Below are 45258 nucleotides of genomic sequence, written 5' to 3'. Positions count from 1 at the left end.
TGCGCCCTGGAGGCTGATCTTTTCGGTCTGGGAGTTCATGGCAGGGTGGGTGGGCGGGCCGGCAGCGCCGGTCGGGAGCACGGTACGAGCGAAGCGTCCACGGGAAAGTTCAGCGTCCGACGTCGGCAGGCAGCAGGAGCCGCTCGACGACCTCGCCGTTCTTCAGGTGCGACTCGACGATCTCGTCGATGTCGTCGGCATCGACGAAGGTGTACCAGACGGCTTCCGGGTACACCACCGCCACCGGTCCACCGGCGCAGCGATCCAGGCACCCTGCCTTGTTGACCCGCACCTTGCCCGGCCCGGAGAGCCCCGCCTCTTTCACCTTTGCCTTGCAGCGATCGAAGCCTTCCTGGGCGTTGTGCATGGCGCAGGAGTCTTCGCCGTTCTTGCGTTCGTTGAGGCAGAAGAAGATATGGCGGCCGTAGTAGCCGGACGGCGCGGCAGAGGTGGGACTGGGCATCGGCCGATTTTAGTGACCGCCGCCCCGCTACCCCGTCGCCGGGCTACGGCGCGAGCCGCCCCCTGCGCGACAGGGCCGCCACCACGTACGCCAGCACCGCGAAGGGCCAGACCCATCCCAGCCACTGGGCCAGCCCGTGGAAGCGGATGAAGCGCCCCTGCTCCCAGGTGGCCAGGGTCTGCGCGAAGTACGCGCTCTCGGGCGCCTGGTTCAGCAGGCTCAGCTGGAGCACGAGCCCCACCAGCAGCAAGGCCGCGCAGAGGCGCCGCGGCGCGGCCACGAGCAGCGCGCCCGCGACCAGCGCAGCCACCATGCCGACCTGGACGGGAAGATCCAGCCAGGCCCAGGCGTGCGCGGGTCCGTAGCTCAAGGCGGCCGACAGCGCCGAGGCGGCAAAGCCCGCCAGAAAGATCAGCGGGAGCAGCATCGCGCGTTGCACCACCGTGCGCGCCACCAGGTAGCCCAGCAGGCATGGCACCAGCGCGCCGAGCATCACGCACAGCAGCTCGACCGCCGGCACCAGGGGCTCGAGCTCGAACTGGCGCACCGGCAGCCAATCGATGAAGGGCGTGTCGAGCAGCCATTCGGAAATCGCGACCTCGAGCCGCTCGAACACCTGGCCCAGTCCGAAGGTGACGGCGGCGGGAAACAGCAGGGCGAACGGCCAGAGCGCGAGCAGCACGAGCGCGCCGCGCGAGTCCTCGATGAACCACTGCGAGCGCGCGCGGCCCCAGTGAGCCACCGCGCCCAGGCGCTCGAGCCCCACCGCCAACACCGCGCCCAGGATTGTTCCGGTCGTGTTCAGCCCCAGGTCGACGTTGGAAGGAATGCGCGCGGGCAGGTAGCTCTGCAGCGTTTCCATCGCAAAGGCGATCGCGGCGCCGGCCGCGGTGGCGCGCAGCACCGCGCCCCAGACGCCGGCGGTACGGCGCGTACGCAGCACCGCCAGGGCGCAGAGAAATCCGAAAGGCACGTAGCCCGCGACGTTGACCGCGAAGTCGAAGCCCGTCCAGTACTTGGGCCAGGGCGCTGATAAATAGGCCCAGGGCGCGATGCCCTGGTCGCGCCAGTCGGCAAACGGATAGAGGCTGGCGTAGACGATCAGCGCCGCATAGGCGAGCGCGAGGGGAAGCGCGGCGGACTTGTGCGGCTTCTCGACCGTGCCCACCGTTTTCATCGGGCTCAGAACGGCTTGACGACGACCAGGATCACGATGCCGAGCAGCAGCAGCACCGGCAGCTCGTTGAACCAGCGGTACCAGCGATCGTTGCGCCGGTTGCCTCCCGCGGCGAAACGCCGCAGCAGCACGCCGCAGCCATGGTGATAACCGATGACCACCAGCACCAACGCCAGCTTGGCATGCATCCAGCCGTTGCCCGGCCCGCGTCCGATGCCGTAGCCCAGCCAGAGCCACAGGCCGAAGGCCAGCGCCGGAACAGCCAGGAAGGTGGTGAACCGCAGCAGCTTGCGCGCCATCAGCAGGAGGCGTTCGCGCTCGGCAACCGACTCCGGCGGCACCATCGCAAGGTTGACGAAGATCCGTGGCAGATAGAAGAGCCCGGCGAACCAGCTTGCGATGAAGACGATGTGGAGAGATTTGACCCAGAGCATGGCGGCAGTTTAGTGGGGCACCGCACTCTCATACGGGGCTGTCACCCAACGCCCTCAAGCTCGGGACAAAAAAAAGCCCGACGTCTTCACGTCGGGCTGGGAAGCCCTTTTGCTGTCACACATCAAGGCACCCGCTCAGGGAGGAAAAGCGGGGAGCGGCAAGCCGCCCGCTTCAGAATTTAACAAAGACGAAACAAGGTTTCAAGCGACCAAGGCACTTTCTTTGTCATTCATAACTATTTATTTGGAACTTTATAGCTACTAATTTTCGTGGTTGTCAGACAACCCATCCCGCCGGCGGCAACACGGCGACTGAATGGTTCAGGCACAATTTTCGGGATATGACCCGCCCCTCCTCCCCCCTTGCCATGTACCCAGCCGGCCGCCCGCGACGCCTTCGCCGGGACACTTTCACTCGCAACCTGGTGCGGGAAAACATGCTGACGGTCAACGACCTCATCTACCCGGTGTTCGTCCAGGAAGGCGAGAAGCGGCGCGATGCCGTCGCCTCGATGCCCGGCGTGGAGCGCCTGAGCCTGGACCTGCTGCTGCCGGTCGCCGAGCAATGCGTGGCCGCCGGCATTCCGGTGATGGCACTCTTTCCGGTGATCGACGCGAGCCTCAAGACGCCGGCCGGTGACGAGGCATTCAATCCCGACGGACTGATTCCCCGCGTGGTCGCGGCCCTCAAGTCGCGCTTCCCCGAACTCGGCGTGATGACCGACGTGGCGCTCGATCCCTACACAAGCCACGGGCAGGACGGCCTGCTCGACGACACCGGCTACATCGTCAACGACACGACTGTCGAAGTGTTGGTGAAGCAGGCACTCACACAATCGCAAGCGGGTGTGGACATTGTGGCGCCGAGCGACATGATGGACGGCCGCATCGGCGCCATCCGCGCGGCGCTCGAGGCCCGCGGCGACGTTCACACGCGCATCATGGCCTACAGCGCCAAGTACGCCAGCGCCTTCTACGGCCCCTTCCGCGACGCCGTCGGCTCGGCCGCCACGCTCGGCAAGAGCAACAAGAAGGTCTACCAGATGGACCCCGGCAACAGCGACGAGGCGCTGCGCGAGGTGGCCCTGGACATCGCCGAAGGCGCCGACATGGTGATGGTCAAGCCCGGCATGCCGTACCTGGACATCGTGCGCCGCGTGAAGGACGAATTCCACGTGCCGACCTTCGCCTATCAAGTGAGCGGCGAATACGCAATGCTCAAGGCCGCAGCCCAGAACGGCTGGCTCGACCACGACGCCGTGGTGCTCGAAAGCCTGCTGGCCTTCAAGCGTGCCGGCGCCGACGGCGTGCTGACCTACTTCGCGCTTGACGCTGCGCGTTTGCTACAAAAATAATAGCTGTCCAAGCCCATTGCACATGGGCGAGCTGGGCGGTTTGACAGAAAACCAAGGTCGGTCGATGCGCATCTTCGAAATCAACCGCTCGCAAGTCAGCGAGCATCCGGCGCTCACGCCGCTGGCCGTACCGGGCGCTTGCGCCGCCAATGGCTATCTCTGGATTTCGCTCACGCGCGAGGAGTTTCGCGCCTCCTTGGCTGAGGTCCAGCAGATCATCCAGGCCCTGTGCCAGACCCAGTTGGTAGACCTGCACGTGGCCGACCTGCTCAACGACCAACTGCCCTCGCACTACGACTACACCTCGCAGTACGACGTGCTGGTGTTCCGGCGCCTGGCGACCAGCCAGGGGCAGGCGGCGCTGGGCAACGGCAAGGGCAGTGGCAACGAAGCGCCACCGATTCCTGCTAGTTCCGTCGCCACTGCCAAGCCCCGAGGCGGACCGCCCGTGCTGCGCCGGGTCGACACCCGGCCGGTGGGTTTCGCGGTGTTCGACCGGGTGCTGCTGTCGGTGCATCCCGAAGACGGCGCCGTGCGCGACGCCTTCGCCGCGCGGCTGCTGGCGGCCGGGTCGTCCGACGACCGCGGCGCCCCGGCGCTGGACGTTCGCGCCACGTCCACGCGCGTGCCCACGGGGCCCTCTGACCTGATGCTGCGCGTCATCAACCAGATCGTCGACGGCTACCTGGACCTGCGGCGCGAGCTCACCAAGCAGCTGGACCACTGGCAGACCGAACTGATCGATCCGCGCAGCCGGTTCACCAACTGGGGGGCACTGATGGAGGCGCGGCAGTCGCTGCACCATCTGGACGAGATCTGCGAGGACCAGCGCGCCGCCATGCAGGACTGGATCGATTCGCTCGAGACCCTGCCGCAGCCCAAGGGCGAAGCCGAGCGGCGCGAGCGGGAGCTGATCATGATCAGGAGCCGCGACGTGCTCGAGCACATCGAGCGGGTGGTGCACCACGTGCACCGGCTCGAGCAGAACGCCGAGACGGCCGTGCAGATGCACTTCAGCGTCCAGGGCCACCGCGCCAACGACATCATGCGGGTGCTCACGGTGCTGACCGCGATCTTCCTGCCGCTGAACCTGATCGCGGGCATCTTCGGCATGAACTTCGAGTTCATTCCGCTGGTTCACAAGGCCGACGGCTTCTGGATCGCCATGACCGCCATGCTGGTCATCGCGGTGCTGCTGGTGCTGATCTTCTGGCGCAAGCGATACCTCGCAAGAACACGCTGACCGCCCGCCCAACTAAAAAAAAGCCACGCTTTCGCGTGGCTTTTTTTTAAGAACGGCCCCAAGGGGCGGGTTCTTTACTTGGCAGTAGCGCCCGTGCCTTGCTGGGCTTGAACGCGTGCGTCCATCGGGTGAGTCATCGTCGAGACGACCTTGCTGTTGACGCGCGAACCCGAGGTCACGTTCTGGTCGGGAGCGTAGGCGGTGCGAACGGCTTCTGCTTCGACGATCGCACGGTCCTTCGACACGGCGACCGTTTCCGGGCCGCGCGAACCGCGGGTCACGTTCTGGTTCGGAGCCGCTGCGGTGCGCACGGCTTCGGCGTTGACTTCGTCGCGGCTCTTGGTCGAGACGGCGGTGTTCACGCCTTGGTAGGTTTCAGCTTGGGCGCCGGTAGCGGCCAGGAGGGTCAGTGCAGCGGCGGCGAGGATGTGCGAGGTCTTCATGTCAATTCCTTGTGTTCGTCGGATGGTTTGTCCACCAGGCTTGCTCGGTCGCTTGCCTGTGCGGCGAGTTTCAGACGAAATTCCCTACCGAAAACGCTCGGATCAGAGACACCGTGTTTCCTCTATTGAAACAATCCCTACACATTGGCATGCACAAGAAAAAGGGCCGGGGCCGCCTGCGCGGACCCGGCCCTTCAAAACGCGACGCGCCGGACCTATCGACCCGTCAGCGACCCTCGCAACTGCGGCGGCACTTCGCTGTTGGCGAAGGCGCGGCGGTCCAGGTTCTGGTTCGGCGCGTGGGCGGCGGCAACCGCCTCCGCGTGGACCGAAGCGCGATCGAGGCGGCTCGGTTGCGTGGTCAGCGGCAGTGGCACCACGTCGCCGTACACATTGCCGCGGCGCGCTGCGGCGGCGCCTTCGGCGTCCAATTGCGCACGGCTCCCGACGGCCTGGAGCGGCTGCACGGGATCGAAGCCCTGTGCTTGCGCGCCGGCGGCCGTCAGGATCGACAGGGCAGCAACTGCGATGATGTTCGAGGCGTTCATGGTTCGGCTCCTTCGGCGAGTGGACCGAGTGTGACGCAGGTCGCCCGGGGAAAACGCCGGAGAATCGAACCACCGCGTTACTCGAACGGAAACAATGGGCTCTTTGACATGGACAGTCTCGATCTGATCAGAACCTTCCGCGAGGTCGCCTCGCACGGCAGCTTCTCGCAGGCGGCCAAGAAGCTCGACATGTCCAAGGCCACGGTCAGCAAATACGTGGCCGAGCTCGAAACCCGCTTCGGCGTGCGGCTTTTGAACCGCTCCACGCGCTCCGTGAGCCTCACCGACGCCGGGCAATTGCTGCTCGATCGCAGCACGCCGGTGCTCGAAATGGTCGAACTCACCCAGGCCGAACTGCAGGATCGCGCCAGCCAGCCGGCCGGGCGCCTGCGGATCTCGGCGCCCCACGGCATGGGCAACGGCGAATTTCCCAACCTGCTGGCCGACTTCATGCGCTATTACCCCGACGTGAGCATCAGCCTGCAGCTGACCAACCGCGCCGTGGACCTGGCCGAAGAAGGCATCGACGTCGACATCCGCAGCGGCCCCGTCGAGGATGCCAACCTCATCGTGCGCAAGCTCCGGCTCATGGACATGGTGGTCTGCGCCTCGCCGGTCTACTGGAAGAAGCACGGCAAGCCCGAGCACCCGCGCGAGCTGGCCGGGCACGAGGCGCTCACCCACTCCCTGCTGGGCGCCCAGCCGGTGTGGCGCTTCGACGATGGCGGCAAGCCGCTCGATGTGCACGTCAAGAGCCGCATGGACTGCACCGAGGGCGCGCCGCTGATCCGGGTGGCGATGCGCGGCTTCGGCGTGATCTACCTGCCCTCGATCCTGGTGCAGTCGCACATCGAGCACGGCGAGCTCGTGCCGGTGCTGCAGGACTACACGCGCAAGGACATGTGGCTCTCGGCCGCATACCTGCAGCGGCGCCACAACAGCGCCGCGCTGCGCGCGCTGCTCGATTTCCTGCAGACCCGCGTGGGCGACGGACCAGGCCTCAAACGGAAGGCGTGACACAGAAAAAAAGCCCGGTGCGAACCGGGCTTTTTTGCATCGATCGGCAGATCCGCGGATCAGCCGACGTGCTTGGCGAAGAACGCCAGAGTGCGTTCGCGCGCGAGCTTGGCGGCATCCGCGTCGTACGAGCCGCGCTGGTCGCAATTGAAGCCGTGGCCGACCGGATACACATGCACTTCCACCTCGGGATGCGCTTTCTTGAAGCTCTCGATGGTGTCCAGCGGAATCCAGTGGTCCTGGTTGCCGAAATGCGCCAGCACCGGCACCTTGGGTTGGCGTGCGGTTTCTTCGGGCGAAGTCATGCCGCCGCCGTAGTAAGGCGCCGCGGCCGCCAGCCCCGGCAGCAGGCTCGCGGCACGCCAGACCAGCAAACCGCCCCAGCAATAACCCACGATGCCCACCTTGCCGGCCTTCGACGCATAGGCGATGGCCGCCTCGATGTCCTGCAGCACGCCGGGCGCGGGCAGCGCCTCGACCGCGGTCTTCAGGCCGAAGCCCTCCTTCATGTCCTCGTCGCTGTAGCCCAGCTCGACGCCGGGCTTCACGCGCTGGAAGGTCGCCGGTGCGACGGCGAGATACCCCTCGGCCGCATAACCGTCGGCCACCGAGCGGATGTGCGAGTTCACGCCGAAGATTTCCTGCACCACGACCACCGCGCCACGCGGCTTGCCCGCGGGCTCGGCCACGTAGGCGGGAAAGGTGAAGCCGTCCTTGGCTGTGAGATCGATGAATTGACCCATGTTCGTCATGCTCCTGATAGCGATTGAATAAGGAAGGTTGTCGTCATTGGCGCAGCGCCCGCTCGACGAAATCGAGCCGGTCCTGCCCCCAGAAAATCTCGCCATCGATCACATAGCTCGGCGCACCGAACACCTGGATGTCGATGGCCTCCTGCGTGTAGGCCTCGTAGCGCTCCTGCACCGCCTGGCTTTGCGATTGCTCCGCGCGCTTGGCGGGCAGGCCGCATTCGACGACCAGCGCTTCGAGCACGTTCGGATCGCCGATGTTCCGCTCCTGCACCCAGACCGCCGCGAACACCGCCGCGCAGACGCGCATGGCGGCCGCGGTGCCGTCGTGGATGTCGGCCGCGATGATGAGCCGCGCCGCGTCGTCGCCCGCTACCGGAAAGAACTTGGGCTTGGTGTTCATCGGAAGGCCCAGGTGCCGCGAGAACCGCGCCATCTCCACCAACCGGTAGGCCTGGCGCTGCGGTGCCCGCTTGCCCAGGGGCAGCCCGCCGGACACCGGGAACACGCTGCCCATGTCGATGGGCCGCACCCGCACCGTGGCGCCCGCCTCGGCCGCGATCGCCGCGAACCGGGTATGACCCAGAAAGGTCCACGGGCTCTGGGGCGCAAAGTAGTAGTCGATCGTCTTGCTTGCGTGCATTCAGTAACCTCCGTGCTTCGCACTGCGGTGCGAGCTTGCCTGGGGCGGCCCGGCGCTGCGCTCATGCGCCGGCCCTCGAATGATGTAATCCAAGCCGACGGTTTTAACTGACACACAGTTTCTCTGCAGGAGGTAGGTTTTGAATCCAGTGCTACTCATCACCGGCGGTGGACGCGGCATCGGCGCCGCCACTGCCCTGCTTGCAGCGAAGCGCGGCTATGCGGTGGCCGTCAACTACGCCAGCAACTCGATGGCGGCCGACGAGGTGGTGCGCACCATCCGCGCCGGCGGCGGCACCGCCATCGCCGTGCAGGCCGACGTGGGCGACGAAGCCCAGGTGATCTCGATGTTCGAGAAGGTCGATGCCAAGCTCGGCCGGCTTACCGCATTGGTCAACAACGCCGGCGTGGTCGACATGCAGGCGCGCGTCGACCAGATGAGCGTCGCGCGGCTGGAGCGCATGTTCCGCATCAACGTGATCGGCAGCTTCGTCTGCGCGCGCGAAGCCGTGCGCCGCATGAGCACCAGGCACGGCGGCGAGGGCGGTGCCATCGTCAACATCTCCAGCGGCGCCGCGCGCCTGGGCTCGCCTGGCCAGTACGTCGACTACGCGGCCAGCAAGGCTGCCATCGACACCCTCACCATCGGCCTGGCCAAGGAAGTGGCCGACGAAGGCATCCGCGTCAACGCGGTGCGCCCGGGCCTCATCGACACCGAGATCCACGCCTCGGGCGGCATGCCCGACCGCGCCTTCGAACTCGCCCCCACCGTGCCCATGAAGCGCACCGGCAGCCCCGAGGAAATAGCGGGCGCCATCCTCTGGCTGCTTTCGGCCGAAGCGAGCTACACGACCATGGCCCTGCTCGACGTGACCGGAGGAAGGTAGACATGAGCACCTCGATGGACCTCATCAAGCCGCTGGTCACGCTGGTGGCCATCGTCAACCCGCTGGCCATCGTGCCCTTCTTCATCCACTACACGCAGGGCTACAGCGATGCGCAACGCCGCCATACGGTGCGCATGTCGGCCTTCAGCGCGTTCGTGGTCATTGCGGTCAGCGCGCTGCTCGGGTTGCAGCTGCTGTCCTTCTTCGGCATTTCGATCGCGAGCTTCCAGGTGGGCGGCGGCCTGTTGCTGCTCATGAGTTCGCTCTCGATGCTCAACGCCAAGCCGGCCGAGAGCAAGACCAACGTCGAGGAGTTGCGCGCCACCGAAGTGAAGGCCTCGATGGGCGCCTCCATCGCGGTGGTGCCGCTCACCATCCCGTTGCTGACCGGACCGGCCACGATCTCCACCGTGGTGATCTACGCCGACAAGGCGCAGCACCTGTGGGAGCTCGCGGTGCTGGTGGGCTACGGCGTGGTGGTGGCGCTCGCCACGGCGCTGGCGTTCTCGCTCGCGCAGCCGATCGCGCGCGTGCTCGGCAAGACAGGCATCAACATCATGACGCGGCTGATGGGCCTGATCCTCGCGGCGCTGGCCGTCGAGGTGATGGCCGACGGGCTCGGCAAGCTGTTCCCGATCCTGTCGAAGGTCGCCTGAACGCAGAAGTTCAGGCCAGCATCTTCTCGATGACCTTCCAGTGCGCCGGCTCCACCGGCGTGATCGACAGCCGGTTGCCCTTGCGCAGCACGATCAGCTCGGCCAGCTCGGGCCTAGCGCGCAGCTCGGGCAGCGCCAGCAGCCGGGTCTTGCGCACCGCCTGCACATCGACCAGCAGCCAGCGCGGGTCGTCTTTCTTCGAAGCGGCGTCGTAGTAAGGCGACTTCGCATCGAACTGCGTCGGATCGGGCTTGATGCCCGAGGCCACGCGCGCGATGCCGGCAATGCCCGGCTCCGGACAACTCGAGTGATAGAACAGCACGCCGTCGCCGACCTTCATGCCGTCGCGCATGAAGTTGCGCGCCTGGTAGTTGCGAACGCCCGTCCACGCCACGGTGGCATCTGGCGCGGCGAGCGCATCGTCGATCGAGACTTCGTCGGGCTCGGATTTCATCAACCAGTACTGGGGCATGGCGGGCTCGCGCTGAGAGTTCGCCGCAAATATAAACCTGCACGCCCAGATCGTGGAACACCGCGGAACCGGCTTCGCCGGGCCGCTGGTGTTGTCCCCGGCGAGGGGGTTTGCAAAGCGACACGAAGTGCGCGAAGCATGGGGGAGCGCCCAGTTACGGCGTCACGTAATCAGAGACGACGACCCACTTCCCGTCCTTGATCTGCGACAGCCGCGACTGCTCGTTGCCCAGCCGCTTGGTGGCCGTGTAGCTGCTCTTCGGGCTGCCGAACATGTCGGGCTCGAAGGTCATGCTGTCCATCGCCTTGATGAAGCTGTCGGTCGTGAGGTTCGGCCCCGCCTTGGTCGCGGCCTTGATGAACGAATCGACGATCACGTAGCCGTAAACCGAGAACACCGTCGGGTCTTCGTTGAACTTGGTCTTGTACTTGTTGGCCCAGAAGCGCAGCGGCTGCGACTGCTCGTCGGTGTAGGGGTTTTGCACCGTCATGGTCGCGTAGACGCCGTCCATCGCCTTGCCGCCCAGCTTGTGGATGAGGTCGGTGTACGCCGCGCTCGAACCGATGAAGGTCGGGTTGAAGCCGGTCTTGCGGGACTCGCCCACCGTGCCGATGGTCTCGCGGATGATGGTGCCGAGCACCACGAGATCGCAGTTCGCAGCCTTCATCTTCGCGACCTGCGAGCTGAAGTCCGTCGCGCCGCGCTTGAACGAGGTCTTCTCGGTCAACTCCATGTTCGCGGCCTTGAGCCCGGCCTCGGCGCCGCGCTGCACCTCCAGCCCGAACTCGTCGTCCTGGTAGATCGTGCAGACCTTCTTGGCGCCCTTGTCCTTGATCATCTTGGGCAGGGCCAGCCGGATCTGGTCGTAGTAGGTGGCTGCGAACGAGTACTTCAGCCGGTTGAGCGGTTCGTACATTTCGCGCGCCGCGGTGATGGGCATGTAGTTGACGATGTTCTTGTCGAACTGCACCGGCATCGCCGCCATGTTCTGCGCCGTGCCGATGTGGCCGGCCATGATGAAAATCTTCTCCTGGTTCACCAGCTTCTGCGCGGCCAGCACCGCCTTCTTCGGGTCGTAGCCCGAGTCTTCCACGAAGAGCTTGAGCTTGCGGCCGTTGACGTTGCCCTGCTCGTTGAGTTCGTCCACGCGCAGCTGCATGCCGTTGCGCGCCTGCTTGCCGAAGCCCGCGAGCGGACCCGAGAGGTCCTGGATCGTGCCGATGCGGATCTCGTCCTTGCTCACGCCTTGCTGCTGCGCGGACGCGATCGTCGCGGCGAGGCCCAGTACGGCCAGCGTCGTCACCTTTGTCACTGTCTTGGGCTTCGTCATTGCGTTGTCTCCTTACCTGTTGAAAAAACACACTGCCTGCTCCTTTCGGGGAACACCGCGGAACCGGCTTTGCCGGGCCGCTGGTGATGCCCCCCCGGCAGGGGTTGATGCAGCGACACGAAGTGCGCGAACGCTGGGGGGCGAGCCCTACCTGTACATCGCTTCGATGCGGTCTGCGTACTTCGTCTGCACCAGCTTGCGCTTGAGCTTCATCGTCGGCGTGAGCTCCTCGTCCTCGGCGCTCAGCTGCGTCTCGAGCAGGAAGAACTTCTTGATCTGCTCCACGCGCGCGAACTTCGCATTGACGCGGTCGACCTCGCCCTGGATCAGGTCCAGCACCTCCTGCGCACGCGTGAGGCTCTCGTAGTTGCTGAACGGCACGTCGTTGTCCTGCGCAAACTTCTCGACGTTCTCCTGATCGATCATCACGATCACCGTCAGGTAGGGCTTCTTGTCGCCGATCACCACCGCATCGGTGACGTAGGGGCTGAACTTGAGTTCGTTCTCCAGCTCGCTCGGCGTGATGTTCTTTCCACCTGCCGTGATGATGATGTCCTTCATCCGGTCGGTGATGCGGAAATACCCTTCCGCATCGACCAGCCCGACGTCGCCGGTGTGCAGCCAGCCGTCGGCGTCGATGGTCTCGGCCGTCTTCTCCGGCAGGTTGAGGTACCCCATGAAGACGTTGGGGCCGCGCACCAGGATCTCGCCGGTCTCTGGGTCCAGGCGCACCTCGTTGTAGCTGGTGGCCGGGCCGATGGAGCCGGGTGCGATGCGCGAGGGAGGCACACCGGTGGAGGCGCCGCACGATTCGGTCATGCCCCACACCTCCAGCATCGGCACGCCGAGCGCGAGGTACCAGCGCACGAGGTCGGGCGAAATCGGCGCCGCGCCGGTCACGAGAAATCGCGCACGGTGGATGCCGATGAGCTTGCGCACGTTGTTCAGCGCAAACCAGCGCGCGATGCGGAACTTCAGGCGCAGCCCGGCGCCGATCGGCTGGCCCTGCAGCACGCGCTCGGCAATCTCCTGGCCCACGCCGATGCTCCAGCGATAGGCGGCCTGCTGCAGGCGGCTCGCTTCCTTCAGCGCGATCATCACGCCCGAATAGAACTTCTCCCACACGCGCGGCACCGCGGTGAACACCGTGGGCGAAATCTCGCGCACGTTCTCGGGCACCGTCTCGGGGTTCTCGACGAAGTTGAGGATCGAGCCGGTGTACATCGCGAAGTACTCGCCGCCCATGCGCTCGGCGATGTGGCACAGCGGCAGGAAGCACATGCGCTCGTCGGTCTCGCCCTGCGCGAGCAGCGTGTTGTAGCCCCGCATGGTGTAGACCAGCCCGCGGTGGCTGTGCATCGCGCCCTTGGGCTTGCCGGTGGTGCCGGAGGTGTAGACGAGGATCGCGAGGTCTTCGGCGCGGCATGCGGCGATGCGCTGTTCCAGCGCCTGCGGATGGGCCTTCAGGTGCTCGCGGCCGAGGGCGCGCAGCGCATCGAGGCTGATGACGCCCGGGTCGTCGAGCTCGCGCAGGCCTTCCATGTCGAACACGACCACCTTGCGCAAGAGCGGCAGCTGCGCACGCACTTCGAGCGCCTTGTCCAGTTGCTCGTCGTCTTCCACGAAGAGCACGGTGGTGCGCGAGTCTTCGCACAGGTAGGTGACCTGCGAGGCCGCATCGGTCGGGTAGATGCCGTTCGAGACGCCCCCGCAACTGAGCACGGCCACGTCACACAGCACCCATTCGATGACGGTGTTGGAAAGGATCGAGCAGCACTCGCCATGCCCGAAGCCCAGCGCCAGCAGCCCGCCCGCGATCTCTCGCACCGCCTCGGCGGTCTGCCGCCACGTCCAGGTGCGCCAGATGCCGAACTCCTTCTGCCGCATCCAGACCTTGTCGCCGCGCAGTTCGACGGCCTTCCAGAAGACCGCGGGAATGGTGTCGCCGGGCACCACGACATCGAGCCGGGGTTGAAGATGCGCCAGGTCCCAGAGGCCGGCAGGAGCGCGCAATGCGAGGGTGCTCATGGCGTCATCTCCAGTTTTTCTTCTTTTTCCAGCGCCGCTCGCCGCGCACGCCGTCGTCCTTCACGCCGAGGTAGAACTCCTTGATGTCTTCCTTCTCGCGCAGACGGTCGCAGGAATCCTCCATGACGATGCGGCCGTTTTCCAGCACGTAGCCGTGGTCCGCCGCATTGAGCGCCATGTTGGCGTTCTGTTCGACCAGCAGGATCGTGGTGCCGCGCTCGCGGTTGATGCGCACGACGATCTCGAAGATCTCCTTCGTGAGCTTGGGGCTCAAGCCCAGGCTCGGCTCGTCGAGCAGGATGAGGTGCGGCGCGGCCATGATGGCGCGCGAGATCGCGAGCATCTGCTGCTGCCCGCCAGAGAGCAGGCCCGCGTCCTGCGTTGCGCGCTCGCGAAGTATGGGAAAGTAGCTGTAGACCGTCTCCATGTCCCGCGCCACGCCGTCGCGGTCGGTGCGGGTGTAAGCGCCCATCAGCAGGTTGTCTCTCACCGACAGCAGCGGGAACACCTCGCGGCCTTCGGGCACGTGGCTCAAACCCTGCTGCACGATGAAGGCCGGGTCCTTGGCGGTAATGTCCTTGCCCTGGAACTCGATGCTGCCCTTGCGCGGATCGATGATCCCGGAGATGGTCTTCAGGATCGTCGTCTTGCCCGCACCGTTAGAGCCCAGCACCGTGGCGATCTCGCCCTGCCTGACTTTCAGGCTCACGCCGCGGATGGCCTTGATGGGGCCGTAGGCGCTCTCGACATTGAGCAGTTGCAGAACGACGTCGCTCATGCGGATGCTCCCGAAGTCGAGGAACCGCGTTGAGGCCCCGCAGGACGATCACCACGCCCCCGAGCCCGGTGTGCGGTGCGGGGCGGGCGCCCCCTCTGGGCCGCCGAGGAGCGCAGCGTTTCGCGGATCAGGGCTCGCAGCTGTTTGAGCGAAGCGAGTTCTGCGAGACCCCGCGAAATGCGAGCACCGCAGGGGAGCCGCGAAGCGGCCGGCACAGTGGGGGCGACCGCGCCGCATCGCATACCGGGCGCCTCTCCAAAGGTAGCGAACAGGACATTCATGCCGCCACCCTCCTCAAGCTGCTCACGTCATCCACGGTTCCGAGGTAAGCCTCGATCACACGCTCATCCGCCTGCACCTCGCGCGGCGTACCGGTGGCCAGCACCTCGCCCATGTTCATCGCCAGCACACGGTCGGACACCTTCGAGACGAGCGACATGTCGTGCTCGACCATCAGCACAGAGACGCCCAGCTCGTGCTGGATGTCCTGGATCCAGAACGCCATGTCCGCCGTTTCCTCGACGTTGAGGCCCGACGACGGCTCGTCGAGCAACAGCAACTTGGGCTCGGTGCACAGCGCGCGCGCCAGCTCCACCACCTTGCGCACGCCGTACGGCAGGCCCGCCACCATCGAATCGCGGTGATGCTGCAGGTCGAGCAGTTCGATCACCTGCTCGGCTTTCTCGCGCGCCGCGACCTCGGCGCGCCGCGTGGCGGGCGTGAAGAACACCTCGCTCCAGAACCCCGTCTGCCGGTGCGTGTGACGGCCGATCAGCAGGTTGTGCAGCACGGTCGCATGCTCGAAGAGCTCGATGTTCTGGAAGGTACGCGCGATGCCCAGCGCCGCGATCGCGTGCGGCGCCTGCTGCGTCAGCGCGAGCGGGCCGGCGGCATCGCCGTGCCATGTGATCTCGCCGGTGGTCGGCGTGTAGATGCGGCTGATCAGGTTGAACACCGTCGTCTTGCCCGCGCCGTTCGGGCCGATCAGCGTGAACACTTCGCCGCGCCGTACGTCGAAGCTCACCTTGTTGACCGCGAGCACGCCGCCGAAGCGCACGCTCAGGTCCTTGGCCGAAAGGAGGATGTCGCCGCCGCTGCTCATCTCAGCCGGTCCGACTTGGTGAAGGACTTCTGCCGCTTGAACAACCCCTTGCGGTAGAACGGGAAGAGTTGCAGGTACGTCCTGATCTTGAGCCAGCGGCCGTAGAGCCCGAGCGGCTCGAACAGCACGAACGCGATCAGCACCAAGCCATACACCAGCCCTTGCAGGCCGGGCGCCTGGCCCACCACGGCGGGCAGCCAGTCCTTGCCCATCGAGATCAGCTGCGGCATCGCGATGAGAAAGATCGCACCGAGGAACGCGCCGTGCACCGAGCCCAGCCCGCCGATCACCACCATCAGAAGGAGGTCGATCGACTGCAGGATGTTGAACTGGTCCGGCGAGATGAAACTCAGCTTGTGCGCATACAGCGCGCCGCCCAGCCCCGCGAGCGCGGCCGAGATCGCGAAAGACATCGTCTTGTAGCGCGCGAGGTGGATGCCCATGCTCTGCGCCGAGATTTCCGAATCGCGAATCGCGACGAAGGCGCGCCCCGTCGGCGAGCGCAACAGGTTCAGTATGCCCAGCGTGCTGAGCACCGCCACCACGAGGCACAGAAAGTAGAAGCCGTCGCCCGAGCCGAGCGACCAGCCGAAGAGTTGCGGCGACTTCACATGCAGCCCGGCGTTGCCGCCCGTGACGCTCTCCCACCGCGCGAACACTTCCTCGACGATGAAGCCGAACGACAGCGTGGCGATGCCCAGGTAGATGCCCTTCACGCGTAGCGCCGGCAAGGCGACCACCACGCCCACCGATGCAGACAGCGCCGCGGCCGCCAAGAGCGCGATCGGGAACGGCACGCCCATGTTGGTCAGCACGCCCTGTGTGTACGCTCCCGCGCCGAGGAACGCCGCATGCCCGATCGAGAACTGCCCCGTGAAACCGGCCAGCAGCATCAGGCCCAGACCCACGATGCCGTAGATCAGCACGAAGGTCAGCTGCGCGAGCCAGTACTCCTCGATCACCCACGGCGCGGCGACGAGGAATGCGACGAGCAGGCCATACCAAAACACGTGACCGCCATGGCGTGCGAGCCGGATGTCCTGGTCGTAGCTGGTCTTGAAGATGTAGCGCATGTCGGACTACACCTTCTTGCGCAGCTTTTCGCCGAAGAGACCGTTGGGCTTGATCATGAGCATCAGCAGCACCACGATGTAGGGCGCCGTGTCCTTGAAGCCATCTGGCAGATAGAAGCCGGCGAACGATTCGACGATGCCGATCACCAGCCCGCCGACGATCGCACCCGGCAGGCTGCCGAAGCCGCCCACCACCGCCGCCGGAAAGGCCTTGAGCCCGATGAAGCCCATGTTCGCGTGCACGAAGGTGATGGGCGCGAGCAGCATGCCCGCGATGGCCGCGACGGCTGCCGCCAGCCCCCACACCAGCCCGTTGAGGCGCTTGACCGGAATGCCCATGTAGTAGGCCGCGAGCTGGTTCTGCGACGAGGCCTGCATCGCGATGCCCAGCTTGCTGTAGCGGAACATCGCGAACAGCAGCGCACACAGGACGGCCGTGGCGACGATGATCGCGAGCTGCTCCAGGTTGACCACGAGCCCGCCCAGCTGCCAGATCTGGTCCTTGTAGGGCACGGGCAGCGTGTGGGTCTCGGTGCCGATGCCCGGCACCATGGTGATGAGGCCGCGCGCCACATACGCGATGCCGATGGTCAGCATCACGATGGAAAACTGCGGCTGCCCGAGGATCGGTCGGATCACCGCCAGCTCCAGCAACACACCGAAGGCCGCCATCGCCACCACCGCGAGGATCGCCGCGAGCCAGAACGGCATGCCGAAGAGCGACATGCCGGCGAACGCACCGAAGGCGCCGAGCATCATCAGGTCGCCCTGCGCGAAGCTCACCGTTTCGGTCGCCTTGTAGATCAGCACGAATCCGAGCGCGATCAGCCCATAGATGCAACCTTGCGCAATGCCCGACAGCAGGAGTTGGAGGATCTGCATGGGCCCTTTTCCCGCTTACTGCCGGAAGCCGCCGGCTGCGTCGTGCAGTGCGAGGCGGCGCGAGCCCGCCAGGATGTCGCTGGGTTTCAAGCCATAGACCTGGCGGATCGAATGGCTGAAGTGCGTCGAGTCGGGGTAGCCGGTGTCCAGTGCGATATCGGTGAGCGTGGTGGTCTGGCGCACGTAGCGCAGCAGGCTGCGCGCGCGCTTCCAGGCGCGGAAGGCGCGAAACGCCATGCCGGTCTCCTGCTTGAAGAGGTGCAGGAAGCGCGAGAACGACAGGTGCACCGAGGCGGCGCAGTCCTCGGCCGAGGTGGGCGCGGACGGATCGGCAACGAGCGCGTCGATGACACGGCGGATGCGTGCATCGATCGCGCGCGGTGCGAGCGCTTCGCCGAAGAAGAGCGCATCGAAATCGAAGCCTTCGAAATCCGTGCCGCGGCCCGACGCCCCGAGCAGGTGCGCATGGACGTCGCGCACACGCTTCACGAAGGCCGGCGCATCGACCGGGCCGCAGTGCTGCATGAAGGCGGGCATGCGCGCCTCGTCCACCGATTCCGATTCGACGAGCAGGTTGAAGATGAGCGGGTGCTGGCTCTCGACGTGGTGCGGCACCTGCGGCGGCACCACGATGAGCTCGCCCGTCTGCCAGGCGCCGCCACCGATGCGGATGCGGATCGGCGGCACGCCCGTGGGCGACACGTACACGCCGTGCCCACCCATCGTGCGCTCGGCCGCCGCACCGAGCAGGCCGGCGTAGAACACGCGCTGCGGCGTGAGCCACATGAGGCGTTCGCCCTGCCGTGCGCCACCGTTTTCCGGGGGCGCATTACTCGCTCGCTGCATGGTGTTTGTCTCCTGCATCGGGTCTGGCCTGCCCTGCGGCGGGCGGCCTCGTGTTGGCTGGATCGTAGCGGCGCAACCCTGTGGCGCGGCATGCATTTGCGCGGGGACTTTCCCTAGTCCTGCGACAACGCGCGATGCAACTCGGTGGCGCAAAGCGCAACGGCGGTGTTGGCCTCGTCGAGCACCTTGCCCATGGTGATGAAGCCATGGATCTGGCGCTCAAAGCAGACGTAGTCCGCGCGGCTGCCGGCGGCGGTGAGCGCCTCTGCGTAGGCCAGCCCTTCGTCGCGCAGCGGGTCGTAGCCCGCGGTGATCACGAGCGCGGGCGGCAGCTTCGAGAGGTCGGTGTGCAGCAGCGGCGAGGCTCGCCAGTCGAGGTCGTGCTTCGCGTCGGTGATGTAGTGGTCGTGGAAGTACGTCATCGTTTCGCTCGTCAGGAGGTACCCCTGCCCGTTCGCCTGGTGCGACGGGTGGCCGCGGCGCATGTCGGTCGCGGGATAGATCAGCAACTGGAAGGCGATGGGCAGGTCGCCCGCATCGCGCGCCGCGATCGCCACCACGGCCGCGAGATTGCCGCCGGCGCTGTCGCCGCCGACCGCAAGGCGGCTCGCATCGAGCCCCAGCGTCGTGGCCTCGCGGCGCACCCAGCGCGTGGCGGCCAGCACGTCGTCGACGGCGGCAGGAAAACGGTGCTCGGGGCCCATGCGGTAGTCGACTGCCACCACCGCGCAGCCCGCCCCGTTGGCCAGCGCGCGGCACAGCACGTCGTGCGTGTCCAGGTCGCCGATGACCCAACCGCCCCCGTGGTAATACACCAGCACCGGCAGCGGGCCGGCGCCCGAACCCAGCGGCCGGTAGAGACGCACCGGGATGGTGCCGTGCGGGCCGTCCGCCGCGAGGTCGCGCACCTCTGCCACTTCCGCGGGCAGCGGCTGAGTGGCGGCGCGGCGCTCGCGGTAGAAGGCCCGCGCGTCGGCGGGCGAGAGCGTGTGGGTCTGCGGAATGCCGCGCGCCTCGATGAAGTCGAGCAAGGCGCGCGCCTGGGGATGCAGCATGGTGTCTCCGGTGGATCGAGCTGACGGGCGCCCAGTGTGGAGTACAGCTCGCATGCGCGGTATCCGCATGCACCCGCCCTCCACCTCGGCCTCTGGCAAGACCCCGCACCATGCCCGCGCCCTTGCGGCGCGGTCTTGCGAAAACTGGCTACCGCTGTCGCGCACGCTCCATCACTCGCGACGCATGAGGCCGGCGCGGCCAAAGGCCGGAGACACCGTGGAACCGGCTTTGCCGGGCCACTGGTGTCGCCCCCGGTAGGGGGTTGGAGAAGCGACACGAAGTGCGCGAAGCCTGGGGGCGAGCCTTATCTACGCGGCTTGACGCGCGAGGCGGCTTCCTTGGCCAGGTTGCGCGCGGTGTCGGTATCGGCCGCGTGCACCAGCGCCACGCCCATGCGGCGCTTGAGAAAGCTCTCGGGCTTGCCGAACAGGCGGATGTCGCTGCCGGGCACCTGCAGCGCCTCGGCCACGCCGTCGAACGCGATGCCGGTGGCGTCCACGCCGCCGTAGATCACCGCGCTCGCGCCCGGGCTCTTGAGCGATGTGTCCACCGGCAGGCCGAGGATGGCGCGCGCATGGAGTTCGAACTCGTTCTGCCATTGGGTGGCCATGGTGACCATGCCGGTGTCGTGCGGACGCGGGCTGACTTCGCTGAACCAGACCTCGTCGCCCTTGACGAACAGCTCGACGCCGAAAAGGCCCTGGCCGCCCAGGTCGGCCGTCACGGCCTCTGCGATCTCTTGCGCCTTCTGCAGCGCGGCGGGCGCCATGGGATGCGGCTGCCAGCTTTCCACATAGTCGCCGCTCACCTGCACGTGGCCGATGGGGTCGCAGAACTTCGTTGCCACGGCGCCGGCCGCGTCTTTCGCACGCACGGTCAGGAGCGTGATCTCGTAGTCGAAGTCGATGAAGCCTTCGACGATCACGCGGCCATGGCTCACGCGGCCGCCGGCCATGGCGTAGTCCCAGGCCTTCTGCACGTCGGCCGGGCCGTCGATCTTGCTCTGGCCCTTGCCGGAGCTGCTCATCACAGGCTTGACGATGCAGGGGTAGCCAATTCCTTTTCCACCCACGCCGTCGATCGCGGCCTGCAGCTCGGCCAGCGAGTCGCAGAACTTGTAGGGGCTGGTGGGCACACCCAGCGTCTCGGCGGCCAGGCGGCGGATGCCTTCGCGGTCCATCGTGAGGCGTGCGGCGCGCGCCGTGGGAATCACGCGCACGACGCCCGCGTCTTCGAGCTGCTGGAGCATCGGCGTGGCGATGGCCTCGATCTCGGGCACCACGAGCATGGGCTTCTCGGCCTCGATCAGCGCCTTGAGCTGCTCGGGGTCGCTCATGGTGATGGTGCGGGCGTGGTGGGCCACCTGCTGGCCGGGGGCGTTCTCGTAGCGGTCGACCGCGATGGTCTCGACGCCGAGGCGCTGCAGGGCGATCAGCACCTCCTTGCCGAGTTCGCCGGAGCCGAGCAGCATCACGCGGGTGGCGGAGGGGGAAAGGGGGGTGCCGAGGGTGGTCATGGTCGAAGTCGAAAAGAGAGAAGAAAAAGCAACCGCCGCACTGTAAGCCACCCGTGAACCCGGGTGTCGCGTCCGGGAACGGCACGCCGGCGGGGCTGCTTCACAATCGATGCCCTGCCGCGGTGCCGGCCTTGCGCCCCACCCGCTCCCCCTTCCCGTTTTTGTACTTCCAAGGAGTTTTCTCATGACGATCCAGACCGTCGGCATCATCGGCGCCGGAACGATGGGCAATGGCATTGCGCAGGCCTGCGCGGTGTCCGGTGTGAACGTGGTGATGATCGACGTGGCCCAGGCGGCCGTCGACAAGGGCCTCGCCACCATCTCGGGCAGCCTCGACCGCCTCATCAAGAAAGAAAAGCTCACCACCGAGCAGAAGGCCGCGGCGCTCGCGCTGATCAAGGGCTCGACCCACTACGACGACCTGAAGGGCGCGCAGCTGGTCATCGAGGCGGCCACCGAGAACCACGCGCTCAAGCTCAAGATCCTCAAGCAGGTCGACGAGCTGCTGGCACCCGAGGTGATCGTTGCCTCGAACACCTCCTCGATCTCGATCACGCAGCTGGCCGCAGCCACCTCGCGCCCCGACCGCTTCATCGGCATGCACTTCTTCAACCCGGTGCCGATGATGGCGCTGGTCGAGCTGATCCGCGGCTACCTCACGAGCGATGCCACGCACGACGCGGTGAAGGCGCTGGCCGAGAAGCTGGGCAAGTCGCCAATCACGGTGAAGAACGCGCCGGGCTTCGTGGTCAACCGCATCCTGGTGCCGATGATCAACGAGGCCTTCTTCGTGCTGTCCGAGGGCATCGCCACAGCCGAGGACATCGACGCCGGCATGAAGCTGGGCTGCAACCAGCCCATCGGCCCGCTCGCGCTGGCCGACATGATCGGCCTGGATGTGTGCCTGGCCGTGATGGAGGTGTACCTGGAGCAGTTCGGCGACTCGAAGTACCGCCCCTGCCCGCTGCTGAAAGAAATGGTCGCCGCCGGACAGCTCGGCCGCAAGACCGGCCGCGGCGTGTACACGTACTGACACCCAGGCTTGCCCACTTCGTGTGGCAGCGCCCACCCCCTTCCAGGGGGCAACACCAGCGGCCCGGCAAAGCCGGTTCCGCGGTGTTCCTTGAAAAGACAAGAAAAGGAGACCACCCGCATGACCGCCACGCCCACCTCCCCGCCCGCTGAAGGCTGCATCGACACCCAGGTGCTCGACCATGTGCTGCTGATCGGCATCAACCGCCCTGCCAAGCGCAACGGCTGGACGCCGCCGATGTTCAGGCAACTGGCCGAGGCCTACACCCGGCTGGACGACGACCCCAACCTGCGCGTGGGCGTGCTGCATGCCTTCGGCGACCACTTCACGGCGGGCCTCGACCTGCCGGCAGTCACCGAGTACATGAAGCGCGGCGAGAAGGCGATTCCCGCCGGCCTCGTGGAGCCGCACGACTTCGGCCTGCCCGACTATCGCCGCCGCACCAAGCCGATGGTGGTGGCCGTCAAGGGCATCTGCTTCACGGTCGGCATCGAGCTGATGCTGGGCGCGGACATCGTGGTGGCCGCCGACAACTGCCGCTTCTCGCAGATGGAAGTGCAGCGCGGCATCATGGCCACGGGCGGCGCCACGCTGCGCATGGCCGAGCGCGCGGGCGTGGGCAATGCGATGCTGCATCTGCTCACGGCCGACGAGTTCGACAGCGCAGAGGCCTATCGTCTCCACTTCGTGCAGAAGGTCGTGCCGGCCGGGCAGGAGCTGGACGCGGCACTGGCCATTGCGCAGCGCATCGCGGCGCAGGCGCCGCTCGCGGTGGTTGCCACCCGGCTCAACGTGATCAAGGCCGTCGAGCAAGGGCCGCTCGCGGCGGTGTCGGAATTCATCGAGACGCAGAAGCGCCTCTCGAACAGCGAGGACGCAGCCGAGGGCGTGCGCTCCTTCGTCGAGCGCCGTCCCGCGCGGTTCAGCGGTCGTTGACGACGAATTCCACCGGAGTGCTGCCCATGTCTTTCTTCCACCGGGCGGCGCTCGTCGCCGCTTTCACTTTGCTCGCAGTGAACACCTCCAACGCCCAGACGCCCGCCCCCGCCGCGCTGCCCGATCCCGCGGCCACCTCGGTCGACGCGCTCGGCTGGATGAAAGGCTTTCCGCCCCCGCCCGACAAGCAGATCACCTTCGACAACCCGGCCGGCGGCGTGTTCCCGCGCACGCGCTGGAGCTTCTCTCATGTGCGCGAGACGGTGCCCACGGCCAACGTGTGGCGCGGCAGCGGCGCGGCGAGCCCCCTGCCTGCGGCGCCGCGCAACGACATCGAAGCCGTCACCTTCAAGCCGCTCGGCGGCGAAGAGACGGTGACCTTCGCGCAGATGATCCCGCGCACCTACACCGACGGCATCCTCGTGATGCACCGCGGCCGCGTGGTCTACGAAAAGTACTTCGGCGCGCTCACGCCCGAGCGGCCGCACATCGCGATGTCGGTGACCAAGTCGTTCGTCGGCACGCTCGGGGCGATCCTTGCCGACGAGGGCAAGCTCGATCCGTCGGCGCCGGTCACCAAGTACCTGCCCGAGTTGAAGGACACCGCGTATGGCGACGCCACCGTGCGCCAGGTGATGGACATGACCATCGGCGTGCACTACTCGGAGAACTACGCCGACCCGAAGGCCGAAATCTGGGACTACGCACGCGCCGGCGGCATGCTGACGCAAGGCCCGAACTACACGGGCCCCAAGTCGTTCTACGAATTTCTCGTGACGCTCAAGAAGGAAGGCGCGCACGACACCGCCTTCGCCTACAAGACGGTGAACGCCGAAGTGCTCGCATGGATCCTGCGCCGCGCGAGCAACCAGTCGCTGGCCGATCTCCTGAGCGAGAAGATCTGGCGCCGCATCGGCGCCGAGCAGGACGCGTACTTCATGGTCGACCGCATCGGCACCGAGTCGGGCGGCGGCGGCCTGAACACGGTGCTGCGCGACCTGGCGCGCTTCGGCGAGACCATGCGCAACGGCGGCCGTGCGCCCAATGGACAGCAGGCGTTTCCGAAGGCGGTGGTCGAAGACATCCAGCGCGGCGGCGACCCCGCCAAGTTCGCCAAGGCGGGCTATGCGCTGCTGCCGGGCTGGTCGTACCGCAACATGTGGTGGGTGTCGAACAACCCGCATGGCGCGTACATGGCACGCGGCATCCACGGCCAGAGCATCTATGTCGATCCGAAGGCGGAAATGGTGATCGTGCGCTACGCCGCGCACCCGGTCGCGGCGAATGGCGGGAACGATCCGCTCACGCTGCCGGCGTTCCAGGCAGTGGCCGAGGCGCTGATGGCGCGCCCCTGATTCGCCTTCGGTTCAGACTGCGGCGCGCTCGCGGGCGATGACCAGCAGGCCGTCCATGATCAGGCTCTCGACCAGTTCGAAGTGCCCGTTCATGACGGGCGCCATCTTCCAGCCCGCGCCGCCGGTCATGAAGCAGGCCGGCTCCTCGCCGCAGTGCGAGCGCACGTGCTGCACCATGCGCTCGACCGCGCCCGCGATGGCATAGGTGCCGCCGCTGGTGAGCGCATCGCTGGTGTTGGTGGGAAATTCGCGGACCTCGCCGGTCGGCACATGCAGGCCCGCGGTGCCCGACTCCAGCGCGCGCAGCATGATGCCGTGGCCCGGCAGGATCAACCCGCCGAGAAACTTGCCGCTCGCGTCGATCGCCTCCACGGTGACGGCCGTGCCGATCAGCACCACCACCATCGGCCGCGCCGGCCCTTGCGCGAGCATGCGGTGGCGCGCGCCGATCATCGCCACGAAGCGGTCGGCGCCCAGGCGCGTGGGGTGGTCGTAGCCGTTCACGATGCCGGCCTCGCCGGCGCTGGACACCACCCAGCGCGGCGCGCAGTCGAAGCGCTCGACGATCTGCTCTTCGGCGCGGCGCCGGAGGGTATCGCCGGCCACCACGCAGCCGAGCATGGAGCCCGGTGCGGGCAGGTCGGCCCAGGGGCCGTCCGCGAGGCGTTCGATGTGGTCCAGGAACTCCGCGCCCGAGGCCTGCAACGCGGCGCCCGGTTGCGCCCCGTCGTAGAGCGCCCATTTCAGGCGGGTGTTGCCGATGTCGATTGCGAGGAAGGGGGATGCCATGCGCGGGATTATTGCGACTTTGTCGTTATTCATGCTGGCACGTCGTCGACATACGCGGCATGGGCCTACGCCACGCTCTGCCCATCCACCGCTACATTCGAAAATTCCATCCACCACGGCACAAGGAGAACACCATGGGATTGCTCAGTTTCATCAAGGAAGCCGGTGAAAAGCTGTTCGGCGGCTCGTCGGCCCAGGCGGCCACGCCCGATGCGAACGCGGCGGCCGCAGCCGCCATCAAGACCTACATCCAGACACAGAACCTCGGCCTCACCGGGCTCGAGGTGACCTACACCGCCAGCAGCGGCGTCGTCACCCTTGCCGGCCAGGCGCCCTCGCAGGAGGCCAGTGAGAAAGCAGCGCTCGCCGCGGGCAACGTGGCCAACGTCACGAGCGTGGACAACAACCTCGTCGCACCCGCTGCGCCACCCGCGCAGTACCACGACGTGGTCAAGGGCGACACGCTCTCGGCCATCTCGAAGAAGTATTACGGCGATGCCAACAAGTACAACGCGATCTTCGAGGCGAACAAGCCGATGCTGTCGCACCCGGACAAGATCTATCCGGGGCAGAAGCTGCGCATTCCGGCGCTCTGATCTTCTTCAGCTCTCGCCATGAAAAAGGGCCCACTGGAAACAGTGGGCCCTTTCTTATTTTGAACTGTGTTTGTTCAGGGCGCAGGTGTCGCCCCCACGCTAGTTCTGCTTCCAGGGCAGCCCGCGCTTGCGCCAGCCTCCGACCAGTCCGCGGTGTCCGTTCTCATCCGGATTGCCTTCGAAACCTTCGAGGATGTTGTAGGCCTCCAGCCCCAGCTCCGTGGCGCGCTTCGCAGCGGCGATGGAACGCACACCGCTGCGGCACAGCAGCACCAGCTTCTTGCCGCCTTCGCTGGCCGCGCGCACGCCATCGTCGAATGCCGGGTTCAGCGCCATGCCCGGCCATTGCTTCCACGCCAGCGGCACGGCGCCGGGCACATAGCCGACCCACTCGCGCTCGGCATCGGTGCGCACGTCGACCATCACGGCCTCGCCGCTCGCGAGCCATGCTGCAGCCTGCTCGGGCGTCACGTCGCCGGCATAGCCCTTTTCACCAACGGGTTCAGTCATCTCTTTGCATCCTTCCATTTCATTAGGGTTACCTCGCGGGCTGCTGCCATCTTTACCTTGCCCGGCGCCCGCCGGATGGTGGAATTTTTCACCAGTTCGTGAAAACCCTGTTTGTCGCGTTTTCGCGCGCGCCAAAGATCGGGCTTGGGCCTGTCAAACATAACTCCAAGAGGCGGGCAGGGTTTTTCGGTCAGTCAGAACTTGTATGGAGAGAGACAACATGACAGAGAGCAAATCACCCCGCCGCCGCAACCTCTTGAAAGGTGCCGCCGTGGCCGCAGGCGCCATGTCGGCGCCGATGGTCAGCATGGCCCAGACCACGTCGCTGCGCTTCCAGAGCACCTGGCCTGCGAAGGACATCTTCCACGAGTACGCCAACGACTTCGCCAAGAAGGTGAACGACATGGCCGGCGGGCGCCTGAAGATCGAGGTGCTGCCCTCCGGTGCGGTGGTGCCGGCGTTCCAGCTCCTGGAGGCAGTGAACAAGGGCACGCTCGACGGCGGCCATGGCGTGGTGGCCTATCACTACGGCAAGAACTCGGCGCTCGCGCTCTGGGGCTCGGGCCCCGGATTCGGCATGGACGCCAACACCGTGCTGGCCTGGCACAACTACGGCGGCGGCAAGGCCCTGCTCGAGGAGATCTACAAGAGCCTCAACATGGAGGTCGTGTCGTACCTCTATGGCCCGATGCCCACGCAGCCGCTGGGCTGGTTCAAGAAGCCGGTGGCCAAGGTCGAAGACATGAAGGGCCTGAAGTTCCGCACCGTGGGGCTGGCCGTGGACATGTTCACCGAGATGGGCACCGCGGTGAACCCGCTGCCCGGCGGCGAGATCGTGCCCGCACTCGACCGCGGGCTCATCGATGCGGCCGAGTTCAACAACGCCTCGAGCGACCGTGTGCTCGGCTTCCCCGACGTGGTGAAGAACTGCATGCTGCAGAGCTTCCATCAGTCGGGCGAGCAGTTCGAGGTGCTGTTCAACAAGGGCAAGTACACCGGGCTCTCGCAGGAGCTGCGCTCCATCATCGACTACGCGGTGCAGGCCGCGAGTGCCGACATGAGCTGGAAGGCGGTGCAGCGCAACTCGCAGGACTATGCGGACATGAAGAAAGCCGGCATCAAGTTCTACAAGACGCCCGACGCGGTGCTGCGCGCGCAGCTCGCCGCGTGGGACAAGACCGTGGAGAAGAAGGCCGGTGAGAACCCCCTCTTCAAGAAGGTGCTGGATTCGCAACGCGTGTTCGCCGAGCGCGCGCTGCAGTGGCAGAACGACTACGGCGTCGATTTCAAGATGGCGTACGCCCACTACTTCGGCAAGAAGAAGTCCTGAGAAAAACCTGCCGATGACGGTTCGCGCCAGCCATCCGGAGCGCTCCGGATGGCTGGCTTTCCGATGCGTGCTTTTCTGCCTGCCATGCCTTCATGACCATCCAACGTTTCCTCCACGCCGTCGACCGGTTCAGCATGGTCGTGGGCAAGACCTTCTCGTGGCTCATCGTGGCGCTGATGCTGCTGGTGTGCGGCGAGGTCTTCAAGCGCTATGCGCTCAACGCGCCCACCGCCTGGATCTTCGATGCCAACAACATGCTCTACGGAACGCTCTTCATGATGGGCGGCGCCTACACCCTCTCGCAGGCCGGCCATGTGCGCGGCGACTTCTTCTACGGCAGCATGAAGCCGCGCACACAGGCGGCGCTGGACCTCGTGCTGTTCGCGGTCTTCTTCCTCCCCGGCGTGGTGGCGCTCACCTGGTCGGGCTGGACCTACTTCGGCGAATCGCTCGCGATGCGTGAGCAGACCTTCAACGCCGACCCGATACCGGTCTACCCCTTCAAGTTCGTGATCCCCGTGGCCGGCGCCGTGCTGCTGCTGCAGGGCATCGCCGAGATGGTGCGCTGCGCGCTGTGCCTGAAGACCGGAGTGTGGACGCCGCGCCTGAAGGACGCGGAAGAAATGGACGTGGTCGGCGAACAGCTCGCCGGCAGCAGCTATGTCGACGAAGCCGACAAGCGCGAGGTGATCGACAGGGCCAAGTCGATCGAACAGGCCGCGCAGCAGCGCAAGAGCGATTCGACCGGAGGTGCCGCATGAGCGCCGCGCCGGACCGCCCCAATCAAGCCCGCACGGCAATGCGCAGCACGGAGGTTTCCGCATGAGCGCCGCGCCGGGCCGCCCCAAGCAAGCTCGCACCGCAGTGCGCAGCACGGAGGTTTCCGTATGAGCGAACCTGCACTCGGCCTCGCGATGCTCGGCCTGATCGTGGTCGTCATCATGCTCGGCTTCCCCACGGCTTTCACGCTGATGGGCCTGGGCATGTTCTTCGGCTTCATCGCCTTCTACGACCCCGCATCGCCCTGGCTCGACAACAAGGTCTTCGACCTGATGGTGCAGCGCGCCTTCGGCGCCATGACCAACGAGACGCTGCTGTCCATTCCGCTCTTCGTCCTGATGGGCTACGTGATGGAGCGCGGCGCGCTGGTGGACAAGATGTTCCACAGCGTGCAGCTCGCGTTCCGGCGCGTGCCGGGCTCGCTCGCGGTGACCACGCTGATCGTCTGCACCTTCTGGGGCATCGCGAGCGGCCTGGTCGGCGCGGTGGTGGTGCTGATGGGCGTGATCGCGATGCGGCCGATGCTCAACGCCGGCTACGACACGCGCCTGGCCGCGGGCGTGATCACGGCCGGCGGCACGCTGGGCATATTGATCCCGCCCTCGGTGATGATCATCGTGTACGCGGCCGTCGCCGGGCAGTCGGTGGTCAAGCTCTATGCGGCTGCGATGTTCCCGGGCTTCTTCCTCGCCTTCCTGTACCTGATCTACGTGATCGGCTGGGCCGTGCTGCAGCCCAAGGTCGCGCCCAAGCTGCCGCCCGACAAGCAACGCGCGCCGATCACGCCCTGGGTCGCGCACATCGCGGCCAGCTACTCGCCGCGCATGCTGCCCGCGCTGTTCGCGGCGGTGGTGTCGCCGGCGCGCGCACTGCGCGGCGCGGCCGAGGGCGTGCGCATCACCTGGTGGCTGCTGCTGCGCAGCCTGCTGAACGCGCTGGTGCCGCTGGCGCTGGCCGCGGCGACGCTGGGCTCGGTGTGGTGGTACGTGACGATCTACTCGCAGAAGGACAACAACGCGCCGGTGGCGGCGCAGCAGCAGGCGACACAGAAGACAGCGGGAGCAGCTGCGACCCTGCCCGAAGCGTCTTCATCGACGCCCTCCGAAAGCGGCACCGGCCTCGCCGAACCGCCGACCGACGACGCACCGAAGGAAGCCGGATCGGACAGCGGCCTGCAGGAGCCGCCCGGCGGCGTCGAGGAGCCACCGGGCAGCGACGCCGCTGCGGCTCCCCCGGCGGCGGAAGGCGGGCTCCAGCAGCTCGGCGAAGCGGTCGATGCACCGAAGACCGCCGCCGTGCCCGAGGCCTTCTACACCGGCTTCCTGCTCGCCAGCCTCTTCACGCTCGCGCTGCTCGGCTGGTACTACTGGCGCATGGACGCGGAGCAGTTCGAGATCCTGCGCATGCTGGTCTCGTCGGTGATGCCGCTCGCCACGCTCACGCTGATCGTGCTGGGCGTGATCCTGTTCGGCATCACGACCGCCACCGAGTCCGCGGCGGTCGGCGCGGCCGGGGCGTTCCTCATGGCGTGGCAGGCCGGCACGCTGGACTTCAAGAAGACCAAGGAGGCGGTCTTCCTCACGCTCAAGACCACGTCGATGGTGTGCTGGCTCTTCGTGGGTTCGGCGCTCTTCTCGGCGGTGTTCGCGCTGCTGGGCGGGCAACGCATCATCGAGGAGTGGGTGCTGGGCATGAACCTGTCGCCGCTGCAGTTTTTGCTGCTGTCGCAGGCGATCATCTTCATCCTCGGCTGGCCGCTGGAGTGGACCGAGATCATCGTGATCTTCGTGCCCATCTTCCTGCCGCTGCTTGCGCACTTCCAGATCGATCCGCTGCTCTTCGGCGTCCTGGTGTTCGTGAACCTTCAGGCGGCGTTCCTCTCGCCGCCGGTGGCGATGTCGGCCTTCTATCTGAAAGGGGTGTCGCCTTCGCACGTGACGATCAACCAGATATTCGCCGGGATGATGCCGTACATGCTGATCGTGATCCTGTGCATGGTGTTCATGTACATCTGGCCGGGGTTGACGCTGTGGCTGCCTCAGTATCTGTACGGCTGAAGCCATGAAGGGCGTGCCCGGCACGCCCTTTTTTTCAGCGCCGCCGCTCCACGTAGGGCCGCGCCTGCAGCAGCACGATCCTGTCGCCCACCGTCGCCCATTCGATGTCCTGGTCGACCGCATGGAACGTGCGCTTGACGGCCGCGCCGACATTGGCGAGCCGCACGACGAGCTCATCGGTCAGCACGTTGCGCCCCTGCTCCACCGGCACCTCCTTCACGCCGCCCTCCTTGTCCAGCTGCAGCGCCGTCTCTTCGGCCGACCGGCTCAGCACCTGGATCGCCTTCGACCAGCTCGAATACATCACCTGCTCGGCCACGCGCTGCCCCTCGACCACGCGGATGCCGATGCCGCGCTTGGCCGAGATGTAGGTGACGTAGGGGTGGCCCGCATCGAAGGGGTCGCGGGTGATCATCACGCCGGCGTTGGTCGAATCGATGGCGGCCTGCACGAACACGCCCATCAGCACCGATTCGGCGCCGAAGCCCGCGGCGCTGCGCGCCTCCCAGGCCTCGGGATTGAACACCGAGGCCCAGACCTTCTTCACGGCGAGCTCCAGCGCGTCGCCGGTCTTCACGTTGGGCACCGTGGTGTAGAGCCCCGCGCCGCTGAAGCCGGGCAGGTCTTCGGAGTTGGACGAGCTGCGCACGAACACGCCGCCGCCGCCCAATTGCGACTGCCATGCGGCGCGCCATGACGCCGCGGTGGCGGCATCGACCGGCCACTTCACGATCTCGTCGCGCAGTTGCGCCAGCGACTTCTGCCGCAGTTGCGGATCGCTCGCGAAGCCGGGTTGCTGCTGCATGCGCGCAATGCGGTCGGCCAGGCCGTTGGCCCGCATGAAGCGGTCGTAGTGCGCGAACGGAATGCAGAAGCCGTCGGGTACGGTGGTCGATGGAATGCGCGCGGCCAGCACGGCGCCCAGGTTGGCCGCCTTGGAGCCGCACTGCGCGCTGCTGCGCGCGCGCAGCGATGCGAGCGGCAGCAGGCGGCTCTCGCGCAGGTCGGGCTTCACGGCCCTGTCGCTACCAGGCACGGCACCCGTGGCCGCGGTGCGCACGGTGCGGGGTGGGAGCGCCGCGATTTCTTCGGCGGTGAGGCGGCGCAACTGGTAGCCCGAGGCCGCGACCTTGAGCGCCACCCACTGGCCCGCATGCTCGCGCAGCACCGTGGCGGCGTCGCGCACGTAGGCGTTCGGAATGCCCCAGCCCTTGGCAAGCAGGTTGACGTGCGAAAGCGCGGTCGATGGCCGCTCGGTCAGCACGCCCGCCACGGGCGGCAGGTTGATCGGCACCTGGCGCAGCACGGCGATGTCGTCGGGCAGCAGCGCATTCAGGCCCGAGGCGTCTTCCACGATGCGCACGCGTCCCGTCGCGGTGCCGAGGTTCATCGGCATGTAGGGTTGCTCGCGGATCAGCGCCTCCTGGCTCACGAAATCGACGCCCGCTTCTTTCGCCACGCGCTCGTGCAGCGTGGAGTTGGTCTTGAACTTCACGGGCGCGAAGAAGCTGGCCTTCACCTGCGCATCCGCCTGCTTGAGCAGCGGCGCGGTGAGCCGGTCGCCCTCCCAGAACTCGTAGGTGAAGGTGCCGATGTCCTGTTGCCAGCTCAGCGTGCCGAACAGGAAGCGGCGGTCGGGCACGAGGTAGTTGCGGTCGATCTCGCGCTTGCCCGCGCGCGGCGAGAGCCCGGTGTCGCGTACGAAGCGCACGTGCAGCTGGTAGCGCGGCGTGTCGATGTAGTAAGTGCGCACGGGCTTGGCCTGGCGGTCGACGACGAACAGCACATGGGCCAGCTGCATCGGCGTGCCGGCGTCGTAGACGCGCGCCAGCGTGTCGAAGTCGCCCTGGCTGCGCAGCGCCGGCAGCGACGCGGGCACCGCAGGGCGTGGAACGAGCTGGGCGGCCGGGCCCTCGGGCTGCGGCTGGTTCTGCTGTTGGTAGAAGGAAGGCTTGCGCGCGAGTTGCGCATCGGCCGGCAAGGGCGCGATGGCCACCGCGCACAACGCCAATGCCGACAGCCAATTCGCCGCCGTGCCCGTTCGATACCGGGTGCTGTTGTTCTTCATGGAGTGTCCCTCTCGTTGCAGGGCGAATTCTCGCTCGCGTTCCGGTGGGGACGAGCCGCGCCAAGTCCCGCCGGCAGCACCGGCATCGGCCCGCCGCTACAGTCGCCCGAAAGGAGCTTCTTCTCATGCCCACATTCGACTTCGACCTCTTCGTCATCGGCGGCGGCAGCGGCGGCGTTCGCGCCGCGCGCATGGCGGCACAAACGGGCGCCCGCGTGGGCCTGGCCGAAGCCGCCGAACTCGGCGGCACCTGCGTCAACGTGGGTTGCATTCCGAAGAAGCTCTACAGCTATGCAGCCGGCTACGCCGAATCGTTCGAGGAGGCCGCGGGCTACGGCTGGAAGCTGCCGGCCGAGCCGCAGTTCGACTGGGCGCACCTCAAGTCGCAGCGCGCAAAAGAGATCGGCCGGCTCAACGGCATCTACGCGTCGCTGCTGAAGAATTCGGGCGTCACGCTCATCACCGGATGGGCGCAGCTGGTCGACGGCCACACGGTGGAAATCGACGGCAAGCGCCACACCGCGCGCCACCTGCTCGTGGCCACGGGCGGCACGCCTTTCGTGCCCGACATTCCGGGCCGCGAGCACATCGTGACGTCCGACGCGATGTTCGACCTCGATCCGTTTCCCAAGCGTCTGCTGGTGGTGGGCGGCGGCTACATCGCATGCGAGTTCGCGTCGATCTTCAACGGCCTCGGCGCCAAGGTGACGCAGTTGCATCGACGCGCGCACCTGCTCACCGGCTTCGACGACGACGTGCGCCAGTTCCTCGCGAACGAGATGGGCAAGGCGGGCGTCGACGTGCGCCTGAACTGCGAGGCCTCCTCGATCGCGCGCGGCCCGGATGGCTTGGTCGTGACGCTCGCGCGCGGCCAGCAGATCGAGGCCGACACCGTGCTCTTCGCCACCGGCCGCGTGCCCAACACGCAGGGTCTCGGCCTCGAGGCGGCGGGCGTGAAGCTCGACGACAAAGGCGCGATCGCGGTCGATGCGCACTACCGCACCTCGGTGCCCTCGATCTACGCGGTGGGCGATGTCTCCACGCGCGTGCAGCTCACGCCGGTGGCCCTCGCCGAGGCGATGGTGGTGGTCGACGCGCTGTTCGGCAAAGGCAAGCGCCGCATGGACTACGAGTTCATTCCGACGGCGGTCTTCACCCACCCGAACATCGGCACCTGCGGCTACACCGAGCTCGACGCGCGCGCGAAGTTCGGCGAGATCACCGTGTTCTCCAGTGAGTTCAAGTCGCTGCGCCACACCCTCTCGGGCCGCAGCGAGCGCACATTCATGAAGCTGGTCGTGGACAAGAAGAGCGACCGCGTGGTGGGCCTGCACATGGTGGGCGCGGACGCGGGCGAAGTGGTGCAGGGCTTTGCGGTCGCGATGCGCGCGGGCGCGACGAAGGCGATCTTCGACAGCACCATCGGCATCCACCCGACGGGTGCCGAAGAGTTCGTGACGATGCGCGAACCCATGCCGGGCTAGGGCTCACCCCCAGGCTTCGTGCACTTCGTGCCGCACCTCCGCGAAAGAGGATGTCAGCGAGGCTGCTGCTTTCCTTCGAGCAGCTTCACCATCACGAACAGAACGCGGTTCGCGGGCGTGGGCACGCCGAGCGCCTCGCCGCGGCGCACCACCAGGCCGTTGAGGTGATCGATCTCGCTGAGCTTGCCGCGTGCGAGGTCCTGCGCGGTCGACGAGTACTGCGAGGGCATCGACTGCGCGATGCCGCGAATGGCCGCATCGGTGTCGCCAGGAATCACGACACCTTCGGCCTTCGCCACGGCAAGGCATTCGGCGACCACGTCACGGATCACGTCGGCCACGCCCGTGCCCTTCACGAGTTCGCCATAGGGCAGTTGCGACACCGCTGACAGCGCGTTGTAGGCGCAGTTCAGGATCAGCTTGGCCCAGAGCGAGCCGCGCACGTTGTCTGAAATCTGCGCGGGCACGCCGGCGGCGACCAGGTGCCGTGCGACCTGCTCGCTCGCTCGCGATGGCGCGATCACCAGTTCGCCTCGGCCGTGGTGCTTCACGTGGCCGGGTCCGGCCATCTCGGTCGCCACGTAGACCACGGCGGCGGCGACCTCGTTCGACAGCACCGAGCGCACGCGCTCGTCGTTGTCGACACCGTTCTGCAGCGTGAGCACCAGCGCCTCGGGCGAGAGGTGCGGCTTGATCTGCGCGGCGGCCGATTCGGTGTCGGTGGACTTCACGCAGAACAGCACGAGGTCGGCGCCCTGCACGGCGCCCGCTTCCGTGCTCGCATCGAGCCGCACATGTTCGTCGAAGGTCTTCGTCTCCAGCCGCAAGCCGTTCGCGCGAACGGCCTCCACGTGCGAAAGCCGCCCGATCAGCACCACCTCGTGGCCCGCGCGCGCCAGCATGGCGCCGTAGTAGCAGCCGACTGCGCCGGCGCCCATGACTGCGACTTTCATCGAATCGTTTCCTTGGTTGTCTGCCAGCCATAGGGTAACGGCGCATTGCACAATGCCGCCATGCCCTACATGCCCACTTTCGTCGCCCCCGCCCGCTTCACCGACGCCGCCGCCGCGCTCGACCAGGTCAAGGCCATCTACCAGGGCGGCCTGTCCCACCTGCGCGAGTCGATGCTGCGCTTCGTGGCCGGCGAGGCACTGCCGGGCCGGGTGCGGGCCTGCTACCCGTTCGTGCGGGTGCACACGCACACCGTCTCGCGCCACACGCCGCCGGCCAACGCAGGCCTGAGCTATGGCTTCGTGGCCGGGCCCGGCCGCTACGAGACGACGCTGACGCGGCCCGACCTTTTCTCGCGCTACTACCTCGACCAGTTCCGCCTGCTGCTGGAGAACCACCAGGTCGAGCTCGAGGTGGGCACCAGCACACAGCCCATTCCGATTCATTTCTCGTTCGCCGAGAACGACCACATCGAAGGCACGATGAGCGACGACCGCCGCGCGCTGATGCGCGACGTGTTCGACCTGCCCGACCTGGGGGTGATGGACGACGGCATCGCCAACGGCACCTTCGAGGCGCGCGACGGCGAGGCGCAGCCGCTGTCGCTCTTCACGGCGGCGCGCGTGGATTACTCGCTGCATCGCCTGCGCCACTACACGGGCACCGCGCCCGAGTGGTTCCAGAACTTCGTGCTGTTCACCAACTACCAGTTCTACATCGACGAGTTCGTGCGCCTGGGCCACGAGGCGATGGCCGACGAGAACAGCGAGTACGTCGCCTTCATCGAACCGGGCAACGTGATCACGCGCCGGCGCGGGCTCGATGCCGGCGCGAGCGAGACCTTCGGCCACCTGCTCGACGGCAGCCAGGGCACCGCGCCGCCGCGCCTGCCGCAGATGCCGGCCTACCACCTGGTGCGCGAGGACTACAGCGGCATCACCATGACGAACATCGGCGTCGGCCCGGCCAACGCCAAGACCATCACCGACCACATCGCCGTGCTGCGCCCGCACGCCTGGATGATGCTGGGCCACTGCGCGGGCCTGCGCAACACGCAACAGCTGGGCGACTACGTGCTGGCGCATGCCTATGTGCGCGAGGACCACGTGCTCGACGAAGAGTTGCCGCTGTGGGTGCCGATTCCGGCGCTGTCTGAAATCCAGCTCGCGCTGGAAAAAGCCGTGGCCGACATCACGCGCTACGAAGGACCGGATCTGAAGAAGATCATGCGCACCGGCACCGTGGCGAGTACCGACAACCGCAACTGGGAGCTTCTGCCGGGCAACCAGCCGCAGCGCCGCTTCAGCCAGAGCCGGGCAGTGGCGCTCGACATGGAAAGCGCGACGATCGCGGCCAATGGCTTCCGTTTCCGCGTGCCCTACGGCACTTTGTTGTGCGTAAGCGACAAACCGTTACACGGCGAGATCAAATTGCCCGGCATGGCCAACCACTTCTACCGCGAGCGGGTGGAGCAGCATCTGCGCATCGGCATGCGGGCCATCGACATCCTTCGGGAAGAGGGATCGACCCGCCTGCACAGCCGCAAGCTGCGCAGCTTCGCCGAGGTCGCTTTCCAGTAAAAGTTGGCAGTCGGCGAGGGGTTCCTAGGGTTTTCACCTAGGCGTTTGTGCGGGTGTTTTGCACATTTCACAGACATCATCCGGTTACTTTTGAGAACAACCGGAAACAAAATGACTAGATCGTCGCCTTCTACCCTTTCTCGCCGCGACTTCAGCGCGTGGATGGCGGGTGGCGTCGCCGCCGCCGGCATCGGCCAAGCGGCGCTGCTGTGGCCCCGATCTGCCGGCGCGGCCGAGCCGCAGCTGGTTCCCAGGTTGCGCATCGTCATTCCCGCCAACGAAGGCGGCGGCTGGGACCAGACCGGCCGCGCGCTCGGCGCGGCGCTGCTGGCCTCGGGCGCGGCCGGCGATGTGGTCTACGAGAACGTCGGCGGCAAGGGCGGCACCATCGGCCTTGCGAAGTACGTCGAGAAATACGATGCCGACCCCGACACCGTGCTGATGAGCGGCATGGTGATGGTCGGTGCGGTCGCGCTGCAGAAGCCCGCGGTCACCATGGCGCAGGTCGCGCCGGTCGCGCGCCTGACCAGCGACTACGAAGTGGTGGCGGTGAAAGCCGACTCGCCCATCAAGACCCCCAAGGACCTGATCGCCGCACTGCGCGCCGACGCGGCCAAGACCGTCATAGCGGGCGGCTCGGCCGGCGGCGTCGATCACATGTACGCCGGCATGCTGGCGCGCGTGGCCGGCAACACCGCGGGCCTGGTCTACCAGCCGCACCCCGGTGGCGCGCAGGTGGTGGAGGCGCTGGAAACCGGCAAGGCCGTCGCCGGCATCTCGGGCTACAGCGAATTCAGCGAGGCGCTCGCGAGCGGCAAGCTGCGCGCGATCGGCGTGTCGTCCAAGCGCCCGTTCCTGGGCATTCCGTCGGTGCGCGAACAGGGCGTGGACGCCGACCTGGCCAACTGGCGCGGCGTGCTGACCGGCAAGAAGGTGCCCGCTGAGCGCCGCGCCGTGCTGCTCGAGGCCGTGCGCCGCGCGACCGGCGCCGACGTCTGGCAGAAGACCATCAAGCGCAACAACTGGGATGCGTACTGGATGGCCGGCAAGGACTTCGAGAGCTTCCTCGAACTCGACCTGGCGATGGCCGGGCCGATGATCTACCTGCTCAAGCTGAAGGCCTGAGCGAACGCAGTCAGGCAAAGAGCTCCGGCATCTCGCGCTGCGCCTTGGGCGTGAGCGCGAGTTCGCGCCCGTCGAGCTCCTGCCGCACCCAGCCGCGACGCAGCGACAGCTGCAGCCACGCAGCCCCCAGCGCGCCGCCAAGATGCGGGCGGCGCTCGCTCCAGTCCAGGCACGCGCAGGCAAAGCGCCGGCGCGAGCGCCGCACCGCATCGACCTCGACACCCAGGCTTTCGAGCGCGATCGCGCCTTCGGGCGTGAGCTCATAGGAGCCGCTCTGCAGGCCGCTGAGCCAGCCCTGCGCATGCAGCCTGTCGTGCAGTGCGACGCCCGCCGTGCCGGCCATGTGGTCGTAGCAGGTGCGCGCGGCGCGCAGGCGGCTCGGCGTGTTCGGCTTGAATTCGACCGCGCGCGGCGCGCCGGCCACGACCATCAGGCTTTCGAGCGCGGCCGCGACGTTGTCGTCGGCGAGCCGAAAGTAGCGGTGCTTGCCCTGCACGAGCACCTCGACCAGGCGCTCTTCCTTCAGGCGCGCGAGGTGCGCGCTCGCCGTGGAGGCGGCCACCTCGGCGACGGTGGCGAGCTCGGTCGCGGTGCGCGCGTGGCCGTCCATCAGGCAGTTGAGCATGCGGGCGCGCGCCGGCTCGGCGATGGCGCCGGCGAGACGGGCCAGCTGGAAATCTGCGTTGGCGGTTGAAGTCGTGTCCATGGCCGCATCGTAGAACGCTGCCGCAATCGACACTTCGTTCGCGGGCGAAGTGTGGCGGCATCGCCGATTGCACACTGCGCCCATGAACACACGCCCCACTTCCTTCGCCGACAGCATGCCCGTCGACCCGGTCGCGGCCGTCACGCATGCCGATCCTTATCCCTTCTACGCCGACCTGCGGGCGGGCCCGGCGCTCGCCTGGAACGACAGGCTGCGCGTGTGGGTCGCGAGCCGCGCGGACGTCATCGAATCAGTGCTGCTTGCGCACGGCGTGCTGCGTGTGCGGCCACCCGCCGAACCGGTGCCGCGCGCCATCGTGGACAGCCCGGCCGGCGAGGTGTTCGGCCACCTGGTGCGCATGAACGACGGCGCGGCGCACCAGGCGCATCGGCCCGCGCTGCAGCGCGCGCTGGGCGGGCTGGACCTGAACGCCGTGCAGGCGGCCGCCTTGCAGGTTGCGCGCAACGTGCCGGCGGAGCCTCTGTCGGACGCGCTCTTTTCCATGCCCGTGCAAGCGGTCGCGCAGCTGCTCGGCTTTGCGGATGAAATGCTGCCGCAGGCGGATGGCTGGATGCGCGACTTCGTGGCGTGCCTGTCACCGCTGTCCACGGCCGATCAGTTGCAGAGCGCAAGTGTTGCAGCGAGCGAACTGATGACGCGCTTCGAGGCGCTGACGGCCAGCGCGCCGCCTCGCAACGGCACGCTGCTCGCGGCCGTGCTGGCCGAGAGCGATGCCAGCGCGCCCCTCTCGCGCGCATTGCTCGCCAACATCGTCGGCCTGCTCTCCCAGACCTGCGACGCAACAGCGGGCCTGCTGGGCAACAGCCTCATCGCATTGCTGCGCGATCCTTCGTTGCACCATGCCGCGCGCACGCGCGACGGCTTGCAGGCGATCGTGCAAGAGACAGCGCGCCACGACCCCTCGGTCCACAACACGCGCCGCTTCGCAGCCGAGCCCATCACCATCGCGGGCACGCCGCTGGCGGCGGGCGATGCGGTGCTGCTGGTGCTGGCCGCCGCCAACCGCGATCCGGCGTTCAACCCCGATCCGGACCACTTCAGGCTGATCCGCGAACGGCGCCGCATGCTCGGCTTCGGCCACGGCATGCACGCCTGCCCGGGGCAGGCGCTGGCCTGCACGCTGGCCGCCGCGGGGCTCGATGCGATGTTGCAGCGCAAGCCCGATCTCGATGCGATGCGCGCGCTCGGTTGGCACTACCGTCCCTCGGCCAACGCGCGCATCCCCGTTTTCCACTGACCGATTCAGCCGCGCGCGCTGGCCCAGTGTCCCGTGCCCGCCAAGTGCGGCGACAGCTGCGCGTCGCCCCAGCGCAGCGGCAGCGCGGCAGGCCGGCGCAGCGCGTGCTCGACGTGCAGGCGCAGCAGGCGCTCGGCGCCTTCGAACTCGGCGAGCTCGGGTCCGTCCAGCACGATCTCCGCGGTGGCCGCCACGTGCAGCAGTTCGCCGTTGTCGTAGTCGATGAACAGCAGGCCCGCGCGCGGATGCGCCAGCAGGTTGCCGAGCGTGTTGAAGAAGCGGTTGCCGTTGAAGTCGGGCACGGTCAGTACGCCGCCTTCGTCGACGCGCACGAAGCCGGGCCGGCCGCCGCGATGCGACACGTCGACGCCGTGCGAACTGGCATCGGCTTCGTCGCCCACCGCTGCTTCGTCGGGGTAGGCCGTGGCGATGAAGAGCGTGTCCGCGCTGCCGATGAGCCGCTGCGCATCGAGATCGAGCGCATCGAGCCATTGGACGGGCGCGCTGTCTGCGCGCTTGGGCACGAACACCGGCTCGCGCGCCTGGATGTACCGCGGGCAGTTGCCGAAGCTCTGCTGCACCTGGAGCATGAAGCCCGCGGCATCGAGCGATTCGACCGTGCCGTTCATTCGGTTGCGCCGCCGCGTGTGCGGCTCGATGCCCAACAGGCCGAGAGGGGCGCCCAGCGCAAGCTGGCCTGCGAGCGGATCGCCCGACGCTGGCAGCGCATCGATGCGCAGGTGCGTTGCATCGGGCGAATGCGCAAAGCCCGCGGGCGCCGCGAGCACGCTGGCCCACGGCTGCAGGTTCGCATCGAGGCTGCCGACCACGACGAAGGGCAGTTGCGCGAAGAACTCGCGGTGCTGGTCGGGCATGTAGTCGCGGATCACGCGCGGCCCCGCAACGGCCATCTGTTCGCGCGAGCCGGCCTGCAGCTGCAGCGCGCGCTCGCCGGCGTGGAAAGGTGCGGAAATCATAGGAATACCTCCACGCGTCGCGCTGCGGTGCGAGCTTGCTTGGGAGCGGCCCTTCGCGCGCTCATGCGGCCGCCAGTCCGACCGGCGTGCGCACCATCGGCACGAAACCGGGCAAGGCCTCGACGCGGGCCAGCCATTCGCGCACGCGCGGATAACCGTCGAGCGCCACGCGGCCTTCCGGCGCATGCGCCACGTAGGCGTAGTTCGAGATGTCGGCCAGCGTGGCTTCGGGGCCGGCGAGGAAAGGCTGTCGTTCCAGGTGAATCTCCATCACCGAGAGCAGCGCGTGCGAACGCGTCACCGTCTCGGTGGGATCGACCGCGAGGCCGAAGAGCGCCATCACGCGCGCCGCGGCCGGGCCATAGGCCAGCGGGCCGGCCGCCACCGAGAACCAGCGCTGCACGCGCGCCGCGCCCACCGCGTCCTGCGGCATCCAGCGCGCCGGGTCAGCCGAATAGCGCGCGTTCAGGTAGACCAGGATCGCGTTGGAATCGGCCAGCGTGACGTCGCCGTCCTCGATCACCGGCACCTGGCCGAAAGGGTTGCGCGCCAGGAATTCGGGCGTGCGGTTGTCGCGCTTCTTCAGGTCGAGCTCGACGATTTCGAAGGGCAGGCCGAGCATCGAGAGAAACAGCCGCACACGGTGCACGTGGCCCGAGATGGCGCTGCCGTAGAGCTTGATGGGTTGCGCGGGGCGGGTGGCAATGGCGTTCATGAAAGGTCCTTTCGAAGATCGAGACGAGGGCCGGGATGGCATGCCCTCGATTCTTCTCTCTTGCGCTCAATGAATGAATAGCCATTTCTGTATTTGACTGCTGCGTTTTCCGGTTTAATCGGGTCATGGACCGTTTCAAAGCCATGCAGACCTTCGTACAGATCGCCGAGCAGGGCAGCATGACCCGCGCTGCCGAATCCCTCGGCACTTCATTGCCCGCGGTGGTGCGCTCGCTCGCCGCGCTCGAGGCGCACCTGGGCGTGCGCCTGTTCCACCGCACCACCCGTCGCCTGTCGCTCACCGAGGAAGGCCGCCACTACCTGCCGAGCGCGCGCGAGGTGCTGCTTGCGGCCGATGCGGCCGACCGCGCGCTCAACGCGGAGGCGCGCGAGCCGGCGGGCCAGCTCACCATCACGGCGCCAGTGCTGTTCGGCCACATGTACGTGGCGCCGGCCATCACGCGATTCATGAAGCGCTACGACAAGGTGCGCTGCAGCGTGCTGCTGTACGACCGCGCGGTGAACCTGCTGGAGGAGAACATCGACGTGGGCATCCGCATCAGCCCGCTGGAAGATTCGTCGCTCGTCGCGCAGACGCTGGGCACCATCCGGCGCGTGGTGGCGGTGAGCCCCGACTACCTCGCGCGCCACGGCACGCCACGGCATCCGCGCGACCTGAACGGCGCGGACTGCGTGCGCGGCCGCATCGACGCGCCGCCGCAATGGCAGTTCCACGAGGGCGGCAAGACGATCAGCGTGACGCCGAGCAACCGGCTGGAGTTCAACCACCTCGCGCCTGCGGTGGAGGCCTGCGCCGCAGGCATGGGATTCGGCACCTTCTTCTCGTACCAGGTGCTGCCGTACGTGGCGCAGGGGCGCCTGCAGCTCGTGCTCGAGGACTTCGAGCCGCCGCCGCGGCCGGTGAGCGTGATCTATCCGAATGCGCGGCTGCTGCCGGCGCGCACGCGGGCTTTCATCGAGTGGATGAAGTCGGAGTTCACTGGACTGAGGATGTAGTCGCTACGGCGCTACGGCAGATGCGGGCAGGGCCTTGCCCTCGCACAGCGCCGCGGCATCGGTCGCCATGCCGCGCACGGCCTCTTCCATGCCGAGGTTGAGCACCGACATGAATTCGCCGTTACCGCTGGCCCAATTGGTGCGCGTGCCCATGCCGTGATAGAGGCGCGTGGCCGTCGTGCCGCCGGACAGGCGGTAGCTCACCTTCAGCACCACGTGCGAGACGAGATTGAGCCCCGCGGACCACGCATGGGCCAGCCGCAGCGCGACCACGGCGGAGACCTGCCGGGTCGGATCGGGGGCAGCGGAAGCCGCCGCGCCGACGATGGGCTGGAACCCGTAGCGCTTGGTGGAGAGCAACGCATCGCGCGTCCATGCGCCCGCATCGCCGCTGCGCAGCGACTCCACCGTCCTGGGCGTGGCATGCACGGTCGGCAGCATCAGCGTGAGGTTGCCTGCGTAGACCTGGTTGTTGCGGGCGTCTTCGATGGCCGAGAGGTAAAGCCTGCAGCCCAGCGGCGCGCGAAGGGTCTCGACCGGCGGGCCGTTGGGGCGCTGCTCCTGTTCCGGTGCCTGCTGGTAGACCATGTCGAGCGGTTCGCTCTCGGTGAGCGCATGCGCCAGTCCGGGCATGGTGCAGAGCGCGAACAGGGCGGCCGTCACCCGGCCGGAGGTCGGTCGCGAAGCTTGCTTCATGGTGCGGCCGTCCGGACCGAATACATCGCGTGGTCCTGGTCGCGGAAGACGACGCGGCCGGGCTGCTCGTCGAAGCCCTGGCCGCCCAGCGTCACCCACGTGCCGTTGACGTTGAAGCGCGCGGTGCGGATCGCGCCGGAGCGCGCACCGGCCAGGTCCAGCCCCACCACGTGCAGCGTCTGCTGGATCGAATCGCGCATCACGGCCTTGAGCTGCTGCCCGTCGTTGGCGGCCAAGCGGCGTACGACGGTCGCGCGCGCTCCACCGCTCACCGGTGTCTGGAAGATCGTGGCCGAGCGGTACGTGGGTTCCTTGTTGCCGGCTTGCCAGAGCAGCGCCGTGGTGCGCGTGGTGAAGGCGCCGAGGCCGGGCTCCAGCGCATATTGCAGTAACAGCACCAGGTAGGCGGGGCCGGTCTTCGTGGCGGCGATGCGGGCGTCCTGCTCGGCCTTCGGCGGCATGCCCGCGAGCACCTGCGACGAGGCGATCTTCAGCGGGAACGCATTCGGCTTGCTGAGCAATTCGCCGATGGCAAGGCCGGCCTCGACGCGGTAGTCGTAATCGAGCAGGGGGCCGACGATGGCGCCTACTTCCGCACTCATTTCCTTTTGCCGCGACTGCTGCACCGACGAGTCGATCAGCGCGCCGATGAGGCCACCGCCCGTGGCCGCGCTCACACCGGGTGCCTGCGCGGAGAACATGAAGCTCTCTTGCGCGACCACCACGCGAAGATCGACCTCCTGGACCTTCGTGCGGTCTGCCGCCGCGAGCGGCCGGTGAAACTGGGCGCAAGCGCCAAGCAGCAAAACGACTGACAGCGCCAACAGGAAACGCAGCATCTTCGGTTCTTCTCGCGGTACTCGATCGGGCGTCGATTGTGCCGGGAGTTGCGACGAAGATGCGCGCGTTGTCCATCGGTTCAAGCGATGGCGCCATTCGCTCCGGGCCTGCGTCAGAATGGCCGCGTGCCCTCTTCTTCCCCCACCTCCCCCCTCTTCCACGCCAGCCATCTGCAGAAACGCTATGGCGACACCACGGTCGTGGACGACCTGTCGTTCGAGATCGCGCCGGGCGAATGCCTCGGCGTGATCGGCCCCAACGGCGCCGGCAAGACCACCACCATCCGCATGTGCCTGGGACTCACCGCGCCCGACGGCGGCGAGATCTCGGCGCTGGGCCTGCAGATGCCGCGCGATGCGCTCGCCATCAAGGCGCAGCTGGGCGTGGTCACTCAGTTCGACACGCTCGACCCCGACTTCAGCTGCGCCGAGAACCTCGTGGTGTACGGCCGCTACTTCGGTTTCAGCAAGGCGCAGGTGCGCGCACGCGTGCCGCAACTGCTGGAGTTCGCGGCGCTCTCGCACAAGGCCGACGCGAAGCCGGGCGAACTGTCGGGCGGCATGCGCCGTCGGCTGTCGCTCGCACGCGCGCTCGTGAACGATCCCAAGCTGCTGCTGCTCGACGAGCCGACCACCGGGCTCGACCCGCAGGCGCGCCACCTGATGTGGGAGCGGCTGCAGGTGCTGCTGCAGCAGGGCAAGTCGATCCTGCTGACCACGCACTTCATGGACGAGGCCGAGCGCCTGTGCTCGCGCCTGCTCGTGCTCGACCACGGCCGCAAGATCGCCGAGGGCAAGCCGCGCGACCTGATCGCCGAACACCTGGAGCCCGACGTGGTCGAGGTGTATGGCAACGGCGCGCTGTCGCTGGCCGAATCGCCCGAGCTGAAGGCGATGGCGGCACGGGTCGAGGTGAGCGGGGAGACAGTGTTCTTCTACACGCAGGACGCGCGGCGGCTGCTCGATGCGCTCACGCAGCACGGCGGGCTGCGCACCTTCCATCGCCCCGCGAATCTCGAAGACCTATTTCTCAAGCTCACCGGGCGGCAGATCCGCGAGGACGGCTAAGCATGAGGCACACCCCCAGGCTTGCCCACTTCGTGTGGCCGCCCACCCCCTCGCCGGGGGCAATACCAGCGGCCCGGCAAAGCCGGTTCCACGGTATTCCTGAAATGAAGCAACAGCCATGAGCAACCTGTCGAATATGGCAAAAACAATATCGCCCCTCCCCTCACCCTCGGTGTGGCGCGCACCCGATATCTCGCTGCGCTGGTGGCCCGTGTTTTTGCGCAACCTGCTGGTGTGGCGCAAGCTCGCGATACCGAGCCTCATCGGCAACATCGCCGAGCCGCTGATCTGGCTCGTGGCCTTCGGCTACGGCATGGGTGCGCTGGTGGGGCAGGTGGCGGTGGACGGCGTGAAGGTGCCCTACATCCTGTTCCTGGCGAGCGGCTCGATCTGCATGAGCGCCATGAATGCGGCGAGCTTCGAGGCGCTGTATTCCGCGTTCTCCCGCATGCACGTGCAGAAGACCTGGGACGGCATCATGAACGCGCCGGTCGGCCTGGACGACATCGTGATGGCAGAAATGCTGTGGGCGGCGTTCAAGTCGATCTTCACCGTCACCGCGATCCTGTTCGTGATGCTCGGGCTGGGCATCAGCCACAGCCCGAAGTTGATCGTCGCGTGGCTGGTGCTGATCGGCGCGGGCATCACCTTCTCGTCGATCGCGCTGATATTCAACGCGCTCGCCAAGGGCT

At 67.1% G+C, this 45258-nt stretch carries 45 protein-coding genes (1 of these 45 running past the window's edge); 19 read left to right on the top strand and 26 right to left on the bottom strand.

Annotated elements, in window-relative coordinates; genetic code table 11:
- Nucleotides 1-109 precede the first annotated feature (109 nt).
- Genes RT97_RS24355 through RT97_RS24345 form a run of 3 tightly spaced genes read right to left on the bottom strand, consistent with a single transcriptional unit; the run spans nucleotide 110 to nucleotide 2074 of the window.
- Nucleotides 110-463, bottom strand: a complete 354-nt coding sequence (locus tag RT97_RS24355) for a (2Fe-2S) ferredoxin domain-containing protein (RefSeq protein WP_042581415.1) — start codon at nucleotides 461-463, stop codon at nucleotides 110-112.
- A 43-nt stretch (nucleotides 464-506) separates the two neighbouring features.
- Nucleotides 507-1640, bottom strand: coding sequence for a VanZ family protein (locus tag RT97_RS24350; RefSeq protein ID WP_042581414.1), 1134 nt, complete (start codon nucleotides 1638-1640; stop codon nucleotides 507-509).
- A 5-nt stretch (nucleotides 1641-1645) separates the two neighbouring features.
- The gene (locus RT97_RS24345; protein ID WP_042581413.1) at nucleotides 1646-2074 is read right to left on the bottom strand and encodes a CopD family protein; all 429 of its coding nucleotides are present in this window, start codon (nucleotides 2072-2074) and stop codon (nucleotides 1646-1648) included.
- A 368-nt stretch (nucleotides 2075-2442) separates the two neighbouring features.
- Here RT97_RS24345 and hemB point away from each other — a divergent pair, with 368 nt between their 5' ends.
- Together hemB and RT97_RS24335 are read left to right on the top strand one after the other, a co-directional pair.
- Nucleotides 2443-3429 carry a porphobilinogen synthase gene (gene hemB / locus RT97_RS24340; RefSeq protein WP_042581412.1) on the top strand — a complete coding sequence of 329 codons (987 nt, stop codon included), beginning with the start codon at nucleotides 2443-2445 and terminating at the stop codon, nucleotides 3427-3429.
- Between the two features lie 64 nt (nucleotides 3430-3493).
- Nucleotides 3494-4672: a magnesium transporter CorA family protein gene (locus RT97_RS24335; RefSeq protein WP_042581411.1), complete on the top strand. Its 1179-nt coding sequence runs from the start codon at nucleotides 3494-3496 to the stop codon at nucleotides 4670-4672.
- Nucleotides 4673-4746: 74 nt separating this feature from the next.
- Here RT97_RS24335 and RT97_RS24330 read toward each other — a convergent pair whose 3' ends face one another.
- Nucleotides 4747-5115 carry a hypothetical protein gene (locus RT97_RS24330; RefSeq protein WP_042581410.1) on the bottom strand — a complete coding sequence of 123 codons (369 nt, stop codon included), beginning with the start codon at nucleotides 5113-5115 and terminating at the stop codon, nucleotides 4747-4749.
- 215 nt (nucleotides 5116-5330) lie between these two features.
- Nucleotides 5331-5663, bottom strand: coding sequence for a hypothetical protein (locus RT97_RS24325; protein ID WP_042581409.1), 333 nt, complete (start codon nucleotides 5661-5663; stop codon nucleotides 5331-5333).
- Nucleotides 5664-5771: 108 nt separating this feature from the next.
- Between RT97_RS24325 and RT97_RS24320 the strand changes: the two genes are divergently transcribed.
- Nucleotides 5772-6680 (top strand): LysR family transcriptional regulator, encoded by a 909-nt coding sequence (locus RT97_RS24320; protein ID WP_042581408.1) that lies wholly within the window; start codon nucleotides 5772-5774, stop codon nucleotides 6678-6680.
- A 59-nt stretch (nucleotides 6681-6739) separates the two neighbouring features.
- Here RT97_RS24320 and RT97_RS24315 read toward each other — a convergent pair whose 3' ends face one another.
- Complete coding sequence (locus RT97_RS24315; RefSeq protein ID WP_042581425.1) at nucleotides 6740-7423, bottom strand: dienelactone hydrolase family protein; 684 nt, start codon at nucleotides 7421-7423, stop codon at nucleotides 6740-6742.
- Nucleotides 7424-7466: 43 nt separating this feature from the next.
- Entirely contained in the window at nucleotides 7467-8072 is a 606-nt protein-coding gene (locus tag RT97_RS24310) for a 2-hydroxychromene-2-carboxylate isomerase (protein WP_042581407.1), read from the bottom strand.
- Nucleotides 8073-8211: 139 nt separating this feature from the next.
- Between RT97_RS24310 and RT97_RS24305 the strand changes: the two genes are divergently transcribed.
- Complete coding sequence (locus RT97_RS24305; RefSeq protein WP_042581406.1) at nucleotides 8212-8958, top strand: SDR family oxidoreductase; 747 nt, start codon at nucleotides 8212-8214, stop codon at nucleotides 8956-8958.
- Nucleotides 8959-8960: 2 nt separating this feature from the next.
- Nucleotides 8961-9614: a MarC family protein gene (locus RT97_RS24300; RefSeq protein ID WP_080898413.1), complete on the top strand. Its 654-nt coding sequence runs from the start codon at nucleotides 8961-8963 to the stop codon at nucleotides 9612-9614.
- 10 nt (nucleotides 9615-9624) lie between these two features.
- Here the strand turns inward: RT97_RS24300 and RT97_RS24295 are convergent, their stop codons facing one another.
- From RT97_RS24295 to purT, 10 genes are all read right to left on the bottom strand, one after another.
- Entirely contained in the window at nucleotides 9625-10086 is a 462-nt protein-coding gene (locus tag RT97_RS24295) for an EVE domain-containing protein (RefSeq protein WP_042581405.1), read from the bottom strand.
- A gap of 154 nt (nucleotides 10087-10240) precedes the next feature.
- Nucleotides 10241-11416, bottom strand: coding sequence for an ABC transporter substrate-binding protein (locus RT97_RS24290; RefSeq protein ID WP_042581404.1), 1176 nt, complete (start codon nucleotides 11414-11416; stop codon nucleotides 10241-10243).
- 147 nt (nucleotides 11417-11563) lie between these two features.
- Nucleotides 11564-13444, bottom strand: coding sequence for an AMP-dependent synthetase/ligase (locus RT97_RS24285; RefSeq protein ID WP_042581403.1), 1881 nt, complete (start codon nucleotides 13442-13444; stop codon nucleotides 11564-11566).
- 4 nt (nucleotides 13445-13448) lie between these two features.
- Nucleotides 13449-14222, bottom strand: coding sequence for an ABC transporter ATP-binding protein (locus tag RT97_RS24280; RefSeq protein ID WP_042581402.1), 774 nt, complete (start codon nucleotides 14220-14222; stop codon nucleotides 13449-13451).
- A gap of 277 nt (nucleotides 14223-14499) precedes the next feature.
- A complete protein-coding gene (locus tag RT97_RS24275) occupies nucleotides 14500-15324 on the bottom strand; it encodes an ABC transporter ATP-binding protein (protein ID WP_042581401.1) in 825 nt (274 codons plus the stop codon).
- Nucleotides 15321-16397 carry a branched-chain amino acid ABC transporter permease gene (locus tag RT97_RS24270; RefSeq protein ID WP_042581400.1) on the bottom strand — a complete coding sequence of 359 codons (1077 nt, stop codon included), beginning with the start codon at nucleotides 16395-16397 and terminating at the stop codon, nucleotides 15321-15323. The genes RT97_RS24275 and RT97_RS24270 overlap by 4 nt, the downstream gene beginning before the upstream one ends.
- Nucleotides 16398-16403: 6 nt before the next feature.
- Nucleotides 16404-17279, bottom strand: coding sequence for a branched-chain amino acid ABC transporter permease (locus RT97_RS24265; protein WP_042581399.1), 876 nt, complete (start codon nucleotides 17277-17279; stop codon nucleotides 16404-16406).
- Nucleotides 17280-17294: 15 nt separating this feature from the next.
- Nucleotides 17295-18125 carry a helix-turn-helix domain-containing protein gene (locus RT97_RS24260; RefSeq protein WP_042581398.1) on the bottom strand — a complete coding sequence of 277 codons (831 nt, stop codon included), beginning with the start codon at nucleotides 18123-18125 and terminating at the stop codon, nucleotides 17295-17297.
- A gap of 113 nt (nucleotides 18126-18238) precedes the next feature.
- The gene (locus RT97_RS24255) at nucleotides 18239-19180 is read right to left on the bottom strand and encodes an alpha/beta hydrolase (protein WP_042581397.1); all 942 of its coding nucleotides are present in this window, start codon (nucleotides 19178-19180) and stop codon (nucleotides 18239-18241) included.
- Nucleotides 19181-19485: 305 nt separating this feature from the next.
- Complete coding sequence (gene purT, locus RT97_RS24250; protein ID WP_042581396.1) at nucleotides 19486-20697, bottom strand: formate-dependent phosphoribosylglycinamide formyltransferase; 1212 nt, start codon at nucleotides 20695-20697, stop codon at nucleotides 19486-19488.
- Nucleotides 20698-20881: 184 nt separating this feature from the next.
- On the opposite strand from purT, the gene RT97_RS24245 reads away from it, so the two are divergent.
- From RT97_RS24245 to RT97_RS24235, 3 genes are all read left to right on the top strand, one after another.
- On the top strand, nucleotides 20882-21730 hold the full coding sequence (locus RT97_RS24245) for a 3-hydroxybutyryl-CoA dehydrogenase (RefSeq protein ID WP_042581395.1): 849 nt from the start codon (nucleotides 20882-20884) through the stop codon (nucleotides 21728-21730).
- Nucleotides 21731-21850: 120 nt separating this feature from the next.
- The gene (locus RT97_RS24240) at nucleotides 21851-22666 is read left to right on the top strand and encodes a crotonase/enoyl-CoA hydratase family protein (RefSeq protein WP_042581394.1); all 816 of its coding nucleotides are present in this window, start codon (nucleotides 21851-21853) and stop codon (nucleotides 22664-22666) included.
- A 26-nt stretch (nucleotides 22667-22692) separates the two neighbouring features.
- Nucleotides 22693-24021 carry a serine hydrolase domain-containing protein gene (locus RT97_RS24235; protein WP_042581393.1) on the top strand — a complete coding sequence of 443 codons (1329 nt, stop codon included), beginning with the start codon at nucleotides 22693-22695 and terminating at the stop codon, nucleotides 24019-24021.
- Nucleotides 24022-24033: 12 nt separating this feature from the next.
- On the opposite strand, the gene RT97_RS24230 is transcribed toward RT97_RS24235, so the two are convergent.
- The gene (locus tag RT97_RS24230) at nucleotides 24034-24810 is read right to left on the bottom strand and encodes a type III pantothenate kinase (RefSeq protein WP_042581423.1); all 777 of its coding nucleotides are present in this window, start codon (nucleotides 24808-24810) and stop codon (nucleotides 24034-24036) included.
- A 134-nt stretch (nucleotides 24811-24944) separates the two neighbouring features.
- Here RT97_RS24230 and lysM point away from each other — a divergent pair, with 134 nt between their 5' ends.
- Complete coding sequence (gene lysM, locus RT97_RS24225) at nucleotides 24945-25406, top strand: peptidoglycan-binding protein LysM (RefSeq protein WP_042581392.1); 462 nt, start codon at nucleotides 24945-24947, stop codon at nucleotides 25404-25406.
- Between the two features lie 99 nt (nucleotides 25407-25505).
- On the opposite strand, the gene RT97_RS24220 is transcribed toward lysM, so the two are convergent.
- Nucleotides 25506-25916 carry a rhodanese-like domain-containing protein gene (locus RT97_RS24220; RefSeq protein ID WP_042581422.1) on the bottom strand — a complete coding sequence of 137 codons (411 nt, stop codon included), beginning with the start codon at nucleotides 25914-25916 and terminating at the stop codon, nucleotides 25506-25508.
- A gap of 220 nt (nucleotides 25917-26136) precedes the next feature.
- Here RT97_RS24220 and RT97_RS24215 point away from each other — a divergent pair, with 220 nt between their 5' ends.
- From RT97_RS24215 to RT97_RS24205, 3 genes are all read left to right on the top strand, one after another.
- Nucleotides 26137-27246: a TRAP transporter substrate-binding protein gene (locus RT97_RS24215; RefSeq protein ID WP_042581391.1), complete on the top strand. Its 1110-nt coding sequence runs from the start codon at nucleotides 26137-26139 to the stop codon at nucleotides 27244-27246.
- A gap of 92 nt (nucleotides 27247-27338) precedes the next feature.
- Nucleotides 27339-28007 carry a TRAP transporter small permease subunit gene (locus tag RT97_RS24210; RefSeq protein WP_042581390.1) on the top strand — a complete coding sequence of 223 codons (669 nt, stop codon included), beginning with the start codon at nucleotides 27339-27341 and terminating at the stop codon, nucleotides 28005-28007.
- 126 nt (nucleotides 28008-28133) lie between these two features.
- Nucleotides 28134-30083: a TRAP transporter large permease gene (locus RT97_RS24205; RefSeq protein ID WP_042581389.1), complete on the top strand. Its 1950-nt coding sequence runs from the start codon at nucleotides 28134-28136 to the stop codon at nucleotides 30081-30083.
- A 34-nt stretch (nucleotides 30084-30117) separates the two neighbouring features.
- On the opposite strand, the gene RT97_RS24200 is transcribed toward RT97_RS24205, so the two are convergent.
- The gene (locus RT97_RS24200) at nucleotides 30118-32151 is read right to left on the bottom strand and encodes a PEP/pyruvate-binding domain-containing protein (protein ID WP_042581388.1); all 2034 of its coding nucleotides are present in this window, start codon (nucleotides 32149-32151) and stop codon (nucleotides 30118-30120) included.
- A 125-nt stretch (nucleotides 32152-32276) separates the two neighbouring features.
- Here RT97_RS24200 and gorA point away from each other — a divergent pair, with 125 nt between their 5' ends.
- The gene (gene gorA, locus RT97_RS24195) at nucleotides 32277-33635 is read left to right on the top strand and encodes a glutathione-disulfide reductase (protein ID WP_042581387.1); all 1359 of its coding nucleotides are present in this window, start codon (nucleotides 32277-32279) and stop codon (nucleotides 33633-33635) included.
- A 53-nt stretch (nucleotides 33636-33688) separates the two neighbouring features.
- On the opposite strand, the gene RT97_RS24190 is transcribed toward gorA, so the two are convergent.
- A complete protein-coding gene (locus tag RT97_RS24190) occupies nucleotides 33689-34588 on the bottom strand; it encodes a ketopantoate reductase family protein (protein WP_042581386.1) in 900 nt (299 codons plus the stop codon).
- A gap of 60 nt (nucleotides 34589-34648) precedes the next feature.
- On the opposite strand from RT97_RS24190, the gene RT97_RS24185 reads away from it, so the two are divergent.
- Nucleotides 34649-36166, top strand: a complete 1518-nt coding sequence (locus tag RT97_RS24185) for an AMP nucleosidase (RefSeq protein WP_042581385.1) — start codon at nucleotides 34649-34651, stop codon at nucleotides 36164-36166.
- Nucleotides 36167-36328: 162 nt separating this feature from the next.
- A complete protein-coding gene (locus RT97_RS24180) occupies nucleotides 36329-37291 on the top strand; it encodes a Bug family tripartite tricarboxylate transporter substrate binding protein (protein ID WP_042581384.1) in 963 nt (320 codons plus the stop codon).
- A gap of 10 nt (nucleotides 37292-37301) precedes the next feature.
- Here the strand turns inward: RT97_RS24180 and RT97_RS24175 are convergent, their stop codons facing one another.
- A complete protein-coding gene (locus RT97_RS24175; protein ID WP_042581421.1) occupies nucleotides 37302-37997 on the bottom strand; it encodes an ArsR/SmtB family transcription factor in 696 nt (231 codons plus the stop codon).
- A gap of 82 nt (nucleotides 37998-38079) precedes the next feature.
- Between RT97_RS24175 and RT97_RS24170 the strand changes: the two genes are divergently transcribed.
- Complete coding sequence (locus tag RT97_RS24170; protein WP_253278315.1) at nucleotides 38080-39255, top strand: cytochrome P450; 1176 nt, start codon at nucleotides 38080-38082, stop codon at nucleotides 39253-39255.
- 5 nt (nucleotides 39256-39260) lie between these two features.
- Here the strand turns inward: RT97_RS24170 and RT97_RS24165 are convergent, their stop codons facing one another.
- The gene (locus tag RT97_RS24165) at nucleotides 39261-40232 is read right to left on the bottom strand and encodes a pyridoxamine 5'-phosphate oxidase family protein (protein ID WP_042581382.1); all 972 of its coding nucleotides are present in this window, start codon (nucleotides 40230-40232) and stop codon (nucleotides 39261-39263) included.
- Between the two features lie 61 nt (nucleotides 40233-40293).
- The gene (locus tag RT97_RS24160; RefSeq protein ID WP_042581381.1) at nucleotides 40294-40947 is read right to left on the bottom strand and encodes a glutathione S-transferase family protein; all 654 of its coding nucleotides are present in this window, start codon (nucleotides 40945-40947) and stop codon (nucleotides 40294-40296) included.
- Between the two features lie 125 nt (nucleotides 40948-41072).
- Between RT97_RS24160 and RT97_RS24155 the strand changes: the two genes are divergently transcribed.
- A complete protein-coding gene (locus RT97_RS24155) occupies nucleotides 41073-41963 on the top strand; it encodes a LysR family transcriptional regulator (RefSeq protein ID WP_042581380.1) in 891 nt (296 codons plus the stop codon).
- 3 nt (nucleotides 41964-41966) lie between these two features.
- Here RT97_RS24155 and RT97_RS24150 read toward each other — a convergent pair whose 3' ends face one another.
- On the bottom strand, nucleotides 41967-42659 hold the full coding sequence (locus tag RT97_RS24150; protein ID WP_042581379.1) for a hypothetical protein: 693 nt from the start codon (nucleotides 42657-42659) through the stop codon (nucleotides 41967-41969).
- A complete protein-coding gene (locus tag RT97_RS24145) occupies nucleotides 42656-43498 on the bottom strand; it encodes a hypothetical protein (protein ID WP_042581378.1) in 843 nt (280 codons plus the stop codon). Before RT97_RS24145 ends, RT97_RS24150 begins: the two co-directional genes overlap by 4 nt.
- Before the next feature lie 87 nt (nucleotides 43499-43585).
- On the opposite strand from RT97_RS24145, the gene RT97_RS24140 reads away from it, so the two are divergent.
- Together RT97_RS24140 and RT97_RS24135 are read left to right on the top strand one after the other, a co-directional pair.
- The gene (locus RT97_RS24140; RefSeq protein ID WP_042581377.1) at nucleotides 43586-44566 is read left to right on the top strand and encodes an ATP-binding cassette domain-containing protein; all 981 of its coding nucleotides are present in this window, start codon (nucleotides 43586-43588) and stop codon (nucleotides 44564-44566) included.
- A gap of 118 nt (nucleotides 44567-44684) precedes the next feature.
- A protein-coding gene (locus RT97_RS24135) for an ABC transporter permease (RefSeq protein WP_042581376.1) crosses the window boundary here: on the top strand, nucleotides 44685-45258 show its 5' portion. 266 nt of this gene lie beyond the right edge of the window; only the first 574 of its 840 coding nucleotides appear in the window; it begins with the start codon at nucleotides 44685-44687; the stop codon falls past the right edge of the window.

Origin of the sequence: Variovorax paradoxus (assembly GCF_000834655.1) — a bacterium.
GTDB classification, from domain to species: Bacteria; Pseudomonadota; Gammaproteobacteria; order Burkholderiales; family Burkholderiaceae_C; genus Variovorax; species Variovorax paradoxus_F.
The sequence above is the reverse complement of the archived record's forward strand: the minus strand, read 5'-3'. Positions and strand labels throughout refer to the sequence as shown.

Excerpts from the sequence above, each read along its gene's own strand:
- RT97_RS24240 (WP_042581394.1), top strand. The coding sequence starts at position 21,851 with ATGACCGCCACGCCCACCTCCCCGCCCGCTGAAGGCTGCATCGACACC.
- RT97_RS24320 (WP_042581408.1), top strand. The coding sequence starts at position 5,772 with ATGGACAGTCTCGATCTGATCAGAACCTTCCGCGAGGTCGCCTCGCAC.
- RT97_RS24310 (WP_042581407.1), bottom strand. The coding sequence starts at position 8,072 with ATGCACGCAAGCAAGACGATCGACTACTACTTTGCGCCCCAGAGCCCG.
- RT97_RS24270 (WP_042581400.1), bottom strand. The coding sequence starts at position 16,397 with ATGCGCTACATCTTCAAGACCAGCTACGACCAGGACATCCGGCTCGCA.
- RT97_RS24280 (WP_042581402.1), bottom strand. The coding sequence starts at position 14,222 with ATGAGCGACGTCGTTCTGCAACTGCTCAATGTCGAGAGCGCCTACGGC.
- RT97_RS24285 (WP_042581403.1), bottom strand. The coding sequence starts at position 13,444 with ATGAGCACCCTCGCATTGCGCGCTCCTGCCGGCCTCTGGGACCTGGCG.
- RT97_RS24230 (WP_042581423.1), bottom strand. The coding sequence starts at position 24,810 with ATGGCATCCCCCTTCCTCGCAATCGACATCGGCAACACCCGCCTGAAA.
- RT97_RS24345 (WP_042581413.1), bottom strand. The coding sequence starts at position 2,074 with ATGCTCTGGGTCAAATCTCTCCACATCGTCTTCATCGCAAGCTGGTTC.
- RT97_RS24145 (WP_042581378.1), bottom strand. The coding sequence starts at position 43,498 with ATGCTGCGTTTCCTGTTGGCGCTGTCAGTCGTTTTGCTGCTTGGCGCT.
- purT (WP_042581396.1), bottom strand. The coding sequence starts at position 20,697 with ATGACCACCCTCGGCACCCCCCTTTCCCCCTCCGCCACCCGCGTGATG.
- RT97_RS24290 (WP_042581404.1), bottom strand. The coding sequence starts at position 11,416 with ATGACGAAGCCCAAGACAGTGACAAAGGTGACGACGCTGGCCGTACTG.
- RT97_RS24255 (WP_042581397.1), bottom strand. The coding sequence starts at position 19,180 with ATGCTGCATCCCCAGGCGCGCGCCTTGCTCGACTTCATCGAGGCGCGC.
- RT97_RS24170 (WP_253278315.1), top strand. The coding sequence starts at position 38,080 with ATGAACACACGCCCCACTTCCTTCGCCGACAGCATGCCCGTCGACCCG.
- lysM (WP_042581392.1), top strand. The coding sequence starts at position 24,945 with ATGGGATTGCTCAGTTTCATCAAGGAAGCCGGTGAAAAGCTGTTCGGC.
- RT97_RS24210 (WP_042581390.1), top strand. The coding sequence starts at position 27,339 with ATGACCATCCAACGTTTCCTCCACGCCGTCGACCGGTTCAGCATGGTC.
- RT97_RS24180 (WP_042581384.1), top strand. The coding sequence starts at position 36,329 with ATGGCGGGTGGCGTCGCCGCCGCCGGCATCGGCCAAGCGGCGCTGCTG.
- RT97_RS24140 (WP_042581377.1), top strand. The coding sequence starts at position 43,586 with ATGGCGCCATTCGCTCCGGGCCTGCGTCAGAATGGCCGCGTGCCCTCT.
- RT97_RS24265 (WP_042581399.1), bottom strand. The coding sequence starts at position 17,279 with ATGCAGATCCTCCAACTCCTGCTGTCGGGCATTGCGCAAGGTTGCATC.
- RT97_RS24200 (WP_042581388.1), bottom strand. The coding sequence starts at position 32,151 with ATGAAGAACAACAGCACCCGGTATCGAACGGGCACGGCGGCGAATTGG.
- RT97_RS24205 (WP_042581389.1), top strand. The coding sequence starts at position 28,134 with ATGAGCGAACCTGCACTCGGCCTCGCGATGCTCGGCCTGATCGTGGTC.
- RT97_RS24260 (WP_042581398.1), bottom strand. The coding sequence starts at position 18,125 with ATGCAGCGAGCGAGTAATGCGCCCCCGGAAAACGGTGGCGCACGGCAG.
- RT97_RS24245 (WP_042581395.1), top strand. The coding sequence starts at position 20,882 with ATGACGATCCAGACCGTCGGCATCATCGGCGCCGGAACGATGGGCAAT.
- RT97_RS24220 (WP_042581422.1), bottom strand. The coding sequence starts at position 25,916 with ATGACTGAACCCGTTGGTGAAAAGGGCTATGCCGGCGACGTGACGCCC.
- RT97_RS24325 (WP_042581409.1), bottom strand. The coding sequence starts at position 5,663 with ATGAACGCCTCGAACATCATCGCAGTTGCTGCCCTGTCGATCCTGACG.
- RT97_RS24160 (WP_042581381.1), bottom strand. The coding sequence starts at position 40,947 with ATGAACGCCATTGCCACCCGCCCCGCGCAACCCATCAAGCTCTACGGC.
- RT97_RS24315 (WP_042581425.1), bottom strand. The coding sequence starts at position 7,423 with ATGGGTCAATTCATCGATCTCACAGCCAAGGACGGCTTCACCTTTCCC.
- RT97_RS24350 (WP_042581414.1), bottom strand. The coding sequence starts at position 1,640 with ATGAAAACGGTGGGCACGGTCGAGAAGCCGCACAAGTCCGCCGCGCTT.
- RT97_RS24185 (WP_042581385.1), top strand. The coding sequence starts at position 34,649 with ATGCCCTACATGCCCACTTTCGTCGCCCCCGCCCGCTTCACCGACGCC.
- RT97_RS24155 (WP_042581380.1), top strand. The coding sequence starts at position 41,073 with ATGGACCGTTTCAAAGCCATGCAGACCTTCGTACAGATCGCCGAGCAG.
- RT97_RS24215 (WP_042581391.1), top strand. The coding sequence starts at position 26,137 with ATGACAGAGAGCAAATCACCCCGCCGCCGCAACCTCTTGAAAGGTGCC.
- hemB (WP_042581412.1), top strand. The coding sequence starts at position 2,443 with ATGTACCCAGCCGGCCGCCCGCGACGCCTTCGCCGGGACACTTTCACT.
- RT97_RS24275 (WP_042581401.1), bottom strand. The coding sequence starts at position 15,324 with ATGAGCAGCGGCGGCGACATCCTCCTTTCGGCCAAGGACCTGAGCGTG.
- RT97_RS24190 (WP_042581386.1), bottom strand. The coding sequence starts at position 34,588 with ATGAAAGTCGCAGTCATGGGCGCCGGCGCAGTCGGCTGCTACTACGGC.
- RT97_RS24355 (WP_042581415.1), bottom strand. The coding sequence starts at position 463 with ATGCCCAGTCCCACCTCTGCCGCGCCGTCCGGCTACTACGGCCGCCAT.
- RT97_RS24165 (WP_042581382.1), bottom strand. The coding sequence starts at position 40,232 with ATGATTTCCGCACCTTTCCACGCCGGCGAGCGCGCGCTGCAGCTGCAG.
- RT97_RS24335 (WP_042581411.1), top strand. The coding sequence starts at position 3,494 with ATGCGCATCTTCGAAATCAACCGCTCGCAAGTCAGCGAGCATCCGGCG.
- gorA (WP_042581387.1), top strand. The coding sequence starts at position 32,277 with ATGCCCACATTCGACTTCGACCTCTTCGTCATCGGCGGCGGCAGCGGC.
- RT97_RS24300 (WP_080898413.1), top strand. The coding sequence starts at position 8,961 with ATGAGCACCTCGATGGACCTCATCAAGCCGCTGGTCACGCTGGTGGCC.
- RT97_RS24175 (WP_042581421.1), bottom strand. The coding sequence starts at position 37,997 with ATGGACACGACTTCAACCGCCAACGCAGATTTCCAGCTGGCCCGTCTC.
- RT97_RS24150 (WP_042581379.1), bottom strand. The coding sequence starts at position 42,659 with ATGAAGCAAGCTTCGCGACCGACCTCCGGCCGGGTGACGGCCGCCCTG.
- RT97_RS24295 (WP_042581405.1), bottom strand. The coding sequence starts at position 10,086 with ATGCCCCAGTACTGGTTGATGAAATCCGAGCCCGACGAAGTCTCGATC.
- RT97_RS24235 (WP_042581393.1), top strand. The coding sequence starts at position 22,693 with ATGTCTTTCTTCCACCGGGCGGCGCTCGTCGCCGCTTTCACTTTGCTC.
- RT97_RS24330 (WP_042581410.1), bottom strand. The coding sequence starts at position 5,115 with ATGAAGACCTCGCACATCCTCGCCGCCGCTGCACTGACCCTCCTGGCC.